Below are 44,494 nucleotides of genomic sequence, written 5' to 3' on the forward strand. Positions count from 1 at the left end.
GCAATAATTCTAATTTGAGTCGCTCCAAAAGGATTATAGTCTCCCATTCCAAATTTACTAAAAACAAGACCAAAAGCTTGTCCTAATGCTCCTATGAAAGCATAAATCATTCCTTTAATAGGATGAGAGAGCTTAACTTTCTTATCATCTGGATTCCTACTGAAAATTACAATAGCTATTCCTCCAATGGTAACAAACATACCTAATAAGCCTAATAATGAAATTCTTTCATCCATAAGAATGAAACCAGTTAATGCAGTTATTGGTGGAACTATTGACATAATTAACATTGATATACGAGATCCTATTTCCACATATGCCTGAAATAAAAATAAATCTCCAATTACAAAGCCTATTAGCCCCGAAAAACTCAACCAAAGCCATGTAGCTCCTGAAGCATCTAAAGGTAAAATCATTCCTCTAGTAAATAAATTAAATATGGAAAGTAATACAAATGCCATTACTAGTCTTATTAAATTTACAGCTAGGGAACCAACTTTTTTTCCTGCAGATTCAAAGGCAACAGCGGTGATCGTCCAGCAAAATGCAGTTCCTAAGGCTGCTATTATGCCTAAATTTGATCCATTCATAAGTGATTCCTCCATTTTTATTGTCATCTGTGAGTTTTATTAGTAATTTAGAAAAATAAGCTTCCTTCCAAACCCTAATTAAACTTAACATAGTTTCTTATTTAATTATATATGAATTACACAGGATAAATTATGTTATTATATATAACTTTTTCTTTTAAATTACTATGAATATATATCGGAAAACTCTATTTTTACTCTTTCTACGTGACTTTCTCCTATTGCTAAAAAATCCATTATCCCAGCATCTTCTTCTACTAAAGTTATTGGTAGTTCTATCGTAAATGCTGTTCCTTCACCCGCTTTACTTTCTACTTTTATATTTCCACCATGCATATTAACAAAAGACTTTACTATAGATAACCCTAATCCACTTCCTTCATGATTTCTTGTAAAAGATTTGTCCACTTGAACAAATCTATCAAATATTGAAGTTAATTTATCTTCTGGCATACCAATGCCATCATCCTCAACCACAACTTTTAAATATGAATTTTCTTCCAACACGCTTATCTTAATGATTCCACCTGGTCTAGTAAACTTTATAGCATTTGAAAGTAAATTTAACATAATTCTTTCTATTTTATCAGGATCACAGGCAGTAATCTCCTCTTCAATTTCTGTATCAAATTCTATATGTATTCCTTTATTTTTAGCAAACTCTACCACAGATAAAGTAATGTCTTCTATTATAGGTATTATATTATGATTTTGTAGAGCTATTGAAAAGTACCCAGCATCTATTTTAGTCATATCGATTAAATTGTTTATAAGTCTTAGTAATCTATAACAATTTTGCTTTAAAGTTTTTAACCTTTTGTTTAGTATGTCATCTTTCTGCGAGCATTGACTCATCTCTTTTTCTATTAACTGCATGGTTCCAAATATTATTGTAAGAGGAGTTCTCAACTCATGAGATAAGTTAGCAAAAAACTCATTTCTTAATCTATCAATTTCTACAGCTTCCTTAAGCTTCATTTCTTCTTCTTCGACTTTTTTCTGTAATTGTTCAAGTTCTTTTTGTTTTGTAAGATCTTTAAGTATATTTAATACATTAACCTTATCATTTATAAACAAAGGTGTAGAAAAAGTTTCAACTTCAACTACCTCTCCATTGGCCTTTGTTATCACATTTTCAACTAAGGGTCTAAATACAGTTTCACTTAATGCACCATTCAAACGGTCATCACCAATATAATCAACATTAAGTTTTATGAAATCACTTACCGGTCTTCCAATTAACTTTTCTGGATTATTTAAATTAAAAAACTTAGCACCCTCAATATTTGCGTAAATAAATTTTAACTTTCTATGTATAAATACTGCATTTGGCAGTGCTTCTACCACTTGTTTAAAAATATCTTTGTATTCTTTCAAATTTTTTATATTATCAATTACATTAAGAATAGCAAAGATTTGACCTAAGCTTGATACCATTAACATAAATGTTAACAAAATTATTCTATTTGAACTTAATACCTCATTGACTACTATTGAATAAATTAATAAAGAACTAATAAAGAAATTGATAACTACACCTAGAACAATCACATAAAGTAGTTTAATAGTCCTAATTTCTTTTAATTTTAAGTTTAACATTTTTATCCCCCTGAAAACACATCGTGGCTGATATTTTAATTAATAACTGACTTTGTTCAACTCTTCTGAAAGGAGACTTAACTTTTACAAAACATATCCCTTTGTAAGATACTTTCACATTAAACTTGATTAATCCTTAAAGGATCATAGAATATTTATCCTTTTGAAAAACATTAAAATTCACTTCTAATATATTTTTGTAAAAAATTAATACTAATTTCTCCAACAATTTTCATCTAATATTTACTATATTCGCCATATTTCTTTTTTCTCCTTCGTATAATCATATAGTATTTTATTGAAAATGTTTTCCTAGTTACCATAAATCTATATATACTTTATGTTAAAATTAATTATAGAAATACGGAGGTGCTGAGATGCTCGAGATTTGCACCATAATGACGGCTTATCTAATAGGTTCTATTCCTTTTGGTTACTTGATTATAAAAAAATACAAAGGCATAGATATTAGAAACGTAGGCAGCGGAAATATTGGAGCTACAAATGTGAAAAGAGTAGCTGGTAGAAAACTAAGTTTAATTGTTCAAACTCTTGATATGCTTAAAGGTTTTTTACCTGTATTTATCTCAAGTATTTTGTATGAATATGTTAATTATGATTTTAACAAAGATTTACTTTTAAGTGCAGTATGTGTTGCTACAATACTTGGTCATAATTTTACTATTTTCTTAAACTTTAAAGGTGGTAAAGGAGTTGCAACAACTGTAGGCGCAACTATATATATTCTTCCGTTTCCAACTCTTTGTGGTGTTATCTCCTATGGAATATTAAAGCTACTTACAAAAATAGTTTCTGTAAAGTCTATGACCTTATCATTTGTGCTTTTTATAACCACTTTCATATTAAATTATAGTATAGAATTTAAATTCCTATCCTTTTTAGCTTTGACCTTAATTCTTATTAGACATAAAGAAAATATTAAAAGACTTTTAAATGGAACTGAAAAGTAGTTATCTGATCATAACTTAATATTTTTTAATTAATAATAAGTATATTTTATGTACCAACTCCTGATAGGAGATTTAAACTATACCTTAAATATGTTTTAATATTTTACAAATTAAAGTACTTAAACAAGTTTATACAATAAAGAGAATGTGAAACTTATCCTTTTAAAATTTATTTGAATTCTATAATATACATAGATATAGGTATACTATAGCAACCTATCTATACGCAAAGATACCTGTACAGTTTCCTGCACAGGTATTTTTCATCAATTATTTAAAATCTTTTTCAAATTCATCAATGGAATCTCTAAGAAGTGTTACAGTATATGCCATAGATGGACCACCACCAAACCCAACTGCCACCATTGCTGCTTCCATTATCTCTTCTCTAGTAGCACCTGCTTCTAATGCTTTGTATACATGGTAAACTATGCAGTATTCACAACGGTTATAAGCGCCAATTCCTACACTTATAAGTTCTTTTGTTTTCACATCCACAGCACCTGGTTTATTTATAGCTCCTGTAAACCCCATGAAAGCTTGAATACTAGCTCCGTTTGTTTTTGCTACTTCTTGTAGCCCTGTCATAAATGAATTCAAAATTTCTCTTGGACTTTTACTCATAATATCTCTCCATTCGTTTCCTAATATTTATATAGCCTTTGTTAACGTTAGTTCATCATGCTTTTCTTCTAAATATCTACAAAGATCTTTAAACACACTAAAGCTTTTAATTTTATTCAGTTCTCTCAAATCTATAACTATACCTGTACTTTTTTGCTTTATATATTCCATGTTATAAATTTCTGTTTTTGTGAACCCTTCTTTGTGGCTATATACGCATGGTTCGAAGTTGTTCCAATTACTCTCAAAATATTTTGTTTTAGCATAACATAACCTATATATTTGAAACACCATTCCTAAAGTGGAAGCCTTCACTGCTAGGTTATGGCTAAAATACTCTTGAACAGGATACTTATCTTGTATTCTTTCCCAATAAAGTCTATGATTTGGATGAAGGTCATATTTGTCTATAACTTTACACTTCTCTTCTCCAAGTTCTTCTCTCATAATTTTTTCTCTTTCAGTTATCTCTAGAGATCTTAATGTATCCTTATTCAAGTAAACCCCTCCTAAAATCCATAACTAAATTACTACGATTAAATGCTGAACAATTTCATAGTTTACACACGATTTATATAAAATTACTTTATTATGGCTAGGGTAGCAGGATTCGAACCTGCGCGTACCAGAGTCAGAGTCTAGTGCCTTACCGCTTGGCTATACCCCATTATGGTGACCCCTAGGAGAATTGAACTCCTGCTTCCACCTTGAGAGGGTGATGTCTTAACCACTTGACCAAGGGGCCAAACATTTACTTCACTTACTATTTTAAGGGTATTTTATATATTTTTCCAATACATATTATTTATGAACCCAATAGTATCTATTAGTTTTTCTAATACTAATAATTTCTTTACTTTATAAAGCTTAATAATGATTTATTGTTAGAAAGTCCTAAAAATATTTTATATATCACATTTTTTATAAAATCAATAATTTTTAACGTATCTAAAACCCCATTCTCCAGTTAATAATACCTGAAAAACGAGGTTTTTATATTTATTATTATTTTGAATCGTTACTACATTTTAAAAGTGTAAATATTATCAACCCAAAGTTGAGTTCTCCGCTCTTTGATTTTTATATAGCTCCATTTATCATAACCCTCATAACCTTTATTAAATAACCTTTTTATTATACTTTTCATAATTCATCAACCTTTCTTTATTAACACTTAATTTGACTCTTAAAATTAAATCTTTCTTATTAAAATATTTTTTAGCTTTTCTAAATATATATTGTAATTCCCCCCATCCATGTACTTTCATGGTGTAAGCTTATAATACATCGGATAGTTACAACTATTTTGTAAGTTAAAAAAAATTATTTTATTACTACATTTTTAAAGTAGTGATATTTTCAAGCCATATGCTTGAACTTTGATCCTTAATCTTTATAACTCCCCAGATATTATAAAAACTAAGATGTTGTTTCTCATTAAATATAGAATTTAATATGGTTTTCATAGGATCTCCCTCCTTTCTTTAGTAAATAACTAGTTTGCTTACTGCACTATTTATAACAGTAAGTGAATGTGATGCAAAAATTTATTTATGATTTTTCTCACTTCCTTTCTAATCAATGTGTACTGTAGTACATGAAAAAGTTCTGTTCACAGGCAATAAAAAAAGACACAGCTTACCCTTGTGTTAAAAACACAAAGATACACTATGACTCTTTATACTACAACATTAACAGTGCATATAAAAAAGCCATAGGGTTACACAACCCCATGGCTTTAAAATATCAAAATAAACATTTTAAGCTTCTTCACAAAGGCCGCATCGATTATTATTTAATTCAGCTAATCCCATATTTACTAAGTTCAAGTTTTTCATTAATCAACGACCTCCTTTAAAAATATTATCACCACAACTAATATATCATTATTTTACATATATGTCAAACTTTTCTTAAAAATAATTTTATTAAGATTAATTTCGGAAGATTTTTGATCATTCTAGTAGTTTATTTTATATAATTGACGTTATTATGATTTTACTTAAATCTGGTCTATCATAGCGCAGTATCATAAAAAAATATAAGAAAAGAAATTTTACTGTAATACATTCCAAATTTGCTTCATCTCCTCAGATTTCTCCAAAAGTTCTTCTAAGGTTCCCTCTGATTCAACTTCACTATCCTTCATTACAATAATGTGCTCTGCATGCTCTAATACAAACTTTCTATTAGATACTACAAGACAAGTTGGCTTTTCTTCATTTAATAATCTACTCCAAAGGGTGACTTCAGTATCCACATCTAGCGCACTAGAAATATCATCAAACACGTATAACTCTGCATCTCTTGCAAACATTCGAGCCGCTGCTACTCTTTGTATTTGTCCTCCAGAAAGTTTTACTCCCTTTGAACCAATTATTGTTTCTAATCCTTTATGCAGTACCCTAATATCTTTTTCAAGAACGGCTGAGTTTATTGCCTTTTCTATATCCAGCTCTTTTTCAGGTATACCTAGTAAAATGTTTTCCCTCACAGTGTCACTAAACAAATTAGGTACCTGAGAAGTATACGCACTTATTGGTGGAAGAAAAAACTCTGCAGGTTCTTCAATTTTCTTGCCATTCCAATATATATCTCCACTTGCCTTTGGTAATAGACCAAGTAAGGTCTTTACAAGGGTACTTTTCCCTGAACCAATACGTCCTGTTATTACGGTAAATTCACCCCTATTTAAGGTGAAACTCACATTTTTTATTCCTCCACCAGCACCCTCATAATCGTAAGTTAATCCATTAACTTCTAACTTATTTAACTTCTCATTATTAGGTATGGAGCTTTCTTTTTCATCAAAATGCTCCTTCATTACAGTATTTCTATCTCTATCATTAGAAAGTTTTCTTAAAGAATCATCTAATTTCGTTGATTTAACTTCATTATAGGAAGAATTATTTCCCACGAAATCTTCATTGGCATTATAATCAATAGTTTTTAAACTTGTTTGAGATTCTAATTCTACTGCCGAGCCCAATGACACCTTAGACTTTCTCTTCCAAAACTCATCTAAAAACAGGGGATTATGCTGTACTAAAACATCACATTCTGATCCTTGTAAAAGTTCTACCATTCGCCTAAAAGCTACTCCAGTTTGCTGGTAATGTGCTAAAAAGGATCCAAAAAATTGAGTAAAATCAGCAACAAAGGCTAAATAGTAAACAAACAGTGCAAAATCTCCTACTGTGAAGTTTCCTGATTTTATAGATTGGCCAGCTAATAATAATATAAGCCCTGTTCCGAGGTTTACTGTATTTTCATATATAGATTGCATAAGCTGATTTAAAATACTATCCTTCAAGGTAAGAGTATGTCTAATCTTGTTTAACTTATTCAAGTTTTTCAAAATATCTTTTTCAGCACCAGCCACCTTTATTGCCTGAACTGAGTTAAACATCTCTCCCATAGCTCCAGTAACATTTGCCGTGGCTTCTCTTGAAGCTTCTCTATACTTTTCAATGCGTTGCCCTGCCCTTTGTGCTAAAGCCACTACTACCACTAAAGGAGTAAATACAAACAATGTCATTTGTGTATTTACAGTGAGTAATATTAGTATGGCAACTATTGCAAAAGCTGCACTTCCAATTACATCAAGAGTCCAACTTATGGAGTTTTCAGCTTGGTCTGCATCATCTTTAAAACAGTTTACCGCTTCTCCAACTGAGCAAGATATAGACTTGGCACCAGGCTTATCTAGTATACCTTGAAGCAAATTTCTTCTAATAAGTCCACTCATATTAAATCTATGAACAATATCCACTCTTCCACCAAAGCTTATGAAAATTATCCTCATTAAAGTTGTTATTATCATTAAAGCTAAAAGCCCCCAAATGCCAACCTTCAAACTGGCATTGCCACTTAAGGCATCAAAAAACTCTTTAGTAATAAGTCCCGGAATTAGAGGTGAAGTATGAATTATAATCCATAGTATACAGTTAACTAAATATAGCCAGGGTCTGTACCTTATCAATCTCCACATATAATAAAAGGTATTTTTATTTTTTTTAGATTCCATTACACTAGCACCTCCTCAATACCCTTTTGTAATAAGTTATAAAATTTTGATTCACTGTCTTTAGCTAATCTTTCTCTTTCTCCATACTCCACCACACTTCCATTTTCTAAAATTACTATGTGATGTGCTCTTTGCACTGTCCATAAACGGTGGGCAATTATAATGCAAGTTCTATTTTTAAGAAGATTATCAAGAGCTTTTTCAATTAACTGTTCAGTTATAGGATCTAATCTTGATGTAGCTTCATCAAGAATCACTAATCCTGGATTTTTCAAAAACACTCTAACAAATGCTAATAACTGAGCTTCCCCTGCGGACAATCCTCCACCCCCAGCCTTAAGTATGGTATCTAATCCTTCAGGAAGACTATGATACCACTGTGTAAGTCCAACCTCATAAAGTACCTTTATAATTTCTTCATCTTTTATATCACTACTAAACATAGCAAGATTATCCCTAACTGAAGCCTGGAAAAGTTGGACTTCCTGAGTTACGTAAGCTATCTCTTTTCTTAATTCCTTAAAATCTAGAGAAGTAATTGCATCATCATTGAAAGTGATTTCACCACTTTCTACGTCATAAAGACGTACTAGGAGTTTAGCTAAAGTAGTTTTTCCACTACCTGTATGTCCTAAAACTCCTAAAATTGTTCCTTTTGGAATCTGTAAAGTTACATTCTTTATTACTTGGGAGTCCTCTTCATAACTAAAGGAAACCTGATTTAACATAACTTCAATTGGTCCCTTTGTACTTATGCTTTTGCTTCCTTTCATAAGCTTAGATTTAGTATTAAAAAGTTCTTTAACCCTTGTAATACTAGCACCAGCCTTTTGCAAATCTTGAAGTTGTTGCCTGATTTGTTCTATAGGTCTTGATAAAAGCTCTGTATAACTAAAAATAAGATACACAGTTCCTATAGTTACAATCCCCTGCTTCCACAGATATGCAGACAGCCCAAAGGCAATAACATTTCCAACAGTGAATACAATTAAGGTAGCAGACCACATATTATAATAGTTCATCACTGCTTTAGTTGTAATTGGTAGCATTTTATTTAAAATATCATAAAACCGATTCATTACATGATTTTTAGCTCCACTTGAGAGTATATCTTCAGTACTTGTAATTTGCTCTCCTATGAATCCATAAAACTTTCCATAAGCTTCACGATCAGCAACCCAGGAATGAACTTTTCTTGATTGCAAATGCCAAAGTACATAAAGGGCCAACATAGCAAAAATTGATAAGCTAAGTCCAATTCTCCAGTCTTCTCTAAGAAGTAATATAAGGATTCCTAATAGTAATACACCATTAGTTAAAACATTAAGAATAAACTTTGAGAAAAAGTTAAATAGTGCATTAACATCACCATCTATTCTCTCTATTAACTCCCCAGATTGATGTGCTTTATGAAATTCCATATCTAAATTAAGGCAATGCTCAATTAAATCTACACGCAACCCATTGGTAGCTGTCCATCCTACATTTTGACTTAAATAAGTAGCAATTAAATTAAATACCTGTTGAATTACAGCAGCTCCAATAAAAATAATCGCAGCTATGGTTAAACTTCTAGTGGTATCCCCCTTTGTAGCTGCATCTATAAAATAACGTAAAATTTGTGGATTTACCAATTGCAGTGCAATATTGCTAGCTAAAACTACTGCCAGTAATATGACACTCCCCTTTTGTGCCCTTAAATATTTTGATAATAATTTAATATATTCTTTTAATGGGATTTTCATTTTTTCCCCTCCCCTGATATCACAATGATGGGTAACAGTTTCACATTAAATAAGCTTTTTTCATAACTGATATTAAACTGTAAAATAATTTTGTCCTTTACTTTAAAATTTATTGTTTCCTCAACCAAACCAACTCTCTAATAAATTCCTATTAGAATTTAACCCTCTTTTAAATCCATAAAACAAAATTGTTTTTTTCAACTTTTAATCCCCTCCTTCAAAAAATAAAAGGTTACAAATGAACATACATCCATTTGCAACCTTGAAAATTTCATTAAGTAATAATTCAAGTAGAAACATGTAACTCAGCTCTTTCAGTTTAAAATTTATACTAAAATTTAAACTATAAAGAAATAATGATTTTAACACAATTTTATATTGGACTGTTAAATAGAACGGTCTTCTATAGCTTTCTATTTAATAGACTATATTTCACATGAAGTAATTATCTTTTACTATATAATTTATAGTATTTTACATTCCTACTCATATAAAAAAATACAAATTTAATCTTAAATCACTAATGTTACTTGTGGTAAAGGAGTCATTTAAAAATCAACTTTTTCATAATCTTCAACTGCTTCCCTAAGACTTTCTAAAACTATAACTAAATTATAGTCTTGGTGGTCCATAACTACTTAAATAAAAAAACGTCATGAAGTGAAAACAACATGACATTAATTACTATTTAATCATAAAGATTATAATTATGAGACTAATAATGTTTTCCTTAGTCTGATTTCATAATCTTTAATAATAAACTGAAATTAAAGGATTGTAATTAATGTTGTTCTACAAATATTAGCTCCAATAAAATTCAATCACTTACAGTATGGCTTTAAAGTAATGCCTAACTGAAAGTTATAAAATTCATTATGGAACGTACTTCTAATAAAATTAATTTTTTGTGCATCAGAAATAAACCTTTTACATTTAAGGTTTATGAAATCCCTGAGGAATTTTTGCACTATTTTTATTAGACATTAACGTAGAACAGCTATAATCATTACATTTATCCTCCTAATTTTAGTCATTAAATATATTATAGAATATTTTTCCATTAAAATCAAGAATATTCCAAATAAACTTTCAGTTATATAAAGTGAATAACCTCGTCCACTTGTATATAAGTTAGCAAAGAAGAGTAAAAGGATTCATTTATCAATGATTAGTATTTCTATTGATTAACTTATGCTTGAATTAAAAACTATTTAATAGAGTTAAATTTAAATAAACAGATATATAAATAAGGGATGTATAGTGCTAATAACACTATACATCCCTTATTTATGTAATCTAAAATTTAAAATAATATTTTGTGAAATACTTTAGCAATATTTTTAGTGGTTACTTATAGTATCAATAGCCTTTTACCTTCCTATATAATGTAACTAAAAGTAATTTTTCAATTCCTTTATATCATTTATTAACAAGTCTACCTCATCTAGTTCTCTAGGGAGAGCATATCCATAGCTACAACCTATTGTGTATATATGGTTCTTTACGCCTGCTTCAATGTCCTTGCTTCGATCACCTACAATAACCATTTCTTTTGGATAGTTGTGCATGATTTTGCTTAGGATTTCATACTTAGGAATAAATTTATATTGCTCTGAACATACAAAGTTTTCAAAGTATTTATGAAGTTCAAACAACTTATTATGAGTATCCATATAGTACGTGTTGCAATTGCTTATAAAAACTAATTTGTAACCTCTATGTTTTAGGTACTCTAAGGTTTCTATAGTTCCATCATAAAGCTGCCCTTTTCCTTCTTCTATAAAAGTTTTCATTTCTTTTCCGATGATCTTACTACATTGGTCTCTTTTACTTTGTTCAAGATCTGGCATAAAGTTTTCCCACATTTCTTTAGGATTAAACCCAAGCCAGTAACCTATTTCTTCATCTGTCCAGATTCTTTTTTCTGCAAGACTTTCCTCCACAAGATAGTCATAAGCCTTTTTAAAGGCTGGTGCATATATTTTTATGCTATCGTGAAGCGTTCCATCATAATCAAAGTATATAGTTTTTATCTTCTCAAAAGGTATCAATGATCAGCGCTCCTTTTTAAAATTCCTTTAGTAAATTCGCCATTTCAATTGCTGTAACTGCTGCATCATATCCTTTATTTCCTGCTTTTGTTCCTGCTCTTTCTATTGCTTGCTCAATAGAATCTGTAGTTAACACGCCAAATACCACTGGTATTTCTGTTTCTAATGAAACACTTGCAACCCCTTTTGTTACTTCACTTGATACATAGTCAAAGTGTGGTGTTGCACCTTTTATTACTGCTCCAAGACATATAACTGCATCATATTTTTGAGATTTAGCCATCTTTTTTGCTATAAGTGGAATCTCAAAGGCACCAGGTACCCAAGATACTTCTATATTGTTTTCTTCTACTCCATGACGAAGTAATCCATCAAGTGCTCCTGATAAAAGTTTTCCACCAATAAACTCATTAAACCTTCCTACTACTATCCCTACTTTTAGTCCTTGTGCAATTAATTTTCCTTCATATACTTTCATCTTGTTTTCCTCCTTTATTTTTTCCAAATAATGAATAAGTTTCTTCTATTTAATCTACTTATACTTCCTTATTTTCTTCAAAGTTTAAAATATGTCCAAGCTTTTGTTGTTTAGTTTTCAAATAATATTCATTTCTCTCGTTATGGTTCATTTGGATCGGAACTCTATCTGAAAGTTCTATTCCGTAACCTGTGAGTCCAGCCATCTTTTTAGGATTATTAGTCATAAGTTTTACTTTCTTAACTCCTAAATCTACTAAGATTTGAGCTCCTATACCATAGTCTCTAAGATCAGCTGGGAAGCCTAGTGCAAGATTTGCTTCTACAGTATCCATACCTTGGTCCTGAAGTTCATAGGCTTTAATCTTATTTATTAGCCCTATTCCTCTACCTTCTTGTCTCATATAAAGTAGTATTCCTCTGCCCTCTTTTTCTATTGATTTCATTGCAGCTGCAAATTGTTCTCCACAATCACATCTTAATGAACCAAAAGCATCTCCTGTAAGGCATTCAGAGTGTACTCTAGCTAGTACAGGCTCACCATTTGTTATATCACCTTTAACTAAAGCTACATGATGCTCTCCATTTAGGGTGTTTTCATAACCAATCATTATAAATTCACCATATTTTGTTGGCATTTTAGCTTCTGTTACTCTTTTTATGTACACTTCTTTTTCTCTACGATAAGCAATTAAATCTGCTATAGTTACAAATTTCAAATTATGCTCTTTAACATATCCTATAAGCTCAGGAGTTCTCGCCATAGTTCCATCGTCATTCATTATTTCACAAATAACTCCAGCTGGACTAAACCCTGCAAGTTTTGCAAAATCTACTGCTGCTTCTGTGTGACCTGCTCTTTTTAATACCCCACCGTCCTTAGCTTCTAGTGGAAATATATGACCTGGTCTCTTAAAATCTTGTGGAGTTGCATTTTTATCTAAAACCTTTTGTATTGTAGCTGATCTTTCATGTGCTGAGATTCCTGTAGTTGTTTCAGCTGCATCAATTGATACAGTAAAAGCAGTATGATGGGAATCTGTATTCTTAGCTACCATAGGGTAGATATCTAGTTCTTTTAATCTTTCCCCTGACACTGGCATACAAATTAATCCTCTACCGTATTTAGCCATAAAGTTTATCGCCTCAGGTGTCACCTTCTCAGCTGCCATCAGAAGATCTCCTTCATTTTCCCTATCTTCATCATCAATTACTACAATCATTTTACCTGCTTTAATATCTTCAATTGCCTCTTCTATTGTGTTAAATTTACTCATTATTAATCCCTCCAATTATGCAAAACCATGTTCACTTAGAAAATTAAAATCAATTCCTTTTTTTACTGGAGCCTGCTCTTCTGCTCCAATGAACTTTTCTATATATTTTCCTATAACATCACATTCTAAATTCACAATATCCCCAACTTTTTTGCGCAGTAGGGTAGTCATATCTTTAGTATGTGGAATTATTGATACCTTAAATACTTCCTTATCTACAAATGCTACTGTAAGACTAACACCATCAATTGCAATTGATCCTTTTTGTACTATGTACTTTAAGATTTCCTGAGAAGCAGCTATAGTAATCCATACAGCATTATCCTCTTTTTCAAAACTTGAGATTGTTCCCATACCATCTATATGTCCACTAACTATATGTCCGCCTAATCTGTCTCCTAGTCTTAATGCTCGCTCAAGATTTACTTTCTCTCCAGGGGAAAAACTATTTAAGTTGCTTCTTCTCATGGTTTCAGCCATGACGTCAACAATAAATCTGTTGTTGCTAAAATCTGTAACTGTTAGGCACACCCCATTAGTACAAATACTATCCCCAAGCTTTGTTCCTTCAAGTACTGTACTTGCTTTAATAGTTATCCTTGCTGATTTTGTTGATTTAGAAACTGCTTCTACTATTCCTATTTCCTCAATTAATCCTGTAAACAATAATGTTACACTTCCTTTATATTTTTATCCTATTCTTTAAATAATGAACAAGTTTAATTTTACCTCTTAAGCAAATCTTATTTCTTTATGTATCCTTCTATCATTATGTCCTCATGAAAATTATGAATTTTTATATCACTTAGGGTGATTGCTTCTCTCATGTATTCTTTCCCATTTCCGCCTACTGGAGTCTTTGCATTATCTCCACCTATGATTTTGGGTGCAATAAAAGCATTTACTTTATCAACTATGCCCTCTTCTAACGCTGAATAATTCAACTTACTTCCACCCTCTAAAAGTATGCTATCTATTTTCATTTCTCCAAGAACTCCCATTAGGTAACTTAAGTCCACACCATTGCTTTTTAAAGGAGTTACAATAACTTCCGCCCCTTTTTCTTTCAGTGACTTAATCTTATCAGCATTAGCTTTTTCTGTAGTTGCAATTATAGTTTGTGCATTTGAATGAAGATTTAATACCTTAGCGTCCAGCGGTATTTTTCCTGTACTATCTATAACAATTCTTACAGGATCACTTCCCTTTATCTTATCAAGTCTTGTTGTAAGCATTGGATCATCAACTATAATAGTACCAATACCTACCATGATTCCTGATAACTTATGTCTTAATTCATGAACATATTTTCTTGAGCTTTCTCCTGTAATCCACTTAGAATCTCCTGTATAAGTTGCAATTTTACCATCTAGAGTCATTGCAGTTTTCATAACACAAAAGGGAGTTTTAGTGGTTATGTACTTTAAAAACACTTCATTTAACTCTCTTCCATCTTCTTCTAAAACTCCAGTTACCACTTCTATGCCAGCATCTTCTAAAATTTTAATTCCTTTTCCACTAACTAAGGGGTTTGGATCCTTTAACCCAATCACAACTTTTTTTATTCCCTTTTCTACTATTGCCATAGCACAAGGTGGCGTTTTTCCATAATGTGAACAAGGCTCCAAGGTTACGTACATGGTTGCACCTTTAACATCATCCGTTGCATTTTTAAAAGCATTGACCTCAGCATGGTGACTTCCATAAACCTCATGGTATCCTTCTCCAATTACCTTCCCATCTTTTACTATAACCGCTCCCACTAATGGGTTTGGGTTTGTGAATCCAATACCTAGCTTTGCAAGATCAAGAGCTCTTTTCATATACTGAATATCCAACCTAACCACTCCATTTCTTAAGCAGAAATATTAAAAGCCCTGAGATTTTATTCTCAGGGCTTAATTGCTTATAATTAATTAATATTATAGCCAAAAATACGTAAACTATACTTAAATTTACATAGAAAATGGTACTATAATATTATATTTATTCTTCTTCCATCCAGACTATACTGTCGGCTTCGGAGTTACACCGAATCTGCCTTACGGCTCGCGGGCTATACCGCCGGTGGGGATTTGCGCCCCGCCCTGAAGATTATTTAATTTTAATAATTTTTACACACTTAATATAACACCCTTAATTTTCAAAGTCAACCATAGAATTTTTAATTCTTAAATAATTTTATTTGCCGCACTTTAAATATTAGGTTACTTAAAAATCTTGACCATGTAGGCAATCTCTATAATTTAGTCCATTTTTCATTAAGAATATATCGTTCATCATTAATTAGTTTTTTTCAAAGAAATTATTTTTATAAGTTTAGTCCCTTTGATAAAACAGTCACAGCTCTTTGAGTATCCTTTGAATCTATAGTATAGGAAATACTTATTTCAGAAGTAGTTACTTGTTTAAACTCAATATCATTATCTGCAAAAATCTTAAACACACTACTTGCAACACCAGATTGTTTTTTCATACCGATTCCAACAACAGATACTTTTGTAATACTTGAATCTTTAGATACCTCAATACCTTCCATTTCTTCTTTCAATTCCTTTGTTATTTCATCAATAACATGCTCATCTTCTATAGATGCGGTAAAGGATATATTAACATAGTCATGTAGCGGTGCAGTTTGACTAATCATGTCCACATTTACATGGTGTTTTGCTAGCTTTTCAAAGATTATAGCTACATTTCTAGATTTGTATAATACATCATTTACTGTTACCATTAGAACATTATCATTAATTGTAAGTCCTGTTATTGCTTTTTCTTCCATTGACTCATCATACTCCTTTATATAAGTTCCTTTTCTATCTTCACTACTTAATGCTACATAAATAGGAATATTATACTTACATCCTATTTCCACTGCCCTTGTTTCCATGACTCCAGCACCTAAGCTTGCCATTTCCATCATTTCTTCATAACTGATAAAATCAATTTTTTTTGCATCAGGATAAGCTCTAGGATCAACACTATATATTCCATCTACATCAGTATAAATCTCACAGGTACATCCTAACTTTGCTGCTAATGCCACAGCTGTGGTATCTGATCCACCTCTGCCTAAGGTTGTTATATCCCCATTTTCGTTTATCCCCTGAAATCCAGCCACCACCACTATTTTCCCCTTATCTAAGTGGCTTTTTACTCCATCAATATCTATGTCTGTGATTATATTCTTGGTATGGGCTCCAGTGGTTTTTATCCCAGCTTGATACCCAGTTAACGAAATTGAATCATATCCATATTGTTGAAAGGCCATTGAAAGTAATGAGATGGATACTTGTTCTCCCGTAGCTAAAAGCATATCTAGCTCTCTTTTATTAGGGTTTGGTGTAATTTCCTTAGCTAATCTAATAAGATGATCAGTAGCTTTTCCCATGGCAGAAACTACTACCACAACATCATCACCCTTTTGTTTTCTTTGAATAACTCTTTCAGCCACTGATTTTATCCTATCTGTTGTACCAACAGAGGTTCCTCCATATTTTTGCACAATAATTGCCATATTAACTCCTCCTAATTACTCTAAAAAATCTTATAATTAAAATCTAGGCATCTAAAATAAAATAACAAATCAATGATGCCAAAACTATTTTGCATAAGACAAGTGCAGCTGAATTAATAGTTGTGCCATTAACAGGTTCTGTTACTAAGCACTTGTCAAGTTAATGGTACATTCTGGTTATTTTCATATGATGCTTTTCTCTAAAAACCTATATCATTTCTTATGATATCTTCATAAGTTTCTCTTTTTACAACTAATCTAGCTTCTCCACTCTTAACAAATACCACTGCTGGCTTTGGAATTCTATTATAATTGCTTGCCATGCTGTAATTGTATGCTCCAGTACTGAGTATAGCTAAGGTATCATCTATATCTACTTTTGGTAATTCAATATTTTTTATTATTACATCTCCTGATTCGCAGCACTTTCCTGCCACTGTATAGTTTTCTTCCTTATTAAAATTCACTTTATTAGCAACCATAGCTTCATATTTTGCGTCATATAGTGCTGTTCTCGGATTATCACTCATGCCCCCATCAACAAAAATAAAATGCTTTCCTCCAAAGGTTTTCTTGATTCCTCCTATGCTGTAAAGAGTAGTCCCTGCATTTGCAACAATGGATCTTCCTGGCTCAATGATTATCTTTGGAGTATCAATATTCAGTCTTTCTGTTTCATCCTTGATTATTATCAGCATATTCTGAAGACATGCCTCTAAATTCACTGGCCTATCTTCATGAGTGTAATATACCCCAAAGCCTCCACCTAAATTTAATTCTTCTGTAATAAAATTGCACTGAACTTTTACCTTGTTCAAGAATCCCAGCATTACAGAAATAGCTGAGTAAAAGGAATTTTCTTCAAAAATTTGTGATCCTATATGACAGTGAAAACCCTTCAAATTAACATTATTACTGCTTTGAAATGCATTTATAATTTCACAAATATCCTCATTGTATATAGAAATTCCAAATTTAGAATCATTTTTTGAGGTTTGAATATATTCATGAGTATGGGCATCAATACCTGGATTTACTCTAAGCAAAACATCAACTTTTTTGTTTAATTCTTTGCATAACCTGTCAATTAAATATAACTCATGTGTATTATCCACAATAATCCTTCCCACATTAGATTTAATAGCAAAGGATAATTCATCCTTTGTTTTGTTATTCCCATGCATATATATTTTATTGGATGGAAAATTTGCTTTTAGAGCAGTATATAATTCTCCTCCAGATACCACATCTAAGGATATGCCTTCTTCTTTAATTAACTGGCACATAGCTAAATTTAAAAAAGCTTTAGATGCATATACTACTTCAGTTTTAATCTCATCCATAGCAAAACTTTCTTTAAATAATCTGCAATTATCTCTAACCAATTGTTCATCTACAACGTATAATGGAGTGCCAAAATCTCTTACTAAATCTATAACATCGCATTTACCTATCTCTAAATTTCCTTTGCTGTTTACATTTGTAGTTCCAAATAGTTTCATATGCTTTCTCCTCTTTTCTATTAGTAATTAACTATTTCATTTGTATAACCTTAAAGTTTTTTAAGTGCTTAAATTCCTTAAGATTTATTCGTTATTTAAGAGAAAATAAAAACAGTCATGAGCAAAAGGCACTCATGACTGTTTTATGCGCACACAAACAGAGCCTCTTGCCCCAATATGATAAGCACTCCCTTAGAGAATTGGGCAATTCTCTAAGGACAGTACCATGCCTATTAAGCATAGTCCCAATACACAAATCAAAGATTTCTGTATTTCGGCGGAGGACCCTTTTATGCATATATAATGAATAATTATGCATTACTAATGACCACCGCGGCCTCTGTATCATATCGTTTATATTAAATTTGAATTTATTCTCAAATATTTTGATAAACAAAAAACAGTCATGAGCAAAAGGAAGCCATGACTGTTATAAATAACAATAACCCTTTTGCCCCAACATGATAAGCTCACCTTTAGAAAATTGGGCAATTTTCTAAAGACAGTATTATACTTCTTCAGTATAATCCCAGTATATAGACCAAAATCTATCCACTTCGGCGAAGGCCCCTTTCACATATGTATACTTAATACATATATTACTGATGACGATTCGCAGCCTCTGTATCACGCTGTTTATACGCTATTCCGTTTTAAGTTTTTTTAATATGAATGAAGTATATCAAGATTTGTGCATAAAGTCAACAGTTTATTCATCTTTATAATTTATATTCAGGAGCTTTCTTGAAGTACCTCTTCATCTATGTCTTCTATTGACTGTAGCTTTCACTATTTTCCAAAGTTTCTTAGGAATTTAATAACCTTAATTTAAGCCTCTATTATTAACAAAAAGGGTGCCTCAAACTCCTCTGAGACACCCACTTTAACTTTTTAGTTTTTAGAATAAAACTCAATAACTTTAGAATATTTAACTTCAATTGGAACTTCATCTAAGTTTGGAATCCTTAGAAGTCTTCCTGAGAAGGAATCAACATCCTTTTCAAGGTAGGATAGAGATAAAATTGTAGATGTAAAATTTATAGTAAACATTTCGGTATTCCTAGACTTCTCTCTTAAAGATATTACATCTCCTACTTTCACTTTAAAAGAAGGAATGTCCACCTTCTGTCCATTTACCAAAATATGTCCGTGACTGACCATTTGTCTTCCTTGCCTTAAGGTAGAAGCAAAGCCTAATCTGTAAACCAAATTATCCAATCTTCTTTCAAGACTTTGAACTAATACATCTTCAGTTTTTTCCTTTGATTTCATTGCATCAAATACAGTTTTCTTGAACTGTTTTTCTAACACACCATAGTATGCCTTTAATTTCTGCTTTTCTAATAACTGCTCTCCGTATTCTGAAAGCTTTTGTTTCTTCACACCCCTATTTAAAGCTTTAGGGTGATTGAATACATTAACCCCTAGACGTCTTGCTACTTTAAATCTTGGTCCCATATATTTCGCCATATTAATCCTCCTGCTATTTGTAGAGCGCAGGAACTATTTACTGCCGCTCTAATAAATTTATCGCGGTTATAATTTGGCGCCAGTCAGCCGTAAGTAAATTATATCATAAGTTTTTAATTTTGTAAATGATAATCTATATCAATTGATTCCCAGTAATAAACCGTAAAAAGCAACTATATTTCCAAACATAGCTGCTTTTTACTTTCTATTTTTTATATTTTATTCCCTTATACATAACTGAAGCAACATCCATCCCAGTAAATATAATAATAGCTAGCAAAATTCCCTTTCTTGCACCATCCCATATTTTTACGAAGTCAACTCCAGCCTCTGGAAATACCTTTGCAATCTCAATAGGAAAACTTCCATTCCAAATATTTGGATTAGAAAAAATAATTAATGCTAAAGCCATTGAAATTATACTTATTAAAGAGTCAGCTATTGATAATTTAAAAGTCCATCTTCCTGAGATAAACTTAAGCACTTCTTTTATTATTCCTATTATTAAGGTAATAATAAATAATATTCTATATCCTAATATAGCTTCTACATTAAATACAGGTATAATCGTTGTACCAGCGGCTCTTGAAATATATACAGCTATAACTTGTGGAGTAAAACAAAATACAATAGTAAAGATTGTACTAAAGATAACTGCAAATAATAATTCCCATTTTGAGATAATGGCTTCTTTCGCTGGTATTTGTGGTAATTCTGATAAATCCCACCCTTTGTTCTCCTTTTTCTTATTTAATTCCTTTGTACCATAGTATTCTGCAATTCCAAAAGATATTGTAACCCACGCTAAACCTTGCATAAGTGCTGAAAATAAAGTTGCCGTATATTCTATTATTACATTAAGAAGGCTACCTTCAAAAGAAACTATATTAGCAACTACAACAGCTACGGACATCCCTATAAAAATGGCTGAGAATACAATCTTAAGCACCGTGATATAGTTGTCATAATGCTCAGGTCCAATTAAATACCTTTTAGAACCACGATAATTATCTGCTAGTAATGCAGGATCTCCCAGTTCTAAAAGCACTTTTTTTACCCTAGCTTCCTTTGGCTCTTCTTCTCCATATTCATCCATCATGTCTTCAATTATAGTTTTGAGTTCCCTTTCAATATCTTCCCTTTGACTTTCTGGTAATCTTTTTGTAACCGCAAAAACATACCTATTAATAAGCTCCATTTACTTCCCCCCATCCACATTTATTAATTTACTGATACTGTCCGTCATAGTAATCCATTGAGTACATAGTTTCTCATATATTTCTTTGCCATAACTACTTAGTTCGTAATATTTCCTTGGTTTTGTACTCTCTACATCCCAACTACTTTGTAAGATTTCTTGCTTTTCTAATCTTCTAAGTAGAGGGTATAAGGTTCCCGAGTCTACAGCAATCCCCTTTTCTTCAAGTAATACCACTAGGGAATACCCATACTGTGGTGATTTAAGTTGACTTAATACGCTGAGAATTATAGTTCCCCTTCGTAATTCTAGTACTAAACTATCAAATATTGCATCATCTTTTTTAATATCCACAAAATCATCTCCTAATATTATTATACTGTATGGCACACACTATTGTAAATAACTTAATAATAAATTTTTATTATTATTTTAAATTTCATCACTATTATAATTGACACTTACCTTTTAAGGTTTAACTTAACTTATTTTAGAGAGACCTTTTACATATGAACTATTTCATATGTAATATTAACCACTTAATAAAATTAATCTAAGTTTTATACCTTACAAATGCATAACTATATGTGAAATCAAAATATTATATAAAAAAGGTTATGGAGAAGAAGTATAACTTCCTTTACCATAACCTTTTTCAAATTTATAATGCCTTTATTTATTTAAGTACTTAACCTATAGGTGTAAAGTAACTTTTGATATACATCTATAAATTTTCATAGCATGATATCAATATTTTTCTATAACAATCAATTAGAAGTAAAGCTACCTACGCAATAAAAATCCTTGTATCAATTTTATTGGAATTTGTTACAGAAATGATTTAGAATTATGAGCTCGATTTTTTTCTGCATATCTGTACACGCGCTGTGAGTCATCACCTACATAAAGCACTGGATCAAGTAAAGGATAATCTAAATATCCATCTTCTTTTAAAAGTTCTGGAGACACACATCTTCCTTTAATTTGAGCCAGGATGTTGGTTATTCCTCTAAATTGTTCCCTTTCAATCACATCTGTTAAAGTGCACTCAATTGAAATACCACACTCTTTAATCATTGGCGCATTAATGATATCAGATTTAACTGGTGTTAAGTTAAGGAAATCAAATTTTTTGCAGGAATGTCCTGATGAAAACCCACAGAAATCAATTTCTTTCATTAAGCTTCTATCTGGAATATTTATAACAAAGTCTTTTACTTTTTTAATTTGATTTATTGCATATCCCTTACTACCAAAACCCAAAGTAATCATATCCATTAGTGTATAGGAAGATGATAAAGTTGTTACATTAGGAACCCCATTTTCACCATAAAAACTTACTAAAAAAACAGGAAACCCATAATATAACTTTCTATAATTCACTCTTTGCTTATCCATTAAAATTCCTCCTTAAAATTAATTTCAAGATAAAAAACATAAACTTTAGGAATCAAAAAGCAATTAGCTTATAGCCTAGTTTTAAACTTCCTAATATATTAGATTATAGTCTTATAACTTTTATTTACCGTGACTTATATCACAATTAAGGTATTTTAAGGATTTAATAATTTATATATATCCAAACTTCATCTTATTAAAACTTTAGTGTGGCTGATATTCTCTTTAGTTTTATGCATTTTAATTATAAGATAACAACTTATTTCTATATAAATATATTAAACAAGTTCTCGATTTCCTCACTTGCAACTGGCTTACTATAATAATATCCCTGCATGTAATCGCACTGTTGTTCTTTCAAAAAGTTTACATGCTCTATAGTCTCAACACCTTCAGCAGTTACCTTAAGATCCAATGTATGAGCCATTTTGATGATTGTAGCTGCTATTTCCTTATTCTCTGGAAAACTTGTCATATTTCTAATAAAAGATTGATCTAATTTTAATTTATCCAGATTCAATTGATTTAGATAGCTTAATGAAGAATACCCAGTACCAAAATCATCCATAGCAATATGAATTCCTATGCTTTTTAATTTTATTAATATATTATTTACTATTTTAATATCTTTAATTGTTACACTCTCAGTAATTTCAAGTTCTAAATACTGTGGTTCTAATCCTGTGTCATTTAGAACATCTACTACAGTTTTATAAAAATCATTATAATATAATTGTCTTACAGATACATTAACTGCTATTTTTATCCTTGGAAATCCATTATCTTGCCATGCTTTATTTTGTCTACATGCTTCCTTTAATATCCATTCTCCTATTGGGACTATAAGACCAGTTTCCTCTGCAATAGGAATAAACGTACTTGGAGGTATTTGTCCAAACTCTAAATGATTCCACCTTGCTAAGGCTTCAACTCCTACTATCTTCCCTGAAACAGAATCTAAATTTGGTTGAAAATGAAGAAATAATTCATTTTTTTCAATTGCAGTTCTCAAGTAATTTGCCAAATAAAAATTATCTTGTAATGTATTCTTCATATGGTGCTGATAAAATTGATAAGTATCTCTGCCTAGTTCTTTAGATCTATTCATGGCTATATCTACATTTCTTATAAGAGTTTCTACATCCATACCATCCTGTGGATAAACACTTATTCCCACGCTAGCTGTAGTGAATAATTCATAATCCTCAATTAATATAGGCATCCTTAAAGAACTTATAATATTCTCTGCTATACTTCTAATCTGTTCTATGTTATGAATGTCCCATAGAAAAATTAAAAATTCATCTGGACCTATTCTAGCTATTAGCCCCCGATTATTCACAATAGCCCTTAAAATTTCAGCTACTTTTTTTAATAGCATATTACCAGTTGCATGTCCTAAAATATCATTAATACTTTTAAATCTATCAAGATTTATCACTAGTAACCCCAGCATGGGATTTTTCTCAATTGAATATTGAACTTTCTTATTAAATTCTTCAATTATCATTCTCCTATTAGGTAGTCTTGTTAGATCATCATAATACACCATATATTTCAATTGCTCTTTAGTCTCATTTTGTAATTCCTCTGAATTATAAAATTGTTTTGCCTTATCATTAATATAAATCAAAATCATACCTAAAGCTAAAATATATTGAAATACTGAATTAATAAAATATCCCCAAGATGCAAAGCTAGAATTTTTATAAAAGAACAAATAATCAAATTTATGTATTCCCAATAATATAAAGGTTACTGACACCATTTTTATCAAAAAGTTTTTGTTATTTTTGAACTTGTAAATATTTAATCCAATATAAATATTAATTACCCCTAAAACAAATTGTGTACTATAAATTGCAATTTTATTAGGAACATAATTTATAACTAATAAAACTACTATAGTTACACTGAAGAAAATTCTCCATAGATTTGATTTTTCAATTGGTTTATGAATGAATTCGTGAGCTGCAATAAGAAAAAAAATACTACTTAAAATAGAAAAAACTTGTCTACCGTCTATTACAACTTGAATATTTAACCCTTTAAACAAAATAAAAACTAAAATTTGACTTATTAGATATGCGGACCATCCTAAAATCCATGGCTTTATAAAGCTTTGTTTATGAATTTTATATAAATATGTGTATAAGATGACTATAGATAATGTACTATAAATAGCTAAAGCAAGTGAACTTTCTAATAACGGCATTATTACACTCCTTTTAAAATAAAGTTGACTGTAAATCCTTGTTAATATCCTCAACTAAAGGATAAATACATTATTTCTTCCTATTTTTCTTCTGCAATAACTTTACTAGTTATTATTATTAAATAAAAAATGTCAAAGCACCTAGGTATCCCTGTTGCCTTGACATTTGTTAATGTAAAAATTTAATTTTGCACAAAAATGGCTTTAGCAACCTGGCAATCATAGAACCTTCGTTCCTTAGACCCATGGCTTTGCGTCCTTATCTTTCAATAAGTTTGCCTTTATTTACATATTAATTAATTAATCTATTAACCTAAAATAAACGAGTATTACTGATAATTTTCTAATATAATAACCACCGTTAAGTGTGCATTTTCCATAATTAAGCTGCTAACTTTATATCTTCTCATTTCAAAAAATAAACCATTATCTGAAATATATACTAAAATGCGTTAATTCATTAAAAACTACAATATTTTGAAATTTTCAATCAAATCACTTCATTCATCGTTGACTAAAAATATTATTTCAAATCTCAGAAACCACATTACGACTATTTATTACAAATACTAACATATTATATCATTATTTTACATAACTGTAAATACAGTTATGTAAATTCCAAAAATTCCATTTAAATTTTAATTTAAATGGAAAAGAGAGGAAAGATTATTCTCTTTCCTCTCTTTTAAACTTAGTCATTCAATTACTTTTACTCACAAATATTTTCAATTATTTTGCACTCTAAAAAATATTTCTTAATGAAAATTCTTCGTCATACATTTTATTCCTTGCTAAAAACAAAATATTATTACTTTAAAACGTGTTTGACATTGCTAATCATTATAATTTATTACAGATATCTTTTACTATTTTAATCAATCTTTGAGATGACCCTTTTATATCCTCTTTGCCAAACACCGCAGAAATAACAGCAATTCCGTCAGCTTTAAACTCCATTACTTCTTCACAATTAGCTTCACTAATTCCCCCAATTGCAACTACTGGAACTTTAACTATTGCTTTTATATTTTTAAGCTTCTCTAACCCAACTAAAGTAGCATCATCTTTTGATCCTGTAGGATAAATTGCTCCTACTCCTAAGTAATCTGCTCCATTATTTTCCGCAAGTAGTGCCTCTTTCTCAGTTCTAACAGAAACCCCTATAATCTTATGTTCCCCAAGAATTTTTCTAGCAATTTCTAGCGGCATGTCATCTTGTCCAATATGAAGACCATCAGCATCACAACTTAAGGCAATATCTATCCTATCATTAATAATTAAAGGAACATTGTATTTAGTGGCTAATTCTTTAACATTAACTGCAATATTATGAAACTCTAAGGTTGAAATATTTTTTTCTCTAAGCTGAACAACAGTTGCCCCGCCTAAAATTGCTTCCTCTATACTCTTAAAAAAATCTCTTTTTCCTAAAATTCCTCTATCTGTAACTACATATAATGCTACATCTATATTATTCATAAATAACTTTCCCTCTTTTCTCAAAATCATCAGCGCATAGGTTATATATATTATCAAAAAGTCTCATTCTGAAAGTTCCTATTCCTTCACTATTAGATAAAGATTCATAAGCCTTCTCTCCTGCAATTCCCATAGAAATAATTCCAGAGGTAGCTGCTAATAAGTAATCTTTAGTTGCTCCAGCGTAAACACCAATAAGTGCCGTACTCATACATCCTGTTCCAGTAACCATAGAAAGAATTTTATGACCGTTATCTATAAAGCAATGTCTATCTCCATCTGTTATAACATCTCTAGCGCCGGTTATAGCAACTACTGTATTTAATTTTCTTGCAAGATTTTTGGCAATATCTAAAGCTCCTTCATCACTAGCGGTAGAATCTACCCCTTTTATCTCTACATCTATTCCAGCTGTGATTTTTATTTCAGACATGTTACCTCTTATTACTGCGAATTTTATATTTTGTAATAACTTTTTAATAGTTTCAGTTCTTAAAGTTGTAGCTCCAACTCCCACCGGGTCCAATATAACTGGTATATTTAGCGCATTTGCTTTGATTCCAGCTTTAATCATTGACTCAATTGTTCTTTCATTAAGGGTTCCAACATTTATTACTAAAGCTGATGCAAAAGACACCATTTCCTCCACTTCGTTAATATCATCAGCCATAACTGGAGATCCACCTAATGCCAACACTATGTTTGCACAGTCATTTACAGTTACATAGTTTGTTATATGATGCACTAGAGGGCTTTTTTCTTTAACAGCCTCTAAATTATTAATAATGTTTTTTATAATATCCATTTTTATCTCTCCTTTTTATAATTTAGAAATCCTTTTTACCTAATCACAAGGTTATTTTCATTAAAGTCATAGCAAGTTGCTTAGGTCTAACAACACAAGACTCAGATTTTGACTTATACATCAATGAATTAATAGCTTTATATTATAAGACTACTCTTCTAACATCCCTGCATTTTTATATAATGTATAAAAATGATTAGTTGGCCCAACCCCTTTGCCAAGATCAATTGAATGTTCTATAGCTGTAGTTATATAGCCCTTTGAAGCTTCTAATGCAGTTTTTATATCCAATCCTATTCCTAAGTTTGCAGCTATTGAAGAAGATAGTGTGCAGCCTGTTCCATGAGTATTTTTAGTATCAATTCTCTTACTTTCATAGAAAGTAAACTCAGTGCCATCAAACAAGATATCTACTGCTCGATCAGGCAAGTGTCCACCTTTAATCAGTACATTTTTAACTCCCATTTTATGAATCTTTACTGCAGCCACTTTCATCTCTTCAATAGTTTCTATTGTCATTTTTGTAATTGCTTCTGCTTCTGGAAGGTTGGGAGTTATTAAATCTGCCAGTGGAATTAACTCCTCGATTAAAGTAACTTTTGCTTCTGGCTGTAATAAATCATAACCACTTTTAGAAATCATCACTGGATCCACTACCACATTAGTTGGCTTGTATTGTTTTATTTTGTTTGCAATAGCCTTAATAGTTGCTATTTGGGATACCATACCAATTTTAACTCCATGAACCTTTATATCTTGAAAAATTGCATCTATTTGTGCTTCAATTATTTCTGGATTAATATCCTGCACAGCAAATACCCCTTGAGTATTTTGAGCTGTCACCGCCGTAATTACACTCATTCCATAAACGCCATGTGCTGAAAAAGCCTTTAAATCTGCTTGTATTCCAGCTCCACCACATGAATCTGATCCCGCTATTGTTAATAAATTTCTCATTATAATCCTCCTCCATTATTCTAATACCGCAGTATCATTATTTTTAGTAACAAAGTTTTTTGAATTAAATACTTTTCCACTTTATTTCTACAGAACAGATTGGTTATCATTTCAGCTACAGATACCATAAGAAAATTTAAGCTTCTAAATCATTTCTATGGATTTTTCTCTTGTACAACAGCTTTTAAATTGTACTTTGATAACTTAATCAGCTTTACACTGATTTCTCTCATAAAAAAGCTTACTGAAGAATAATTTGAAAATGATATCTTTATTTCAATAAATAAAAAGCACAAACCAATAGGTTTGTGCTTAAATTACATTATTATAATTCATTAGCATTGATATATAACTTATATAACTCTGCCAAGCAACTTCCCTACGCTAGTATTATCTAGATCAGGTTTAAGGGTCAAAGAGTTATGGTTCTTTATCTCAGCCAGCCCATTCTGGCACCCCTAGTCATATTTCGTTTTATAGGTACATTATATCATAAACTTTATGATGTATACATACCTAAACTAATAAAGTAAAATATTGATTTTTAAATTATTAATTTATTTTAACTTAAATTCATTAACTTTAGTGTTTAATTCTTCAGCTATTCCATTTAATTGTGATGCATATTGCGATACTTCTTGAGCACTTGCTAGCATTTCTTCAGAAGATGCTGAAATTTCCTCTGATGATGCTGACATTTCTTGTGCCACCCCTGAAACTGAAGAAATTTTTTCAACTACCAGATTCTTAGAATTAATTGTATTATCCATAGAAACATATGCATTGTTTATTACTAATAGCTTCTTTTAAGTTTAACACCATGTCTTTAAAGCTTAATGCAAGATCTCCTACTTCATCCTTACCTGAACATTGGATATCATTGTAAAGTTCCCCTCTAGCCGCATCCTGAGAAGAAGTAACTAGTTTTTTAAGCGGATTTATAACACTATTTGAAATCAAAGTAAGAATCAGTGAAATCAAAACAAAAGCTAAGATACTAATTCCGGAAATAATAAATACTACATTTCTTATAGCCAGTTCAATGTTTTTCAAGGAAACTCCTATATCTATGGCTCCAATAACTTCATTGCCCTTTTTTACTGGTACAAGGACATCGTAAACATTTACATTTTCCTTTTCATAAAAGTAAGTTGATGCATACGGTTGTCCTTCAAGCACCACTTTTTGGCTTCCTTCATCATCTAAGGTAATTCCTATTCTTTCTGTATCTGAATGAGGTGCTGCCTTTAAATCCTTATCAATAAAAAGTGAGTAAACTACATTTTCATCTTTTTCTATATTAGTTACTAGGTTTTGGTATCCTACAGCATTATTAAACTCTTGAATTTTTTTGCTAAAATTGCAACTTGAATAAATCCACCATCATTACTTTTTACATAACCATACTTGTAGTAATCATTAGTTTCATTGCTCTTTCTAATGTTTTCCATAAGCTGATCTTTTTCACCTTTTAAAACAGTATAACCTGGATGGTCACTGTTGAAAACTTGTCCCATACTACTTTGTAAGTTTGAATAGATAATCTTACCGCTAGCATCAGTAACATTTATTTCATCTACCTCAAACTGTTTTGCTATATTAGTTAAATACTCATTACTTATGTTTGACTTGTTAGCATTTAAGAAAGTTCCTATGTTTCTTATATCATTCTCCAAAGTGCTATTTATAATTTCCATAGCAGTACTACTCATCTCTATCTGAGATGTTGCTTGATTTGCAATCATCATTCCATCTTGTTCTAGTTGCTCAGTAATTCTTGTCTTTGTATTGGATATTACTGCAAGTGTAATAGCTAACATAGCTATGAAGGTACTTATTATTGGTATAATAAGTATTTTAAATCTTATTGATTTGTTTTGTAACAAGTTCATCTTTAATTTCCACCTTAAATTTATTATAAAATTGCATAATATGTTCTCATAATACATTCGATGCATTTTGACATAATTAGACTATTTAATCCATAATTTTTATTATAGAATGGCTTGTAAATATTTTTTCATCTAATAATAAATTTAATTAAATAAATAGAAACATTTTCCAATGTAATTCATACTAATATTGAAATATTTATCAGCATTTTTAAAAGTTTACATTTTTTAAACCTAAACATATTAAATAGAAACACACGATTTCAAGAGGTGCTTAATGGACTTATTAATATTAGAAAAACGTAGATTACTTAGATATAATATTTTGTTTCAATTATATAGTGACTTTTATATATATGGCTACGAAGTGTGCATTAGTATTGACTATGAAATACCTAATGATTGCAGAATTGAAATAATTGCAGCTCTTTATTATTTATACTATAGAAAATGGATTTTCTTTAACATTGAAAAGGATAAAACAGTTTCTGCTTATATATTAGGTCTTGGAATGGATGAGGTGGAAGACTATCTTACCCAAGCCGGTGAACTTGTTGTTTCTAATATTTTTGATAACTTATTGATTCCAGTGATACAAAATCAAGAAAGTGGAGGTGCAGTTAATGGATCTAGTAGTTGATCCTTTATATGATAAAAATGCTAACTTTGTTGGATGGCTTGTAGACTTTAGTTTTGTATTCGATAAAAACTTAAGGTGGGTAGCCTATATCTTTAATGATTAGATTTATTCTTACTCGTACCATAAAAAAAGTAGCTTAACTGCATATTTTCATATTAACTGTGGAGTAAATTCAAATATATTTCAGCAAAAATATAGAGCTTTATTTAGTTCTATAAAAAATAAAACCAAATAAAGCTCACTATTTAAGCGCTAAGTGTAGGTTGTTTACCTAACACGTCTTTACCTTCTATTATAACTTCTGCAAAAGACTCTGCAATAAGTGGGTCAAATTGAGTACCACTACATCTTCTTAGTTCCTCTATACCTTCCGCATAGCTTTTTCTTTTATTATAAGGTCTATGGGAGGTCATAGCATCAAAACTATCCACTACGGTTAATACCCTAGCTAGATATGGTATTTCTTCCCCTTTAAGACCATCTGGATATCCCTTACCATCATATCTCTCATGATGATGCATTATCAATGGTGCAATATAATGAAGGGATTCTACTGGTTTTATTATTTCAACTCCGTTTGATGAATGCTGTTTTAATTCCTGCCACTCTTCGTCATTTAGAGGCATTCTTTTGTTTAGAATTTGCTCAGCGATATTTATTTTACCAATGTCGTGCATATAAGCTCCATAAATAAGGGTTTTCTTATCATCATCACTCAGCCCTAACTTATCTGCAAGTAATCTCGAATAAACTACCACTCTCTCAACGTGACCATATGTATATTTATCCTTTGCATTTATAACACTAATTAAGGTTTTTATTGATGTTACTAAATCTATATGTTTTTCCTCTATATCGTCTTTTAACTCATCTAAAATAGAGGTGTAGGTCTCCACCCTATTCTTATTAAAAAACTTTGCTCTATATAGTGCATCATCAGCACTTTTTATAAAATCAACATCATTTTTAGCTTTATCAGGATAAACAGATATTCCTATTGAAACTGTTAACCTTCCATTAGGTTGATTTTCCTCACCTTGAAAATAAGTTTTTTCTATCTGCTTCCTTATATTCTCAGCTATGCTAATTGCTTCATTTTCAGAAGTATTAGGTAGAATTATTGCAAACTCTTCTCCACCATACCTTGTGACTATATCTTGCTTCCTAGCAATTTCTTTCAATAAGGCTCCGATATTTCTAAGAACTTCATCACCCTTTTGATGTCCATATAAGTCATTATAATGTTTAAAGTAATCTATATCCATAATTATCATCGAAATAGGTTTCTTCTCTTTTTCAGATAATATCATTTTCTCTCTTAATTTGTCATGAAAATATCTATGATTATACAATCCTGTTAGCCCGTCTTCGTTTGCCTGGCATTTAAGTTGTTCGATATGGCTTCCTTCAATTTTTACGTAAAACCCTAGTGGCCACGCTGTAAGTATAAAAATTCCTGTCAAAATCAGATCATTCTCAAAATATTGGTTCACTTGTCTATCATATGTGCTTATTAAATTATTAGGTGCGCCAATTAAATCTATTGCTAAAATAATAATTGAAGAAATGCAAGCAGTTGTCATTCCTTGTTTCATACCAGATTGTATTGTTGTAGTTATTATAATAAATAAAAATAAGAATTTATAACTACTAGCGTATCCACCAGTAAGGAGAATTGCAAGGAAAAATATAAAAATAAACAAACAAGTTTCCACCAACTGCATTCTTTTTATGTACTTTAAATTACACTTATTAATCGTAGAAAGTGTCCAAACACCATATATACCTACAATTAAAAACATTACTACAACAGCAGATATCAAAGTGAAATAGGTACTAGTTAAGTCAATCCTTGTATTACTATCCCCAAAAAGATATTTTAATAATGCTATTCCAGAGAATAAAAGAGAAGATAATTTTACTATAGATAATATTTCATTTATTTTTTTTCGTTTAATATCCTCAAAGCTTGTCATATTTCTCATCCCTCATTACCTTTGTTGAAATTATCCTTTTTATAGTAATAGGAAGTCGGATAAACCGACTTCATATTATTTTTCTCTTAAGCATTTAGGTTCCTCTGGTTGATATAAGAACCAAGTGCAAGCAGATGTTGCTACTGTCGTAGCAAGGATAGTTGATATTGTTGCTATTATTGCTAGGAATCCTTTATTTAGTTTTTTCATTTTCTCACCCCTATAACTTTAATATATGAGTAAAAAAGGTATCTATTTTTCTAATCATTAAGTTACCATATGTTGTAATAGTAAAAACTTGCCATAAGATACCTATATATATGCATAGACAATATTTAAGTGCAACCATTTCATGAAAATATGAATAAGTGGCAATGCTTACTATTACTAAAATTAAATAAACACTTAAAATTACAATAGATACTTTTCTCATTCTTTTTCTTTTTTCTTCGCTCTTTATAGGTTTTTCAAGACTACCAACTGGTGCTAATTTATAAATCATATAATAAGACCATAAAAAAGTTATAGTCCCTAAAAATAGTACCAAATTTAAATTAATACTTTGCATGACTAAAATTTTTATTAATATAGCTTGTCCAATGCAAGAAATTGTACCAATAACTAAACACTTCGAAGGAGAACTTGCATGGACTCCACCAGAATATTTTCTTAATATACTTGCTGTAAAGGAGATTATTACTGCTTCAATAACTACATTAAATAAGCTTCCAAATACAATTACAAGCAATATAGATAAAATCATTTGTAATAAAGCAAACAGTCCATAGGCTATTACTTCCTTGCGGTCGCTATCAAAGTTTAGTTCCATGGATATTTTTTCAGCAATGCTATTACATATTCTTTCCATTCGTAACCTGCCTTAATTCCTTTTTATTTACAATTACTATATAATATGAAATTACTGTAATACCAAAAATTAGTATAGATGGTATTCCATATAGTGTTTTTAACGTTGGGTTGCCAAGTATATAATTCATATCCTGTTTGAAAATAAATTGAATAATAATAATATTAATTAATTCACAAACAGATTGGAGGATAACTGTAATAACCCCTACTTTTATAGACTTAATTAAATCAATTTTATTAATACTCGAAGCTATTATGATAAAAGCAAAAAGATTCAATATAGTATGTACTCCATTATGAGTGGGAAGCATTCTTGTTATTGATCCGACTATAGCAAAAACAATACTTGACAATAAATATCTCTTTAGATCAAAAGAAGTTTTCGAAAATGCATAAGCTGCAAAAATAAATATAAATGTTTCTGGTATACCTCTTAAGAAAAATTCTAAAAGTGTTAATTTAGGCATGTTTTTTATCACCTCTTATGATTTTTTCATATGTTATCTATTAAATTGATTTTAGTTATTAGTAATGAAACTAAAACTATATTGAGCTTACTTTTCAGCGAGTTTCATTTAAATGCTTTATAGTATTATAAATAATCACAAAAACAAAAAGCCTTATAAAAATATCACCTATACTTAGAATGCTATATCCCACATCAAATATATCTGTTAGGAACTTCAACTTAGTTGTTTCATTTCCTAGTATATGTATATCTTTAATCTTTGAAAAAGAATCTGGTGTGGCGTATCCCGTATAATATGAGAAACTAGGAAATACAGGCATATTTCCATTGTTTGCAGCTATTGCAATCTTATTCAATGCAGTGCCTATAAATATAAAACCTGAACCAATGATAGCACTAATATAAAGCCGATATTTAAATACTAAAAATAAAACAGAATAAAGATACAATGTTTTATATATACCAGCATATTTTATGAAGCTATAGTCACCCATAAAAACAGAAATTTGCATTATTACATACATTAATTCAAATCCTAACACAGGATATATTTCCCAGGATTTAAATAAAGATTTAAGCTTGTACCCTTTTATTTTAGCAATGATAAATGCTAATATTATAGTTTCTAACATTTATTTTCCCTCTTACTATTATCAGTACTAATTTCATCCCTAGTAATATAGCTTTCAAATCAATCTGAAAATTAGATTGATACCGATTTATTAATGAAAACATTTACGTTGCTACCGAGCAACCTTGTTAACCAAAAGTTTCTTTTTAAAATAATCAAGCAATTAATTGTGTGACCTTATCCAAGTACATAATTAACTTATTGGAAAATTTAACAAATATCATTTTATTTCATCATCAAATAAATTAATAACTTTTTGTGCTAAAAATAACTGCTTTATTTATTCTGACTAAATTAGTTTTTACATATTTCCAATGAAAAATTGGTATAATATAACTTTATCTACTTTATATTATACCAATTTTAAAATTTATTACCATAGCTTACCGTATAAATTTTTACATTATCTATTATTTTCTTACAAAATATATTAGATTCACCTAATAAACCCAATTGATGGAAGGCTTAATTTATTATAACTAGTTTTCTTTTGTAATAACATTTCCTTCTATATTAGTTAAACTTTTATTATTCATTAAGTATGCCGACATAACAGTAACTAATGGAATAACATAGCATAATACAGTGTATATGCCATAACTCATAGCAGAAACTCCGGTGATAGAAGTTATGATAATAGCATTCACATTCCAAGCCATTAGTGGCGCTATACTTGTACCACTATCTGAAATAGTTCTAGCCAATATACTGGTTTTTAAACCTAATGACTTGTATTTATCCTTAAGTAACTTTGATGGCAATAATATTCCCACAGTTTGATCACAAGTAATTACTGTTAAAGCTGAACTTAATATAGCTGTCCTAGTAATTAAGCTTCCTTTAGTTTTTGCTTTATTTATATAATTATTTACCAAAGGTTCAAAGAAGTTTAAACCTTCAAATAAACTTGTTAAAGCTACAGCAAGAATTACAATAAATATTACTTCTAGCATATTCATTGCACCTCCACCTTGTAGTAGATTATTTAGTTCTAATAATGAAGTATCAGCTTTGTATCCAAAAAGTATTGCTTTTATCACATTTACTAAGGCGAGCTTTTGTACAAATAAAGATATCAATGCCCCTCCTACAATACCGAAAACCATATTGTATATTATATTTACTCCCTTAATGGCAAGCACAATGATAATTAGTGGAAAAAGTAGTAATGCCGTATTTATATTATATGTTCCTTTAATTCCTTGTTGTAATTCTTGTATCTGATTTATATCTAATTCATTAGTAAATTGTGATCCCCAATAATAAAATACAATCATGCAAATTATGATTGTTGGAATCACGGTCCTTAAAGAAACCTTCATATACTCTTTGTAACTTATATCATTCAACTTCAGTGTTAGATTAGTTAATGAGGATATAGGAGAAATCTTATCTGCCAAAAACACTCCTGAAGTTATGGCTCCTAGGAGCATAGGCTTTTGAATTCCAAGGCTTATGCCTAAACCAAAAAGAGCCATTCCAATGGTAGAAAAGGTCCCTAAGGCTGTTCCCATAAAGATCGAAGTAATTCCAGCTATAAGAAAACTTGCAAAAAGGAAGTTTATTTCTCCAATATAGTTATAACCATAATATATAATAGTTGGAACTATACCTGAGGCAAGCCAAATAGCTATAGTTCCTCCCATAAGTGCTATTATAAAAAGAACCGCAGAACATGATTTTATTCCCATTAACATAGGTTGTAAGAGTAGCTTAATCCGAAATCCACGTATTTTAAGTAAGCTTAAGGTAATACATATACCTACTAGAAATCCAATGCTAAGTGATAGATTAAAATAAATACATATTATGATTAATATTACGTTAATTATCAGTAGAAAGTTTGTATCTTTTTTTGATACGGTATTCAATATTCCTCTCCCCTTTGTGTAATTTCTTGTAAATTTATTATATCATAGTTATCTTTCTGAAAGTTACAGTTTAATTCCTTCATCTTTCTCCTGTATTTTTCTATATTCTTATGTTGCTTGAAACTATTATTTACTATCTTAAAAACTTTTCTATTAGTAAATATAATATCCTTCTTTATCTATATGACAATTATGACTTCAAATGAGCGTCAAATTATAATTTCATCAAAAATATAAAGAGGTATAGTAGTTTACCTATACCTCTTGTAATAATCTATATATTAATTTTATTCCCCTTGTTGAACATGAACTTTTCCGTTTGGCTCTATATAAATTCCATGTCCTTTCTCAATATCATCTTTGTATTGACCTATGTATTTCCCACCATCAGCCCAAATATATATACCTTCTCCATCCTTAAAATCTTCTTTCCATTGTCCAATATAAACTTCTTCATCTGGCCAAGTATACGTTCCATATCCATGTTTTAAATCATTTTCCCAAGAGCCGATATATTTTTCTCCATTGCTCCAAGTGAATATACCATCACCGTGCATCTTGTCTTCTTTCCATTGCCCTACATATTTACTTCCGTCCTTGTAAAAATAAGTTCCTTCTCCATTGGCTTTTCCATTTAATGTTTCACCAACATACTTACCTCCATGAACGTGTTCTACAGGCTTTACATTTATTTTAACTCCTGTAATTTTGTTACTTCCAAATTTCTTTATCTCCATAATTTTTACCTCATTTCTTTACTTGTATTTATTCTTGAATATCATTTTATATTGTTTGTTTCTCATAATCTAAATGAAGAACATTCATAAATATAATTTTTATAATAATTAATATCCTTAAAAGTTGTTTGTAATCAACTATTGTTTAAATAACATGATAGATAAATCTTAAGACCAAATTCCTGTCTATTAATAATTATCTACAATTTTTATAATAATATCCCTCTGCATACATATCAGAATTAACACTTATAAAAACCTCTCATTGAATATGATTATCAGTTTCATTATATTGTTAATAATTACCGGTGTCAATAACAAATCTGTTTTAGCTTGTTCTATATTTAATTATATAAAAATACATTTACAAGTTGAAAAATCTATGATAATCTATAATTACTCAATTGATATTGATTATCAATTTCACTTTTCTGTTATATATAAGTTATAAATTAATAGAATCAATATCCATTTTAAAATTTAAATTTACAATTTTGACTTCAAAAGAAAATTCAAAATAAAATTAAAAATATAATTACGGTATGATTATAAAAGCCATCTATTTTATGAAAGGAGTGATAAATAATGAGTGTTGTGATTATTGGTGGACATGAAAGAATGGAAAGAATTTATATAAACACCGGTGAAAAACACGGCTGTAAAGTTAAAGTATTCACCAAAATGCCAAGTGATTTGAGTAGAAGAATTGGAAACCCAGACTATATAGTAATGTTTACAGATGTAACGTCTCATAAGTTAGTCCTTTCAACAATGAAAATCTCTAAGAAAAAAAATATACCTAGTTTCAGATTACATAATAGTAGTCTTCAAACACTAGAAAATGCCTTAGCAGAAATATCAGTAATGACAAATTAATTAATATTGTCCTGTGGATATTCCAAAGGGGACTATTGATTTTATATTTCTTCTTCTTATTAAGAATTGCTATAAGACTTCATTTTTAGTACATAATAGTTAACTTCTTATACTCAGAATAATTTAAGATTGTTCTGCTGGTATCGTAATGCTAACTCTGGTACTTCAACAAGTAGGCTTACAACTTGAGCGAGTTGTATTAGTTTTAAGCGTAGATAGAATTGTGATATGTTCAGAACTGTAGTTAATATCGTTGGCTATGCTATTTGTACAGTAATTGTTGGAAAATCTGAAGGGGAATTGAATTTAGATGTTTATATTAATACATGAAATTTAGAAGTAGCAGCGGATAAAACAATAGCTAAATAGATTTATAAATTAGGGCTAAAGATATTTAGAATTTCAAAATATCTTTAGCCCATAAATATTATTAAAGTTACTTCACTACCAAATCATCCACAATCTCGTCACAACTTTTACAATAGTACCTAATTTCTACATCAGTTTCACATTTTTCATGCTTCACATTTCTATTACAACTATCTAAGTGCTTGTTAGACCAAATAATTATAGAATTAAATACATGTCTAAAATCTCTCCCCTTTTCAGTAAGAAGATACTCATATCTTGGGGGATGTTCACTATAAAGTTCTGCTTTAATAAGTTCATTTTCCTCAAGTGTCTTCAATCTTTTAGATAAGATATTTGTGGGTATGGGCGCTAATATTTCTTGTAATTCTTTAAATGTATTTCTTCCATTTGAAATTCTATGTAACACTAACAGTGTCCATTTATCTTCTAAGATATTTAAGGTTTGAGCTAAATTACATTTAAAATCGTAATTTCCCTTCACTTTTAAAGCCCTCCAATAATATAATTTGTTATAAACTAATTCATAGTAAGTACTTGTGAAAATTAAATATTTCCTTTTTGAGAAAGTTACTACCAACTGCTGTTGTTAACACTATAGCAGCGCAGAATATATGGATAAATTTAAATTGAAAATATAATTATACCATTCTCTTAATTAGATAAATCTATTTGTGAATCTCATTAATATTTTATACTTTCTTCTGCTTGAGCTTTTCTAATTAAAACTTAATTTCCCATAGCTTCACTAATCACAGCCCTCATAGTTTCCTTATCCATAGCTCCAGGTATATAATTTATCACATTGCCTTCTTTACCAATTATAAAGGTAGTTGGAAATGCATTTATAAAATATTTGTTTAGAAGTTTTGCATCCTCATCAAAAACTACTGGAAAGGTGTATCCTTCATTTTGTAAAAAATTCTTTATATCCTCAGTTGAACCTTCTCTTCCAACGTTAGGTATTGCAACTCCAAGAATTACAATATCCTCCTCATTTTTGTTGTATTCCTTGTATAATTCTTCAATATGTGGCATTTCCTCACGACACGGTGGACACCAAGTTGCCCAGAAATTTAGGAATACTACTTTACCCTTGTAATCAATTAAAGAATGAGCCTTTCCATATTGATCTACTAGTTTAAAATCTGGAGCTAATAATGCATTTTGCTCCTCTTCACCTATATTTCCACTTTCTATACCATTTTCCTCTATATTACCTTTGCCGGTTGCTTCATTATCTATATTTGGGCTATCTTCTTTGTCCTTACTTGGATTTGATTCTTCTCTAACTCCCGTTTTCTCCTCAACTATTTTTGAAGGTTTAGAAATCATATCATCTATATATCCACGTACTTTATCTGCTCCTCCTAAAACCATAATTATTCCTGAAATTATAAGAATAAGTCCTCCTATTTTTTTAATTTCATTCATATGCTGTTTCACCTTATTCAAATACTTAAACATATTTTTATAAAAAGCAGCAAGAATAATAAAAGGTAATGTAAACCCAAGAGTATAAACCGCTATCATTAAATTGCCTGTTATTATACTATCAGCTCCTGATGCCATTATAAGAACTGAAGCTAACATTGGTCCTACACAGGGAGTCCATCCAAAGCTAAAGGTAATCCCTAAAATGTAAGCAGTAACAGGATTCATATTTTCGGTATTTATACGCATTTTTCTCTCCTGTTGTAACATAGGAATATTTAAACATCCCATATAGAAGAGTCCCATAAGAATTATTATTACACCACCCATTCTTATAATGTCTTCTTTATTAGATATTAAGAATTTACTAAAAGCATTGATAGATGTACCTAAAATAAAAAATGTAGATGAGATTCCCAAAATGAATAAAATTGTATTTCTAAATAATGGGGTTTTCAGAAAGTTTACTTTTCCTTGCTCAAAATCTTTTCCACTACTATTTGAAAGAATGCTTATGTACACTGGTAAAATTGGTACAATGCAGGGGGATAAAAAAGATAATAATCCCTCTACGAAAACTAAAAAAAACTTTGTAATCTCCAATATGCGTCCTCCTTAAACTTTACTGTACCTATATTATATTCTATAAGCTTTACTTTTTAAAGTCACTTTATAAAGTAAAGTGACTTTAATTATTATTTTTTCTCATTATAAATCCAAACAAAACTCACTTTATTATAATTCATTTAATCTTAAAGTTTATAATATGATTCTTCTTTAAAAAATTGTATAAACATAATAATTTAGAGTTATGGATATATCTAAATGTATAGTAAAAAAATCATTACTATTTTCGCATAAATAATAATAAGGCCACTATTAAAAGTGACCTTATTATTTATATATTAAATATAAATTACTTAAATACTACTCACACAATACTTAAAGATTCAACTACCAACAAATTTATTTTCTAGTTGAGTTATCTAACCATAAGTTCGTTTAAGTTCATAAATAAACATAATACTTTCATTTAAGATTAATAATTCATCATCTCTTTGCTTTGTTTTTAATAATGATTTAAAGCTTATTTATACTTTTCCATTATTTTTTCAACACGCCTTAAGTGATTATCATAATCATTTACAACACCCTTAATTTCCTTCATAAGACTTGAGTCTAAATCTTTATTTTCATCAATGAACTTTTCGCCTTGATATATTCCCATTTCCATAGCTTCCTTTGCTCTTTCGCAAACCTCTAAATCAGTCTTTACCACCATTGTCTTAACCTTTTCGAAGAATTCAGCCATAGTACCCATGACTCCAAGAGTATCTACTGCATCTCCACCAAGCTTTTCGATTCTATTAGTAATAGCTTCCTCATGTCTTTTAAATGATTCTATTATATGAGTTAGTTCTTCTTTAAGTTCTTTATCTTGCGCTTTACTAAGATAATCCTTAAAAGTAGCTCCACCCATATGTATTCCTCTTAAAAATTTATTAGTTTTCTTAACATCTGTTTCTATATTTATACTCATATTATCACCTCAGTTTATTTTGAGCATTGAAATTTTTATTATGTACAATATTTGTTTTTTATTGGTATGACTTACTTAGTTACCATAGCATCCAAATTTGCATTTTAACCTATACATCTGTTTTATTAAGCACTCAGCCTAATAATAAAGTTAATGTTAGTCCTATCTTATAAAATAGATTTAAATTTATGCCCTTTTTAGTTAATGTTACAGTCCTAAGTAATTACCTTTATTCCAATCTTTGAACGCCTTCATTATCTATATAAAAACCATCCTTATATATTAATTGCCCTACAGGTACAAACTTATATCCCTGATTTTGAAGTACTGGAATAAGCCTCTCTAAATTCTTGGGTGTATGTCTCCCATTGTTGTGAAATAACACAATAGAACCAGCCTTTGCCTTCTTTATTACCCTATTATATTCTTGTTCAAGTCCTAACTGTTTCCAATCTATACTATCTACATCCCATTGTATTGCCTCATAACCAAGTGATTTTGCTACCTTTACTCCATCTTGATTATAATGGCCACTTGGAAATCTAAATAACTTTGTAGTAACTCCTGTTATATCTTTAATTACTTTTTCTGTATTTTTTATTTCCTTTATCATTTTATCCTTGTTTATATTTTTAAAATCTGCATGAGTATAACTGTGATTTCCTATTTCATGCCCTCTTTTGCAGATCTCTTTCAGCTTTTCTTGATTTTCTTTATCTGGATAAACTAACCATCTTCCCATAACAAAAAATGTTCCTTTGGCATTATATTTATCTAATATATCTAAAATTTCATATAGGTATTCTTCATCAGCCCAATTTAAATCAAATGTAAGCGCTATCTTTTTATCTTCTGTGTTTACTCTATAGATAGGCTCAATAAAAGATTTTCTCAAGGATTTGTTCTCCTCATTAAACACATCCTTTACAATTAGTGAGCTCGTTTCTCTTGAACCCACATTTTTATTTTCTGACACATCTATAATACCAAAACTGACTTCGCTAACACATATAATAAGAGCTAATATCATAAGCCATAGGTGAAAAGATTTATATGCTTTTTCCATATGTTTATTGCTTTTATGCTTTTTTCTTCTCATAGTGGTTTTCTCCTTAACGTGTATTGCATAATATTTTTTCCTTAAAATTTTATAATTCTCTATCAACTATTTATGAAAACAAATCTTCTGTTTAAAGTTACTATTAAGCTAAAATTTAAACGCTAAGATTAGCTTAAAGATAATGTTTATAATTAATTATTCCATATTTATAACCTTCATTAAAACACTTAATTTAGTCAACTTTATAAGCTATAATGCTAAATTTTCTATATTTTTATATCAATTCAGTTTGTTCGTGTAACGAGTAGTTTACTTCTTTCTTCTTAATTACTTAATTACTTAATTTTATAAAATTTTAGCTCCATTCATTGTAAGTTGGAATTCACTATATAGAAAATCAGCTGCTTTTCTACATAAAATCATGCGATTAATAAAGATTTCAAAATACTCCATAATCGAACATATTGTTGGATCTATTATTAAATCTAGTTGTATTGTTCGCTCCTCTCCATCCACATTAACAATAGCCTTTTCTACAGCATAATTTACTCTATCATGAATATCAAAAGTAGCAAAATCATCATTTCTAACTCTTGATCTTCTTACATCTGTTTTGTCTCCAAGGATAAGAGCCGCTGAAATTGGATTAATAGGATTGCCTGTTCCTTCATCATGATTCCCTACAGCAGATACTACTAGGGCTATTTCCTCTGGTTCCATGCCTAATCTGTTTAAAATATTAAAACACAAACATGCCCCTGTTTGAGCGTGTTCATCTCTATTAACCATATTCCCTATGTCATGAATGTAACTTGCAATTTTAGCAAGTTCTACTTCTCTTTCACTATATCCTAAAACCTGCAATATTCTTCCTGCTGTGTCTGATACTTTACCTACATGACCAAAATCATGCTTTGTGAAGCCCATTACTCCTAAATGCTTATCTCCCATCTCAATATAAGTTTTAAACTCCTTATTGTTTCTGATATCTTCATAAGTTAACAAAGCCATAAATTCACTTCCTTATAATGTCTATATTAAAAAATTTCAGTTTCCTATATATGTTATTATCTATCATTTTACTCCTACTTATTCTTTCACTATTCATTAAATAATGAATAGATTGATCTTCTACTACAACTTTAAAAAGCCATTTGATTTTTAGTAGACAATGCATTTCTCTGTGGCCTCTTGTTATATAATAGCAAAACGTGAATTAATCTTCTAAAACGTCATTAAAATTAATACAGTACATAAAAAACTTTAAAATATATTCAGCGTTATGCTAAAAACAATAATTTAATATAATATTCAGAAATACTTAGTTTTAATTAGGTAATAAAAAAGGAGCTTCTCATAATGCATAGATATACATTGTGAGACAGCTCCTTCTTATTTTGAATAAATGTCTACATCTTAGGAAATAAATTCATGTTATATATAATATTGCTTAATATACTATTTACCTTATTATTTATAAAAGTTGCTCACACCTCTTCATAAGTTTCATGATGTTAATAGCTAAAACTATATTAGCTATTAACAGAGCTACTACATAAATCAAATTTATCAACGGAATAAACATGATAATGAATGCTGGAATGATTAATATCTGTAGCCAAATAAATTGCACCCACCTTTTATCAGCTTCATCATATATTTCACCAATTTGTTGTGTTGTAGCCAAATCTTTAATTCCCATAAATATGTTATATAGCAATAACAAATAAACAATCAATGCAGCTATTACTAAGAGTAATGTCACTCCTATAGTTATTCTAGTATTTGTACCTATTCCTACATTAGTCCCCTGGAATAACCCGAATATAGACAAAGCTACCATTGCAACACTATAATTTTTAGCTTTATTAAAGTAAACACTGTAGCTAGCAAGTGAAAGAAGTCCTATAAGGAATAATATATGGCCAATAATGTCTGGTAGAATATCAAAGTTATTTATTCTAAAGTCAATCATATCAAATAAAAATCCCCAAAACAAAATATTAAAGCCTGTTTTTCTCATAAATTCCTCCAAATTATATTGTTATTTCAATATATGAGAAATTCCTTAAAGTGATTCCCTTGTATGTATATTACTACTATAGTTTCTAATTACTTTAGATTCTCTGCAATTCACAAACTAAAAAACACTAAGCATTTGCTTAGTGTTTTTTTTATGTACTATAGTACCTGGCGACCACCTACCCTCCCACAAGGCTTCCCT

42 protein-coding genes, 2 tRNA genes and 5 riboswitches are annotated in these 44,494 nt (G+C 30.1%); of the genes, 4 read left to right on the forward strand and 40 right to left on the reverse strand.

What is annotated here, in order from left to right; genetic code table 11:
• Positions 1-590, reverse strand: a 590-nt coding sequence (locus tag RR409_RS02615) for a DMT family transporter (RefSeq protein WP_332556163.1), incomplete at its 3' end; no start/stop codon positions are given.
• 165 nt (positions 591-755) lie between these two features.
• Positions 756-2,189, reverse strand: a complete 1,434-nt coding sequence (locus tag RR409_RS02620; protein WP_332556164.1) for a PAS domain-containing sensor histidine kinase — start codon at positions 2,187-2,189, stop codon at positions 756-758.
• A gap of 377 nt (positions 2,190-2,566) precedes the next feature.
• Between RR409_RS02620 and plsY the strand changes: the two genes are divergently transcribed.
• Complete coding sequence (gene plsY, locus RR409_RS02625; RefSeq protein WP_332556165.1) at positions 2,567-3,160, forward strand: glycerol-3-phosphate 1-O-acyltransferase PlsY; 594 nt, start codon at positions 2,567-2,569, stop codon at positions 3,158-3,160.
• 270 nt (positions 3,161-3,430) lie between these two features.
• Here the strand turns inward: plsY and RR409_RS02630 are convergent, their stop codons facing one another.
• From RR409_RS02630 to RR409_RS02750, 25 genes are all read right to left on the reverse strand, one after another.
• Positions 3,431-3,784, reverse strand: a complete 354-nt coding sequence (locus RR409_RS02630) for a carboxymuconolactone decarboxylase family protein (RefSeq protein ID WP_332556166.1) — start codon at positions 3,782-3,784, stop codon at positions 3,431-3,433.
• A gap of 27 nt (positions 3,785-3,811) precedes the next feature.
• Positions 3,812-4,282 carry a hypothetical protein gene (locus tag RR409_RS02635; RefSeq protein ID WP_332556167.1) on the reverse strand — a complete coding sequence of 157 codons (471 nt, stop codon included), beginning with the start codon at positions 4,280-4,282 and terminating at the stop codon, positions 3,812-3,814.
• Positions 4,283-4,376: 94 nt separating this feature from the next.
• A tRNA-Gln gene (locus RR409_RS02640) sits at positions 4,377-4,451 on the reverse strand.
• A 3-nt stretch (positions 4,452-4,454) separates the two neighbouring features.
• Positions 4,455-4,529 (reverse strand) — tRNA-Glu (locus RR409_RS02645).
• 589 nt (positions 4,530-5,118) lie between these two features.
• Positions 5,119-5,250, reverse strand: a complete 132-nt coding sequence (locus tag RR409_RS02650) for a hypothetical protein (RefSeq protein WP_332556168.1) — start codon at positions 5,248-5,250, stop codon at positions 5,119-5,121.
• 590 nt (positions 5,251-5,840) lie between these two features.
• Positions 5,841-7,811, reverse strand: a complete 1,971-nt coding sequence (locus RR409_RS02655; protein WP_332556169.1) for an ABC transporter ATP-binding protein — start codon at positions 7,809-7,811, stop codon at positions 5,841-5,843.
• Positions 7,811-9,556: an ABC transporter ATP-binding protein gene (locus tag RR409_RS02660; protein ID WP_332556170.1), complete on the reverse strand. Its 1,746-nt coding sequence runs from the start codon at positions 9,554-9,556 to the stop codon at positions 7,811-7,813. Before RR409_RS02660 ends, RR409_RS02655 begins: the two co-directional genes overlap by 1 nt.
• 1,391 nt (positions 9,557-10,947) lie before the next feature.
• Positions 10,948-11,607 (reverse strand): HAD family hydrolase, encoded by a 660-nt coding sequence (locus tag RR409_RS02665; protein WP_332556171.1) that lies wholly within the window; start codon positions 11,605-11,607, stop codon positions 10,948-10,950.
• Between the two features lie 16 nt (positions 11,608-11,623).
• Positions 11,624-12,085: a 6,7-dimethyl-8-ribityllumazine synthase gene (gene ribE / locus RR409_RS02670; RefSeq protein ID WP_332556172.1), complete on the reverse strand. Its 462-nt coding sequence runs from the start codon at positions 12,083-12,085 to the stop codon at positions 11,624-11,626.
• Between the two features lie 58 nt (positions 12,086-12,143).
• Positions 12,144-13,361, reverse strand: a complete 1,218-nt coding sequence (locus RR409_RS02675) for a bifunctional 3,4-dihydroxy-2-butanone-4-phosphate synthase/GTP cyclohydrolase II (RefSeq protein WP_332556173.1) — start codon at positions 13,359-13,361, stop codon at positions 12,144-12,146.
• A gap of 15 nt (positions 13,362-13,376) precedes the next feature.
• Positions 13,377-14,027, reverse strand: coding sequence for a riboflavin synthase (locus RR409_RS02680; RefSeq protein ID WP_332556174.1), 651 nt, complete (start codon positions 14,025-14,027; stop codon positions 13,377-13,379).
• Between the two features lie 77 nt (positions 14,028-14,104).
• Positions 14,105-15,199, reverse strand: coding sequence for a bifunctional diaminohydroxyphosphoribosylaminopyrimidine deaminase/5-amino-6-(5-phosphoribosylamino)uracil reductase RibD (gene ribD, locus RR409_RS02685; protein WP_332556175.1), 1,095 nt, complete (start codon positions 15,197-15,199; stop codon positions 14,105-14,107).
• 147 nt (positions 15,200-15,346) lie between these two features.
• A riboswitch (FMN riboswitch) is annotated at positions 15,347-15,460 on the reverse strand.
• Between the two features lie 212 nt (positions 15,461-15,672).
• Positions 15,673-16,878, reverse strand: a complete 1,206-nt coding sequence (locus tag RR409_RS02690; RefSeq protein WP_332556176.1) for an aspartate kinase — start codon at positions 16,876-16,878, stop codon at positions 15,673-15,675.
• Between the two features lie 200 nt (positions 16,879-17,078).
• On the reverse strand, positions 17,079-18,380 hold the full coding sequence (lysA, locus tag RR409_RS02695; RefSeq protein WP_332556177.1) for a diaminopimelate decarboxylase: 1,302 nt from the start codon (positions 18,378-18,380) through the stop codon (positions 17,079-17,081).
• A 175-nt stretch (positions 18,381-18,555) separates the two neighbouring features.
• Positions 18,556-18,731, reverse strand: a riboswitch (Lysine riboswitch).
• 107 nt (positions 18,732-18,838) lie between these two features.
• Positions 18,839-19,014: riboswitch (Lysine riboswitch) on the reverse strand.
• 257 nt (positions 19,015-19,271) lie between these two features.
• A complete protein-coding gene (gene rpsD, locus RR409_RS02700; RefSeq protein ID WP_332556178.1) occupies positions 19,272-19,850 on the reverse strand; it encodes a 30S ribosomal protein S4 in 579 nt (192 codons plus the stop codon).
• 205 nt (positions 19,851-20,055) lie between these two features.
• Positions 20,056-21,048 carry a hypothetical protein gene (locus RR409_RS02705; RefSeq protein ID WP_332556179.1) on the reverse strand — a complete coding sequence of 331 codons (993 nt, stop codon included), beginning with the start codon at positions 21,046-21,048 and terminating at the stop codon, positions 20,056-20,058.
• Positions 21,049-21,402 (reverse strand): PadR family transcriptional regulator, encoded by a 354-nt coding sequence (locus RR409_RS02710; protein WP_332556180.1) that lies wholly within the window; start codon positions 21,400-21,402, stop codon positions 21,049-21,051.
• A gap of 474 nt (positions 21,403-21,876) precedes the next feature.
• Positions 21,877-22,446: a flavin reductase gene (locus RR409_RS02715; RefSeq protein ID WP_332556181.1), complete on the reverse strand. Its 570-nt coding sequence runs from the start codon at positions 22,444-22,446 to the stop codon at positions 21,877-21,879.
• A 265-nt stretch (positions 22,447-22,711) separates the two neighbouring features.
• Complete coding sequence (locus tag RR409_RS02720; protein WP_332556182.1) at positions 22,712-24,661, reverse strand: EAL domain-containing protein; 1,950 nt, start codon at positions 24,659-24,661, stop codon at positions 22,712-22,714.
• Between the two features lie 203 nt (positions 24,662-24,864).
• Positions 24,865-24,951: riboswitch (cyclic di-GMP riboswitch) on the reverse strand.
• A 553-nt stretch (positions 24,952-25,504) separates the two neighbouring features.
• Positions 25,505-26,143: a thiamine phosphate synthase gene (gene thiE / locus RR409_RS02725; RefSeq protein WP_332556183.1), complete on the reverse strand. Its 639-nt coding sequence runs from the start codon at positions 26,141-26,143 to the stop codon at positions 25,505-25,507.
• Positions 26,136-26,948, reverse strand: coding sequence for a hydroxyethylthiazole kinase (thiM, locus tag RR409_RS02730; RefSeq protein WP_332556184.1), 813 nt, complete (start codon positions 26,946-26,948; stop codon positions 26,136-26,138). Before thiM ends, thiE begins: the two co-directional genes overlap by 8 nt.
• A 150-nt stretch (positions 26,949-27,098) precedes the next feature.
• Positions 27,099-27,905 carry a bifunctional hydroxymethylpyrimidine kinase/phosphomethylpyrimidine kinase gene (gene thiD / locus RR409_RS02735; protein ID WP_332556185.1) on the reverse strand — a complete coding sequence of 269 codons (807 nt, stop codon included), beginning with the start codon at positions 27,903-27,905 and terminating at the stop codon, positions 27,099-27,101.
• Positions 27,906-28,264: 359 nt separating this feature from the next.
• Positions 28,265-28,375, reverse strand: a riboswitch (TPP riboswitch).
• Between the two features lie 87 nt (positions 28,376-28,462).
• Positions 28,463-28,675 carry a hypothetical protein gene (locus tag RR409_RS02740; RefSeq protein ID WP_332556186.1) on the reverse strand — a complete coding sequence of 71 codons (213 nt, stop codon included), beginning with the start codon at positions 28,673-28,675 and terminating at the stop codon, positions 28,463-28,465.
• On the reverse strand, positions 28,668-29,282 hold the full coding sequence (locus RR409_RS02745) for a HAMP domain-containing protein (protein WP_332556207.1): 615 nt from the start codon (positions 29,280-29,282) through the stop codon (positions 28,668-28,670). The genes RR409_RS02740 and RR409_RS02745 overlap by 8 nt, the downstream gene beginning before the upstream one ends.
• Positions 29,228-29,797 (reverse strand): hypothetical protein, encoded by a 570-nt coding sequence (locus tag RR409_RS02750; protein ID WP_332556187.1) that lies wholly within the window; start codon positions 29,795-29,797, stop codon positions 29,228-29,230. The genes RR409_RS02745 and RR409_RS02750 overlap by 55 nt, the downstream gene beginning before the upstream one ends.
• A gap of 277 nt (positions 29,798-30,074) precedes the next feature.
• Between RR409_RS02750 and RR409_RS02755 the strand changes: the two genes are divergently transcribed.
• Complete coding sequence (locus tag RR409_RS02755; RefSeq protein ID WP_332556188.1) at positions 30,075-30,437, forward strand: hypothetical protein; 363 nt, start codon at positions 30,075-30,077, stop codon at positions 30,435-30,437.
• Positions 30,421-30,540 carry a 4-fold beta flower protein gene (locus tag RR409_RS02760; RefSeq protein ID WP_332556189.1) on the forward strand — a complete coding sequence of 40 codons (120 nt, stop codon included), beginning with the start codon at positions 30,421-30,423 and terminating at the stop codon, positions 30,538-30,540. The genes RR409_RS02755 and RR409_RS02760 overlap by 17 nt, the downstream gene beginning before the upstream one ends.
• A 142-nt stretch (positions 30,541-30,682) precedes the next feature.
• On the opposite strand, the gene RR409_RS02765 is transcribed toward RR409_RS02760, so the two are convergent.
• From RR409_RS02765 to RR409_RS02795, 7 genes are all read right to left on the reverse strand, one after another.
• On the reverse strand, positions 30,683-32,413 hold the full coding sequence (locus RR409_RS02765) for a diguanylate cyclase (RefSeq protein ID WP_332556190.1): 1,731 nt from the start codon (positions 32,411-32,413) through the stop codon (positions 30,683-30,685).
• A 75-nt stretch (positions 32,414-32,488) separates the two neighbouring features.
• Positions 32,489-32,623 carry a cyclic lactone autoinducer peptide gene (locus RR409_RS02770; RefSeq protein WP_332556191.1) on the reverse strand — a complete coding sequence of 45 codons (135 nt, stop codon included), beginning with the start codon at positions 32,621-32,623 and terminating at the stop codon, positions 32,489-32,491.
• Between the two features lie 10 nt (positions 32,624-32,633).
• On the reverse strand, positions 32,634-33,281 hold the full coding sequence (locus RR409_RS02775; RefSeq protein WP_332556192.1) for an accessory gene regulator B family protein: 648 nt from the start codon (positions 33,279-33,281) through the stop codon (positions 32,634-32,636).
• The gene (locus RR409_RS02780) at positions 33,265-33,750 is read right to left on the reverse strand and encodes a hypothetical protein (RefSeq protein WP_332556193.1); all 486 of its coding nucleotides are present in this window, start codon (positions 33,748-33,750) and stop codon (positions 33,265-33,267) included. Before RR409_RS02780 ends, RR409_RS02775 begins: the two co-directional genes overlap by 17 nt.
• Positions 33,751-33,844: 94 nt before the next feature.
• Positions 33,845-34,384: a DUF5317 family protein gene (locus RR409_RS02785; RefSeq protein WP_332556194.1), complete on the reverse strand. Its 540-nt coding sequence runs from the start codon at positions 34,382-34,384 to the stop codon at positions 33,845-33,847.
• Between the two features lie 478 nt (positions 34,385-34,862).
• Entirely contained in the window at positions 34,863-36,254 is a 1,392-nt protein-coding gene (locus tag RR409_RS02790; RefSeq protein ID WP_332556195.1) for a Na+/H+ antiporter NhaC family protein, read from the reverse strand.
• A gap of 287 nt (positions 36,255-36,541) precedes the next feature.
• Entirely contained in the window at positions 36,542-36,991 is a 450-nt protein-coding gene (locus RR409_RS02795) for a phosphatidylinositol kinase (protein WP_332556196.1), read from the reverse strand.
• Positions 36,992-37,576: 585 nt separating this feature from the next.
• On the opposite strand from RR409_RS02795, the gene RR409_RS02800 reads away from it, so the two are divergent.
• The gene (locus RR409_RS02800; RefSeq protein ID WP_332556197.1) at positions 37,577-37,867 is read left to right on the forward strand and encodes a DUF2325 domain-containing protein; all 291 of its coding nucleotides are present in this window, start codon (positions 37,577-37,579) and stop codon (positions 37,865-37,867) included.
• 436 nt (positions 37,868-38,303) lie between these two features.
• Here the strand turns inward: RR409_RS02800 and RR409_RS02805 are convergent, their stop codons facing one another.
• From RR409_RS02805 to RR409_RS02830, 6 genes are all read right to left on the reverse strand, one after another.
• Entirely contained in the window at positions 38,304-38,720 is a 417-nt protein-coding gene (locus tag RR409_RS02805) for a helix-turn-helix domain-containing protein (RefSeq protein WP_332556198.1), read from the reverse strand.
• Between the two features lie 245 nt (positions 38,721-38,965).
• The gene (locus tag RR409_RS02810; RefSeq protein ID WP_332556199.1) at positions 38,966-40,273 is read right to left on the reverse strand and encodes a cytochrome c biogenesis protein/redoxin; all 1,308 of its coding nucleotides are present in this window, start codon (positions 40,271-40,273) and stop codon (positions 38,966-38,968) included.
• A 484-nt stretch (positions 40,274-40,757) separates the two neighbouring features.
• Entirely contained in the window at positions 40,758-41,210 is a 453-nt protein-coding gene (locus RR409_RS02815) for a DUF2383 domain-containing protein (protein WP_332556200.1), read from the reverse strand.
• A 229-nt stretch (positions 41,211-41,439) separates the two neighbouring features.
• The gene (locus tag RR409_RS02820; protein ID WP_332556201.1) at positions 41,440-42,309 is read right to left on the reverse strand and encodes a polysaccharide deacetylase family protein; all 870 of its coding nucleotides are present in this window, start codon (positions 42,307-42,309) and stop codon (positions 41,440-41,442) included.
• Between the two features lie 306 nt (positions 42,310-42,615).
• Positions 42,616-43,281, reverse strand: a complete 666-nt coding sequence (locus RR409_RS02825; RefSeq protein ID WP_332556202.1) for an HD domain-containing protein — start codon at positions 43,279-43,281, stop codon at positions 42,616-42,618.
• A 463-nt stretch (positions 43,282-43,744) separates the two neighbouring features.
• Positions 43,745-44,293, reverse strand: a complete 549-nt coding sequence (locus tag RR409_RS02830; RefSeq protein WP_332556203.1) for a hypothetical protein — start codon at positions 44,291-44,293, stop codon at positions 43,745-43,747.
• Between the last annotated feature and the right edge of the window lie 201 nt (positions 44,294-44,494).

The organism is Clostridium sp. (genome assembly GCF_036642255.1).
Classification (GTDB): Bacteria; Bacillota; Clostridia; order Clostridiales; family Clostridiaceae; genus Clostridium_J.

What these genes read in the sequence shown, in the direction of transcription:
- RR409_RS02720 (WP_332556182.1), bottom strand. Translation starts at nt 24,661, where the DNA reads ATGCCGTTATTAGAAAGTTCACTTGCTTTAGCTATTTATAGTACATTA.
- RR409_RS02715 (WP_332556181.1), bottom strand. Translation starts at nt 22,446, where the DNA reads ATGGATAAGCAAAGAGTGAATTATAGAAAGTTATATTATGGGTTTCCT.
- RR409_RS02795 (WP_332556196.1), bottom strand. Translation starts at nt 36,991, where the DNA reads ATGGAGATAAAGAAATTTGGAAGTAACAAAATTACAGGAGTTAAAATA.
- RR409_RS02660 (WP_332556170.1), bottom strand. Translation starts at nt 9,556, where the DNA reads ATGAAAATCCCATTAAAAGAATATATTAAATTATTATCAAAATATTTA.
- lysA (WP_332556177.1), bottom strand. Translation starts at nt 18,380, where the DNA reads ATGAAACTATTTGGAACTACAAATGTAAACAGCAAAGGAAATTTAGAG.
- RR409_RS02765 (WP_332556190.1), bottom strand. Translation starts at nt 32,413, where the DNA reads ATGACAAGCTTTGAGGATATTAAACGAAAAAAAATAAATGAAATATTA.
- RR409_RS02830 (WP_332556203.1), bottom strand. Translation starts at nt 44,293, where the DNA reads ATGAGAAAAACAGGCTTTAATATTTTGTTTTGGGGATTTTTATTTGAT.
- thiD (WP_332556185.1), bottom strand. Translation starts at nt 27,905, where the DNA reads ATGAGAAATTTATTAACAATAGCGGGATCAGATTCATGTGGTGGAGCT.
- RR409_RS02750 (WP_332556187.1), bottom strand. Translation starts at nt 29,797, where the DNA reads ATGAACTTGTTACAAAACAAATCAATAAGATTTAAAATACTTATTATA.
- RR409_RS02620 (WP_332556164.1), bottom strand. Translation starts at nt 2,189, where the DNA reads ATGTTAAACTTAAAATTAAAAGAAATTAGGACTATTAAACTACTTTAT.
- RR409_RS02755 (WP_332556188.1), top strand. Translation starts at nt 30,075, where the DNA reads ATGGACTTATTAATATTAGAAAAACGTAGATTACTTAGATATAATATT.
- RR409_RS02705 (WP_332556179.1), bottom strand. Translation starts at nt 21,048, where the DNA reads ATGGAGCTTATTAATAGGTATGTTTTTGCGGTTACAAAAAGATTACCA.
- RR409_RS02775 (WP_332556192.1), bottom strand. Translation starts at nt 33,281, where the DNA reads ATGGAAAGAATATGTAATAGCATTGCTGAAAAAATATCCATGGAACTA.
- thiM (WP_332556184.1), bottom strand. Translation starts at nt 26,948, where the DNA reads ATGGATATTATAAAAAACATTATTAATAATTTAGAGGCTGTTAAAGAA.
- RR409_RS02760 (WP_332556189.1), top strand. Translation starts at nt 30,421, where the DNA reads ATGGATCTAGTAGTTGATCCTTTATATGATAAAAATGCTAACTTTGTT.
- rpsD (WP_332556178.1), bottom strand. Translation starts at nt 19,850, where the DNA reads ATGGCGAAATATATGGGACCAAGATTTAAAGTAGCAAGACGTCTAGGG.
- RR409_RS02690 (WP_332556176.1), bottom strand. Translation starts at nt 16,878, where the DNA reads ATGGCAATTATTGTGCAAAAATATGGAGGAACCTCTGTTGGTACAACA.
- RR409_RS02630 (WP_332556166.1), bottom strand. Translation starts at nt 3,784, where the DNA reads ATGAGTAAAAGTCCAAGAGAAATTTTGAATTCATTTATGACAGGGCTA.
- RR409_RS02655 (WP_332556169.1), bottom strand. Translation starts at nt 7,811, where the DNA reads ATGGAATCTAAAAAAAATAAAAATACCTTTTATTATATGTGGAGATTG.
- RR409_RS02650 (WP_332556168.1), bottom strand. Translation starts at nt 5,250, where the DNA reads ATGAAAACCATATTAAATTCTATATTTAATGAGAAACAACATCTTAGT.
- RR409_RS02785 (WP_332556194.1), bottom strand. Translation starts at nt 34,384, where the DNA reads ATGTTAGAAACTATAATATTAGCATTTATCATTGCTAAAATAAAAGGG.
- thiE (WP_332556183.1), bottom strand. Translation starts at nt 26,143, where the DNA reads ATGAATAATATAGATGTAGCATTATATGTAGTTACAGATAGAGGAATT.
- RR409_RS02815 (WP_332556200.1), bottom strand. Translation starts at nt 41,210, where the DNA reads ATGAGTATAAATATAGAAACAGATGTTAAGAAAACTAATAAATTTTTA.
- RR409_RS02780 (WP_332556193.1), bottom strand. Translation starts at nt 33,750, where the DNA reads ATGCCTAAATTAACACTTTTAGAATTTTTCTTAAGAGGTATACCAGAA.
- ribE (WP_332556172.1), bottom strand. Translation starts at nt 12,085, where the DNA reads ATGAAAGTATATGAAGGAAAATTAATTGCACAAGGACTAAAAGTAGGG.
- RR409_RS02800 (WP_332556197.1), top strand. Translation starts at nt 37,577, where the DNA reads ATGAGTGTTGTGATTATTGGTGGACATGAAAGAATGGAAAGAATTTAT.
- RR409_RS02820 (WP_332556201.1), bottom strand. Translation starts at nt 42,309, where the DNA reads ATGAGAAGAAAAAAGCATAAAAGCAATAAACATATGGAAAAAGCATAT.
- RR409_RS02675 (WP_332556173.1), bottom strand. Translation starts at nt 13,361, where the DNA reads ATGAGTAAATTTAACACAATAGAAGAGGCAATTGAAGATATTAAAGCA.
- RR409_RS02825 (WP_332556202.1), bottom strand. Translation starts at nt 43,281, where the DNA reads ATGGCTTTGTTAACTTATGAAGATATCAGAAACAATAAGGAGTTTAAA.
- RR409_RS02770 (WP_332556191.1), bottom strand. Translation starts at nt 32,623, where the DNA reads ATGAAAAAACTAAATAAAGGATTCCTAGCAATAATAGCAACAATATCA.
- plsY (WP_332556165.1), top strand. Translation starts at nt 2,567, where the DNA reads ATGCTCGAGATTTGCACCATAATGACGGCTTATCTAATAGGTTCTATT.
- RR409_RS02740 (WP_332556186.1), bottom strand. Translation starts at nt 28,675, where the DNA reads ATGGATAATACAATTAATTCTAAGAATCTGGTAGTTGAAAAAATTTCT.